This is a genomic window from Salinispora goodfellowii (assembly GCF_059570675.1).
In genome coordinates this window covers 57,672-115,342 of record NZ_JCANTD010000011.1, presented here as the reverse complement: position 1 = coordinate 115,342, position 57,671 = coordinate 57,672, and the positions used below count along the sequence as shown (strand labels likewise).

Below are 57,671 nucleotides of genomic sequence, written 5' to 3'. Positions count from 1 at the left end.
GGATCGCGGCGGCCAGCACGATACCGATGACGACCGCGCCGATCGCCACCACGCGCGGGTCCTGGTCAACATCGGCCAGTCCCTGGGTCAACTCGGCGAAACTGGCCGGCAGGTACGCCCAGGCGGCGATGGCAACCAGCACCGCGGAGATGAGCGCGGAGGCGTAGAAGGCCCGGTTGATAGCGGTCAGCCCGGAGCGGTCCGAGGTGCGCAGCCGGGTGATGAAGACGCCGATGATCGCGACGATCACCCCGATGCCGGAGACGATCAGCGGGAAGACCAACCCGTGCTCGCCGAAGGCGGCCCGGCCGAGGATCAGCGCGGCGACCAGGGTCACCGCGTACGACTCGAACAGGTCGGCGGCCATGCCGGCGCAGTCGCCCACGTTGTCGCCCACGTTGTCGGCGATGGTGGCGGCGTTGCGCGGATCGTCCTCGGGGATTCCCTGTTCCACCTTGCCGACCAGGTCGGCGCCGACATCGGCGGCTTTGGTGAAGATGCCGCCACCGACCCGCATGAACATGGCGAGCAGCGCGGCACCGAAGCCGAAGCCCTCCAGTACGGTCGGGGCGTCGCTCCGGTAGAAGAGGACGACCAGCGCCGCGCCGAGGAGACCAAGGCCGACGGTGAGGAAGCCGACGACGCCGCCGGTGCGGAACGCGATCCGCATGGCGGCCTCCCGGCCACCCACCCGTTCCCGGGCTGCGGCGGCGACCCGCAGGTTGGCCCGGGTCGCCAGCCACATGCCGGCGCCGCCGATGAACGCGCTGAAGAGTGCGCCGATGACGAAGAAGGCCGATCGGCCGATCTTCACCGCGGTTTCGCTGCCGTCGGTCTCGTGCACCGGCAGCAGGAACAGCAGCAGCACGGCGACGACCACGAAGATCGCCAGGGTACGGAACTGCCGGAACAGGTACGCCGAGGCGCCCTCCTGCACCGCACCCGAGATTTCCTGCATATTGGTGGTGCCCCTGCCGGCGGCCAGCACGGTCCGCGTCAGCGCGGCGGCGAACGCCAGCGCCACGGCCGCGATCACGGCGGCGAGAACCACGTACGTGACATTGCTCCCGGTAAGGGAGATCCCGCCGCCCTCGGCGGCCAAGGTGTCGGACATCTGTGTCCTCCTGTACCGAACGCTCGCGCCGACCGTGGAGACGCGGGGCCGACGCCTGGATGCGGTGTCGCAAGCACGCGCCAACCCACCGAGCGGACCAGCGATGGAGCACCGTTCCCGCTGGCTGCGGAAGGGTTCACTTGCTGACAACCCGGGTACTGTAGCCCTCCGCAGTGTCTGAGGTCACACCTGACGGTCATCGTGTCGGAATGATCTTTGTCGCTGTGTTACGAGAGGAACTCTGATATAGCGAAGCGCCGATCGAGCCCAAAGAGGACAGCCGAGGTCCGTTCTGACAGTGGCGGAGCCGGGCGGTGCTCCAACGCGCTCAGCGGTCGAGCGGCCACACCATCTGCACCTCGGTGCCGATACCCCCGTCCGCCGGACGTACCAGGAGGTCATCGACGAAGCCGGCAAGCAGCGCGAATCCGACGCCAGTGGTCAACGCGTCCTCGCTGAGCGGCTCCCGGGCCAGTTCGTACGGCGGCAACGCGGCAAGATCGGCGCCAGCCTCGATCGGCGCCCGGTCCACCACCCGGACCGCATACGTCCCGTCATCGGACATCTCCACCCGTACCGGGTCAGACAGGTTGTACTGCTGGTGCAGCGCCACCGCCCGGGTACACGCCTCACCGATCGCCAGTCGCACCTCGTCCAGCAGGCCCTGCCGGACCCCCGCGCGCCGCGCCACGGCGACACCAACCAGCCGCGCCGTGCGAACGTGCACCGGCGCGGGCGAGAAGGAGAGACGGACCACGGCCATCACACGCCGGTCGCCGCGTCAACCGTCGGAAACAGCGGGAAAACCTGGTCAAGCGCGGTGATCCGGAAGATCTTCAGCAGCGGCTCCCGGTCACAGACCAACGCGAAGGAGCCACCGGCGGTCCGCAGCCGTTTGAGGACACCCACCAGCACGCCAAGCCCGGTGGAGTCGAGAAAGTCGACTCGACCCAGGTCAACCACGACGCGCTCCACCCCGGCATCGATCAACTCGAACAGGGCTTCCCGGAGCTGCGGGGCGGTATAGACATCCACCTCACCGCCGACCACGACCACCGCAAACTCCCCCACGGTGCGCGTCGCCAGCGACAGCTCCATCAGACCCTCCTCGCAAGAGCCGTAAACTCTCCCCGGGCATTCAACCATCACCACCGGTAGTACTGGCTACCAGCAAGCGCCCCGGCAGGCAGGCACCTCAGCCCCAGGACCAACGCTACCCATCCCCGAACACCCGTGCGAGTGTGCAGACGTGACCTCTGACAGCCCGGCACCCCGGCCGCGGCACCCCGGCCGGCCGGGGTCACCCGCGGCTGCCCGTGCCGCAGCCCCCGGGCCGTCCCCGGCAGAGCTGCTGGGTCAGCTCCGCGCCCGGCACGACACCGACCCGGTAACCCACGTCGAACGGGTACCCGCCCGCGCCGGCAAGCCCGCGCCCTGGCCCAGCTGGGTCCCGGCGGACCTGCGCGTGGCCCTCACCCGGCAGGGCGTGGACGCACCGTGGCAGCACCAGGCCGAAGCCGCCAACCTCGCCCACGCCGGCAGCCACGTCGTCGTCGCCACCGGCACGGCGTCCGGCAAATCCCTGGCCTACCAGCTACCGGCGCTGTCGACACTGCTCACCGACCCCCGCGCCACCGTGCTCTACCTCGCTCCCACCAAGGCACTCGCCGTTGACCAGCTCCGGGCCGTCACCGAACTGGAGCTGGAGGGAGTGCGCCCCGCCTGCTACGACGGAGACACCCCCCGAGCCGAACGGGAGTGGATCCGGCAGCACGCGCGATTCGTGCTGACCAACCCCGACATGCTGCACCACGGCATCCTGCCCGGTCACGCCCAGTGGCAGCGGTTCCTCCGCCGGCTCGCGTACGTGGTGGTGGACGAATGCCACAGCTACCGGGGCGTCTTCGGCTCGCAGGTCGCGCACGTGCTGCGCCGGCTGCGCCGGCAGTGCACCCGGATCGGCCGTACACCGGTCTTCGTGCTGGCCTCCGCCACCTCGGGTGACCCGGCCGCGACAGCCGAACGGCTCACCGGCCTGCCTGTGGCGGCCGTCACCGCAGACACCTCGCCCCACGGCGGAGTGACCTTCGCACTGTGGGAGCCGCCGACGCTGCCCGCCCCGACCAACTCCCCCGACGACACCGACCTCGCGCCGGTACGACGATCCGCGCTGCGCGAAACCGCCGACCTGCTCGCCGACGCGGTCGCCGCCGGGGTCCGCACACTCGCCTTCGTCCGGTCCCGACGGGGGGCCGAGGCCGTGGCCGCCAACGCCCGGCGGGCCCTCGACGAGGCGTTCTCCGGGCTGGGTGACCAGGTGGCCGCCTACCGTGCCGGCTACCTGCGGGAGGAGCGACGCGAGCTGGAACGGTCCCTCCTCAGCGGTGAACTGCGCGGACTGGCCTCGACCAACGCCCTCGAGCTCGGCGTCGACCTGGTCGGTCTGGACGCCGTGCTGATCTGCGGCTACCCCGGCACCCGCGCCTCGCTCTGGCAGCAGGCGGGGCGGGCCGGCCGCTCCGGCCAGGAGGCGCTGGCGGTGCTGGTGGCCCGGGACGACCCGCTCGACAGCTACCTCGTTCACCACCCCGAGGCAGTCTTCGGGACCCCGGTCGAGGCGACCGTGCTCGACCCCACCAACCCGTACGTGCTCAGGCCGCAGCTCGCCTGCGCCGCCGCCGAGACGCCACTCACCCCGGCCGACCTGGACCTGTTCGGGGAGGGCGCGAAGGAGGCGGTGGACGCCCTGGTCGAGGCCGGTGCGCTCCGCCAGCGCCCCACCGGGTGGTACTGGCGCCACCGAGAACGCCCCCAGGTGGAGCTCCGTGGTGGAGACGGCGCCCCGATCTGCGTGGTGGAGACCGCGACCGGGCGACTCCTCGGCACGGTCGACGGCGGGTCGTCGCACTTCCTGCTGCACCCCGGGGCGGTCTACCTGCACCAGGGCATCTCGTACGTGGTCGACACCCTCGACCTCGCCGACGGGTGCGCACTGGTGCACCCGGCGGAGCCGGACTGGTCCACCCACGCCCGTGATGTCACGTCGCTGTCGGTGGTGGCAGTCCGGTCGTACCTGGACGCCGGGCCGGTCGGACTCTTCCTCGGTGAGGTCGACGTGACCAGCCAGGTGGTGTCCTACCAGCGACGCCGGATCGCCACCGGCGAGATCATCGACACCCGCCCCCTGGACCTACCGGCCCGGGAACTGCGGACCGTGGCGGTGTGGTTCACGCTCTCGCCGGAATCCCTCACCGCGGGCGGAGTCGGCCCCACCGACGTACCCGGCGCGCTGCACGCCGCCGAGCACGCCGCGATCGGGTTGCTGCCACTGACCGCCACCTGCGACCGGTGGGACATCGGCGGGTTGTCCACCGCCGCACACCCCGACACCGGGGCGCCGACCGTCTTCGTCTACGACGGCCACTCCGGCGGGGCCGGTTTCGCCGAACGGGCGTACGATACGGCGGCGAGGTGGCTGCGGGCGACCCGGGACGTGGTCGCGGAGTGTGGCTGCGAGTCCGGCTGCCCGTCCTGCGTCCAGTCCCCGAAGTGCGGTAATGGCAACAACCCACTGTCCAAGGCGGACGCGGTCCGGGTCCTCGACATCGTGCTGGCCAACCTGCCATCCGGAGTGACTCGGGCCAGCCGGGCGTCCTGACGCGTCAACGGGCCCGCGTTCCGCGCACCGGCGGCGCGCGGAACGCCGGCCACCCCGCCACCCGGTCCAGCCCGACCCCGACTGAACCGAAAGGAACATCATGCACCCCGACGCCCTTCAGACTCACCAGCAGTTCCACATCCGCCAGCGAATCCGGTTGGTCGTCAACCAGTACCAGGTTCACGCCGTCGCACCGGACGGCTCGGAGGGGGACCTGCTGGCGTTCGCCCAGCAGAAGCGGCTCGCCTTCAAGGAACAGGTGACCATCTACACCGACGACACACAGCAGCAGCCGTTGCTCGGATTCAAGGCACGGCAGCGCCTCGACCTGGGCGCCACCTACGACGTCACTGATCAAGACGGAAACCCGATCGGCCTGTTCCGCAAAGACTTCGCCAAGTCCCTGCTGCGCTCCACGTGGCATCTCGAGCAGGGCGGGTTGCCCCCGGCCACCGGGGCGGAACGGTCCCTGCCGACCGCGCTGCTCCGCCGCTTCGTCGAAGCGCTGTCCTGGCTGCCCTACCACTTCGATTTCGGCGCCGACGGCCAGCCGGCCTTCTCGGTCGTGAAGAAGTGGGGTATCCGCGACCGGTATGTCGTGCAGATCCACAACCCGCAGCTCGATCGCCGGCTGATCATCGCCATAGCGATCGGACTGGACACGCTCCAGTCCCGCTGATCCGTTGGCGCGACCGGTCCCCGAAGGCCCCCGGCTCGCCGTGCACGGTTGGTAGCGCCCGCACCAGCGGAGAAATCGGGCCGGTCCCCGGCGAGGGCGACGGTCACCGACACCGGGAGGCCGCTCCGGCAACGTGACGCTCCCCCGGCACTCGCGCGTCCACTGCGGCCGGCGGGCCTGCCGGGGGTGCGCTGAACCACGTAGCGGGCCGGCCCGGGGACACGCGTGCGCTCACCCACGTACCGGGCCGGCCCGGGCCCGCCCGGCCGCGGCCCGGACCAGGCCCGGCAACACGGTGGCGGTCACCTCCACGGTGACCAGCAGATCCAGCCCGTCGAGCCGGCAGCCGACGAGCCGGCCGCCGTTTGCGGTCACGATCTCCCGGGCCGACTCACACGCGCTGGCGACTCCGAGCACGGCGTCTGCCGCCCCAGCGAGCGCACCCAGGTCCGCCGCGACACCTGCCTGCTGTCGGGCCACCCGAGCCACCCCAACCGCCATGCCCGCCACCCCGAAGACCACGAATGCGACGCCGACCGCGAGCAGTAGGACCGTGGCACCGCCCCGGTCCCCACCAGCGAACACCCGCCCCCATTTTTCGCCGGTCTCCCGCGGCCCCAACCGAGCCCTCCTATCCCGACCGGCGGTGCGAGGACATCCGCTTCCACTGCCGGTCACCCTCCTGCTCCGGCTTCACCGACGACACCTTCGACCAGCGGGAACGGCTCGGGGCCGGGTTCGACCGCGGCCACGGTCGTCGCCGTGACCGTCAGTCGGGGAATCCGCGTCCCGAGGCCCCGGACCGGGGCGCGAACAGTGACGCGTACCCGCTCCCTGTCTTTGTCGATCGACACCCGGGCTCCGGGTGGGGCGAGCGCGCGGGCCACGGCCCACCCGTCTGCGCCCCGGGATACCGCGACCGCCGCCTCCCGTGCCGCGTGCAGAGCGGTGCCCTTGGTGCCCACCGCGTCAACCGCCGTCAGACCAACGAACAGGAGCAAGAGCAATGCCGGCAGGCCGGCCGCCAGCTCAGCGGTGAAGGCGCCCCGGTCTCGGCCGGCCCACCGGCACCGCCTCACTGAAGTGCCCGGTCAATGATGGCGGTCAACGCCGCCTGCGCACTGTCAGAGGTAAGTACCTTGAGTAGGAGCCCGGCGAAGGCGACTGCAGCGAGCGTGCCGACGGCGTATTCGGCGGTGTTCATCCCAGCGTCGCCTCGAAGTCGGGCGGTGATTGTGCGCATGTCCGTGGTCCTTTCTCGAGATCGGTCAGAGCACGTCACCGAGCACGGCGACGATCACCGGCACCAGGCCGGCGAGAATGAAGGCCGGTAGGAAGCAGAGCCCCAACGGCAGCACAATCAGCACCCCGGAGCGGCGGGCTGTCGCCTCGGCCGCCGCGGCCCGGTCGGCCCGCAGATCCTCGGCGAGACGGGTCAACGCGCCCGCCAGGGAGGCACCGCTGGTTGCCGAGCGGAGCGCGGCACCGACCAGGCGCTCGGCGCCGGGCACCGCCGCAAGCGACGACCACGCCTCCGCGGGCTCCGCTCCGAGGCGAAGAAGGCGCCCGACCCGGGCGAGTCGCTCGGCGAGGGGCCCGTCGAGCGCCTCCGCCACCGCCAGTACCGACCGGTCTACCGGGACTCCGGCGCGCATCGCCGACGCGAGCAGGTCAGCGGCGAGCGGCAGGGCGGCATTCTCCCGTCGACGCCGCTCCCGGACAGCCGGTGACTCGACCCGACGAAGCAGGCGGTCGAGCAGCACCGCGACGGGCGGGGCCCCGAGCAGGCCCGGTACTCCACCGGCCAGCACAGCGAGCGCCACAGCCGCGAGTACTGCGACGAGCCGAATCGCGCACCGCCGGTGGTGGGACTCCCCCGGGGTCCCATCCGCCGGTCTGATCAGTGGCGGGCCGGGCGGGACCCGGTCGAGGTCGCGCAGCCGACGGATCGGACGACGCCTCCTCCATCCGAGTCTGGCCAGCAGGGCTGGCACGCCCCAACGTTCGGCAGTCAGCACCGGCGGCGTCATCCGATCTCCCCGCCGCGGACCACGGTGAGCCGTTCCGTCCAGAACAACCCAGCAATCTGGAGCATGACAGCGAGGACCGCGCAGCTACCGCCGACCGCCGAGTGCAGTAGTACCGCGACCGGGTCAACACCGATGCCGTACCCCAGGCCGACGCCACCGATCGGAAGCGCCGCGAGCAGCCAGGCGGTCGCCCGCGCCCCGGCCGCCTGCGCTGCTGCCGTGGCCCGACCCCGGTCAGCGGCGCGGGCGTCCACATCGATCCGATCCAGCAGATCGGCGAGGGGCGCACCGGTACGATCAGCGAGCCGGACCGCCGCCCGGATCAGGGTGCCGCCCGAACCCCCGGCCATCGGCAGCGCCGTGGACTGGCCCACGGGCAGACCGGCACGCAGGTCAGCGGCGAGATCACAGAGCTGGTCGAGGTGACGGCGGCGGCGCTGGTCGGCCTGCCGGTTCGCGCGTCGTCGCAGCAGCGCCCGGACTCCCAGCGTGCCGTACGCGCCGACGACCACTGCTGCGACCGGACCGGCCAGCAGGGCACCCACGGCGGCGGCCAGGACACCCGAGAGCAGCAGCGTGCGCCGGGGTGCCGCCGCCAGGGGGTGGTACCAGGCAGAACGCGGCGGGGGCCCCGCGCTCCACGCACCGGAGACCGAACCATCCTGGCGGGCACCAGACATCGGGCGAGCCGTCCTGCTCGGACGCCTCGAGTCACGCCGGGATGGCGGCCCTGCCGAGCGGTCCTGCCCGCGCTGCTGGGGCCGCGTCCCGGCCGGCTTCGGCCGCGCCACATCCCGCGCCACATCCGTCTCCACCCCGTCCCCAGGTCCGGGCGGTGGGGTGCTGTGCCGCAGGCTGGCCACCCAGGTCACCAGTGGGTCGTCCACGGCACCCGAGCCGCTGCTGGTCTGGACCCGTTGCCGGGCGAGCCGGGTCAACAACCACGCCGCGACCACCGTTAGGGCGACCAGGAGCACCGGTAGCAGGAGCTGAGCCGGGGTCATCCCACACCTGCCGGACCGGGCCGGGACTCCCACAGGATCGGTGGGACCGGCACCTTCCGCTCGCCCAGCAGCCCGGCCAGCGTCCCGGCCGCTGGCCCCGGCCCACCAGTACGACCCCAGGCCGGAACCGCCCTGAGCAGCCGATCAGGCCCATCCGGCAGGAGCAGGCAGATGGAATCCAGCACCCGCCCCCGATCCGCGCGGCGTACCTGCAGCACCACCTGGAGTGCCGCCGCAACCTGGGCGTGCAGTGCGGGCCGGGGCAATCCACCGAGGAGACCGAGTGCCTCGAGTCGAGCCGGCACATCCGCGGGGGTGTTGGCATGCAGCGTCCCGGCTCCTCCCTCGTGACCGGTATTCATCGCCACCAACAGGTCCACGACCTCCCGGCCCCGGCACTCGCCGATGACGAGCCGGTCCGGTCGCATCCGCAACGCCTGCCGGACCAGGTCGGTCAGGCCCACCGCGCCCACGCCCTCCACATTCGCCGTGCGCGCCTGCAGCCCGACGACGTGCGGATGTGCCGGGTGCAGCTCAGCCGCGTCCTCCACCAGCACGATCCGCTCCGTGCCGGGAACGATGCCGAGTAGCGTGTTGAGCAATGTGGTCTTGCCAGAACCGGTGCCGCCGACCACGAGGTACGCGAGCCGGGCCGCCACCACTGCGGCCAGTACCGGGGCGACTGCCCGCGGCACGGACCCCTGACCGACCAGCTCGTCGAGCGTGAACGGTCGCTGCCGGAAGGTCCGCAGGGATAGGTATGGACCGTCGGTGGCCACCGGTGGCAGGACCGCATGTAGCCGGGTGCCGTCGGCGAGTCGCGCGTCAACGTACGGCGAGCCGTCGTCCAGCCGCCTGCCGGCGCTGGCGGCGAGTCGCTGTGCGAGCCGGCGGACGTCGTCCACCGAGCCCACCGGCACCGCGACCGCTTTCAGGCCCTCCCCCCGGTCGACCCAGACGTGAATGTTGTTCACGAGAACATCGGTGACCCTTGGGTCGGCCAACAGTGGGGCCAGCGGGCCGGCGCCCACCAGGTCGTCGTGCACCCGGTCGGCGAGGCGGAGCAACGTGGTGTCGCCGAGCACCGCGGCGGCCGGCTCGGCGCGTACGGCGGAGACAATCGCCGCCGGGGTGACCGGGGTGGAGGAGGACGCGATTCGCTGTCGGACTCGCGCGGCGAGGCCATCGTCCGCCGTGGTCATGCCACACCCGGCGCCGTACCGGTCAGTTCGTTGAGGAGCCGTTGGCACAGGACGGCCAGTGCGCCGCGCCCGTCCGCCGCCGGCGCTTCACCCCGTTCCAGGCCACGGCCGAGCGCCGGCTCCAGACGCACCGTGCCGGCCAACGGCAACCCAAGTGTCCGCGCGAGTTCGGTGGCCTTGAGCCGGCCGGGGGCGGGACCACGGACGATCAGGGAGAGGTCGGCGCAGTGTGGTGCGGCGGCGCTGACCACCCGAGCAGCAGCAGCGGTGGCGCGGAGTTCGGCGGGTACCACGACGAAGGCCCGGTCGACCGACTGCAGGGCGGTTACCGCCGCGTCATCCAGGTGCCGGGGCAGGTCAACCACGACCAGGTCGCGAGCCCGCCGGGCCGCGTCGAGGGTCGCCGCCATCGCCACGCTCGGCAACGACCGAAGATCACCTCGGTCCCACGAGAGGACCACCAGGTCGCCCCGGCTGGGCAGGGCCCGCACCAGCGACGCGGCGTCCACCCGACCGTCGGCGTCGGTCAGCGCGGGCCAGCGCAATCCGCCCAGTTGTTCCCAGCCGAGCACCAGGTCCAGCCCACCGCCGAGCGGGTCTGCGTCAACCAGAAGCGTCCGCAGGCGGGAGCGGGCCGCGGTGACAGCGAGCCCGCCAGCAAGGACACTGGCGCCGGCGCCGCCCCGTCCGCCGAGGACGGCGACGGCCCGGGCCGCTACCGGTTCGGGTTGCTCCGGGCCGCATTCGACGAACCGGTCGACCAGCCAGGGCTCGGCCGCGGGCAGGACGGCCACGAACTCGGCACCCATCAGGTCGGCCACATCCCGGCCGGGGTCAAGGTGCCCGGCGTGGCCGACCAGCACCAACCGCCGCCGGTGCGGCAGCCGCGCCCGGAGGCATGGCTGCGCCTGGTCGCTGCCGACCAGGACCAACGGCGCGGGGGACCAGCGGGACCGGGCGGCCACCGGATCCGGTGCGAGGTCGACTTCGACGCCACCGGCCGCGGCGAGCCGCAGCAGGGCGTCGAGGAGCATGTCGTCGGAGGTCACGAGAAGGGGCAGGCGGCGCGGGGGCGGTACGGCGGGGCGAGGTGGCATCACGGCCTCCAGCAGTCGGCTCGGGCTTCGCTGGTCTGGAAGCCTGCGCCGCCCGGCTGGCCCCGGGGCGACACCGACTGCCGGCCTGTGGATGGGCACGGCACCTGTGGACAGATTCCACCGGAACAGTTGATCTGCTATGCCGCGGCGGCGGCCGAAGTTACTCGTGACTTGTCGTCGGCCTGACTCTCCGCCCGGTCCCGGTCCCGGTCCCGGTCGGCCTCGGCGCCGTGCCGCCCGGTGGGTGCCATCACTGCCAGAAAGGGACGACCCCCGTCAGGGGGAGGACGGGGGTCGTCGGGTTCGGCTCCGGGGGGGGGCGAGCCGAACCACTCAGCGGTCACGGGGGCGCAACCGCCGAGGGCCTGCCGGTTGTCCGAAAGATGAACGCCTGTTGTGTCGACAGTCTGCCTGAGTGGACCTGGTTACGTCGAGTGGCGCGGCCTCCACTCCCTGCTGAATTCCGCCCAAAGGTGTGATTGGGGCCACTCAAAACAGGGTCGGCAATCGATCACATCGCACCCATCCGAGGGGTTGACGGACCCGGGCCCCCGCAGACGATAGACCATCGGGCTAGACTTGCGCGCCGTGGGCCGAAGCGCCGCTTTTTTCGATCTGGATAAGACCGTCATCGCCAAGTCAAGTGCACTGGCGTTCGGTCGGCCGTTCTATCGAGACGGGCTGATAACCCGACGAGACGTTGTCAAGTCGGCGTACGCGCAGCTGATGTTCCGGCTGGGCGGCTCCGACGAGCAGACCATGGCCCGGACCCGGGACTACCTCGCCGAGCTGTGCAAGGGCTGGCAGGTGGAACAGGTCCGCCAGGTCGTCGCGGAGACCCTCCACGAGCTGATCAACCCCTACGTGTACGCCGAAGCCGCTGCCCTGATCGAGGAGCACCAGGCTGCCGGCCGGGACGTCGTGCTGGTCTCGGCCTCCGGAGAGGAGATGGTCCGGCCGATCGGGGCGTTGCTCGGGGTGACCGACGTGATAGCCACCCGGATGGCCGTGGTGGACGGCCACTACAGCGGGGAGATCGAGTTTTACGCGGCCGGCCCGGCCAAGGTGGACGCGGTGGGCGAGCTGGCACTCACGCGGGGCTACGACCTCAGCGGCTCGTACGCCTACTCGGACTCGTACACGGACCGCCCGTTGTTGGAGTGCGTCGGCCGTCCGACCGCAGTCAATCCGGACCGCCAGCTACGCCGGCTCGCCGCGGAGAACTCCTGGCCGGTGCTGGAGTTCCGGCACCCGATTCCACTGGGGCGGCGGTTGCGGGATCGCCCCGCCGTGCCGGTCGCCGCCGCCGCGCTCGGCGTCGGGGTTGGCGTGGCGCTCGGCCTCGCCTGGTACGGCCGGTACCGTCGGGCCCGGCCTGCCCCGACGACCTGACCACCGCAGCCGGCTGCGGGCCGGACCGGGCGCCGGGTAGGTCGGGCGGGGAAGGTCACGGGGTCGCGGCGAGCACCTCGTCGCCGATCGCGGTGAGCTGGTCGGCGCCCACCTCGACGGCGCTCAGACAGTGCCGCAGCCACGAACGGAGTCCATCCGGGGTTCCGGTGGCGAACGCCCCGGCCGAGCCGACGTACTCCGGCTCCCGCTCCCGGTGCCCGACGTCCACGGCGAGCAGGCCCCGCGGGTCGACGCCCCGGGACATCAGCACCAGCCGGGCGGCAGCACGGGCGACCACCCCGGACGGGCCGGCGAAGGGCCGCAGGTTCAACAGCTCACCGTGGACAACCGCGGCGAGCACCAGTGGCGGCGCCGCGGTTCCCCCGGCCACCAGGGCGGCCAGCCGGTCCAGCCGGGCCGCCACGACCGCGTCGGGCACCGGGCGGCCCAGGTCGGTCTCCGGCACCAGCTCCCGCGCGGCGAGCACGTGCAGCTTCGCGAGCGCCTGCCGGGGCGCCTTCGGCCAGAGGTCGGTCAGCCCGGGTAGCGCCCCGGCGACCCGCAGCGCGCCCTGTAGCACCGGCTCGGTGACGGTGCCGGCGCGAACCTCCTCGCGATCGTGGAGGTGCCCCTCGAGGGCGGCGCTGGCCACCGCGCAGCGGAGGCTGACCTCCGCGGCCACCCGACCGCCGTGCCGGCGCAGGGCACGGTGCCGCTGCGCCTGGTCGAAGCGCTCGCGGGCCCGCTCCACGGCAGCGGCGACATCGGCGAGGGTGAGCAGCGGGGCGAGCGGGTCATCGGTCACCCCGCCACGTTAACGGGACCGCTCATACTGCCCGCCGGGTGCCATGCCACCCGGCGCGCCGCCGGCCGGGGTGCCATGCCACCCGGCGCGGGGGAGGCTCCGTTCGGCGCGATCCGTCGCTCTCGACTGTCGCCTGCGCCCGGCCGGCCGGCTAACCTCTGCACCGAGACGCAGGTCACCCCGAGCGACGAGGGAGCAGGCATGAGCGAGGCGTTGGCCAACCTGTTGCACGAGACGCGCCAGTTCCCGCCGCCGGCCGAGCTCGCCGCGAGCGCCAACGTCACCAGTGCGGCGTACGCCGCGGCGGGCGCCGACCGGCTGGCCTTCTGGGAACGGCAGGCCCAGCGACTGACCTGGACGAAGCCGTGGGACCAGGTACTCGACTGGTCGAAGCCGCCCTTCGCGAAGTGGTTCGTCGGCGGTCAACTCAACGTGGCGTACAACTGCCTGGACCGGCACGTCGAGGCTGGCCGGGGGGACCGGGTCGCGATCCACTGGGAGGGCGAGCCGGGTGACACCCGGACGATCACCTACGCGGAGCTGACGAACCTGACCTGCCAGGCCGCGAACGTGCTGACCGAGCTCGGGGTGACGGCCGGCGACCGGGTGGCGATCTACCTGCCGATGGTGCCAGAGGCCGTGGTGACGATGCTGGCCTGCGCCCGGATCGGCGCCACCCACAGTGTGGTCTTCGGCGGCTTCTCCGCCGACGCGTTGACAAATCGGATTCAGGACGCCGCGGCGAAGGTGGTGGTAACCGCCGACGGCGGCTACCGGCGGGGGCGGCCCTCCGCGCTCAAACCGACCGTTGACGAGGCGGTGTCGAACTGCCCGTCGGTGGAGCACGTGCTGGTGGTCCGTCGCACCGGCGAGGAGTGCGCCTGGTCGACGAAGGACCGTTGGTGGCACGAGACGGTCGGGCGGGCGTCGGTCGAGCACCAGGCCGCCGCCTTCGACGCCGAGCATCCGCTGTTCATCCTGTACACCAGCGGTACCACCGCCCGTCCGAAGGGGATCCTGCACACCAGCGGCGGCTACCTGACCCAGGCCTCGTACACGATGCACGGGGTCTTCGACCTCAAACCGGAGCGTGATGTCTACTGGTGCACTGCTGACGTCGGCTGGGTCACCGGCCATTCGTACATCGTGTACGGCCCGCTCTCCAACGGCGCCACCCAGGTCATGTACGAGGGCACGCCGGACACCCCGCACCGGGGCCGGTTCTGGGAGCTGGTCGACAAGTACCGGGTGACGATCCTCTACACCGCCCCAACTCTCATTCGCACGATGATGAAGTGGGGTGAGGAGATCCCCGCCGGGTTCGAGTTGTCCTCCCTGCGCCTGCTGGGCAGCGTTGGCGAGCCGATCAACCCGGAGGCCTGGATGTGGTACCGGCAGCACGTCGGCGGGGGACAGCTACCTATTGTGGACACCTGGTGGCAGACCGAAACCGGTGCCATCATGATCTCTCCGCTGCCCGGGGTGACCCATGCCAAGCCAGGGTCGGCGATGACTCCGCTACCCGGGATCAACGGCGACGTGGTGGACGACCAGGGGCAGCCGGTGCCGAACGGCGGCGGCGGCTACCTGGTGCTTCGGGACCCGTGGCCGTCGATGCTGCGGACCATCTGGGGCGACGACCACCGGTTCGTGGAGACGTACTGGTCGCGCTTCGGCGCCGGCGCGGGTGTCGGCGACGACTGGGTCTACTTCGCCGGGGACGGCGCCAAGAAGGACGATGACGGCCACATCTGGCTGCTCGGCCGAGTGGACGACGTGATGCTGGTGTCCGGGCACAACATCTCCACCACCGAGGTGGAGTCGGCCCTGGTGTCGCACCCGTCGGTGGCCGAGGCGGCGGTGGTCGGCGCGACGGATCCGACCACGGGGCAGGCGATCGTCGCTTTCGCCATCCCCCGAGCCAGCGCCGAGACCGAGGGTGCGGCGGGGGCTCAGCTCATCGCGGACCTGCGTACCCACGTCGCGCGCACCTTGGGCCCGATCGCGAAGCCGCGGCAGATCATGCTCGTGCCGGAGCTTCCGAAGACCCGCTCCGGCAAGATCATGCGACGGTTGCTGCGGGATGTGGCGGAGAACCGGTCCCTGGGCGACGTGACCACGCTGCAGGACTCCTCGGTGATGGAGCTCATCGCCACCGGCATGGGCGCTGGCAGGGGCGAGGACTGAGCCGGAGCGCACCGGCGGTGCCGGCCGGTTGCGGGGGGCTCAGCTGGCCGGTAGGTGTGTGACGCCGGAACTCCTTGCAAACAACTTCTTGCAACAAAGTGTCCGGACAGTCTTCCCCTCATCAACAACGATGTCTATCTTCACCAGTGGTCCCATCCGTGGGATCGTCGCACCGGCCCATGCCCCCGCTAGGCCGGTTTTCCTTCACACCCGGAGGTACCGCGTGCGCAAAGTCGCAGTGGGTCTACTCGGGCTCTCGCTGACGGCGACGGGACTGGCGGTCGGACCATCCGCCAGCGCCGCGCCGAAGCTCCAGCAGCCGACATCGGCTCCCTCAGCCGCAGAGCCTGCCCACGTTGACCACGATCTGCCCAACCCACTCGAGGAGAAGCGACGGGCGCTGCGCCAGGAGGGCCTGAGCAACGTCCTCTCCGGCGAGACGACATCGCAGCGAGTCAACGGCAGCACTGTCGTCAAGGTCGGTGAGACGGACGGCGGTTCCCCCACCGCCCGTGGTCACCGCGGCAAGAAGGACCAGTACGTCGAACTCTCCCGGGAGAACACGGACCGGATCTTCGTGATCCTGGCCGAGTTCGGCAACGAGCGGCACCCGGCCTACCCCGACCAGGACACCGCCCCCACCTGGCCGGGCCCGGCGCGGTTCGACGGCCCGCTGCACAACGAGATCCCGGAGCCCAACCGGGCGCTGGACAACTCCACGAGCTGGCAGGCGGACTACAGCGCCGACCACTTCCGGACGTTGTACTTCGGCGAGGCGGACGGCGACGAGTCGGTCAAGCAGTACTTCGAGGCCCAGTCCTCGGGCCGGTACAGCGTCGAGGGCACGGTCACCGACTGGGTCAAGGTCCAGTACAACGCGGCCCGCTACGGCCGTTCCCTGGACGACCCGACCGACGCCAACGGTGACGACCCGGCGGTCTGCGGCGGCAGAGTCTGCACCAACGTCTGGACCCTGGTGCGGGACGCCGCGAACCAGTGGGTCGCCGACCAGAAGGCCGCCGGCCGTAGCGACGCGGAGATCGCCGAGGATCTCCGGGCGATGGACCGGTGGGACCGGTACGACCACGACTCCGACGGCGACTTCAACGAGCCGGACGGCTACATCGACCACTTCCAGATCGTCCACTCCGGTGGCGACATGGCCAACAGCGACCCGCACCAGGGCGAGGACGCGATCTGGAGCCACCGGTGGTACGCGTTCGCGTCCGACCAGGGCCGCACCGGCCCGCCGAACTTCCCGGCGGGTGGCACCCAGATCGGCGACACCGGCATCTGGATCGGTGACTACACGATCCAGCCGGAAAACGGCGGACGCAGCGTCTTCTACCACGAGTACGCCCACGACCTCGGCCTGCCGGATGACTACAACGTGGTCAGTGGCGGCGACAACAACAACGAGCACTGGACGCTGATGGCCCAGAGCCGGCTCGGCGCCAAGGGCGACGGTGGGATCGGCGAGCGCGGTGGCGATCTGGGTGCCTGGAACAAGCTCCAGCTCGGCTGGCTCGACTACGAGGTGGTCGTCGCGGGGCAGAAGCGCACCATGACCCTCGGCCCGCAGGAGTACAACTCCAAGAAGCCGCAGGCCGCCGTGGTCGTGCTGCCGAAGCGCGAGTACGAGTTCGACAACGGTGCACCGTTCGCCGGCACGAAGCAGTTCTTCTCCGGCAACGAGGACGGCCTCAACAACACGATGACCCGGACGCTCGACCTCACCGGGAAGTCGTCGGCCGCGTTGACGATGAAGGGCCGCTACAGCATCGAGGCCGACTACGACTACCTCTTCTTCGAGGTGTCGGAGGACGGTGGGGACACCTGGACGCCGCTGCCCGGTACCGCCGACGGCACGCCGTTCAAGGAGATCTCCCCCGGACGGTTCGCCCTCGACGGTAGTAGCAACGACGAGTGGGTCGACGTCAACCTCCCGATGGATGCCCAGGCCGGCAAGCCGGTTCAGTTCCGGCTGCGCTACCAGACCGACGGCGGCGTCTCCGAGGGCGGCTTCTTCGGCGACGAGATCACCGTCACCGCCGACGGCGAGACGATCCTCAACGACGGTGGGGAGACCGGTGCCGGCGACTGGAACCTGACCGGCTGGAGCATCACCGAGGAGAAGTACACCCAGCTCTTCGACAACTACTACATCGCCGGCCACCGATCGTACGTCTCGTACGACAAGTACCTGAAGACCGGGCCGTACTACTTCGGGTACGCGAACACCCGCCCGGACTGGGTGGACCACTACGCGTACCAGGAGGGTCTGCTGATCTCCTACTGGAACACCCGCTGGGCGGACAACGACACGTTCGCGCACCCGGGTGAGGGGCGCAACCTCTACATCGACTCGCGCCCGCGGCCGATCTACAACCTGACCGGCGAACCATGGCGGGCCCGGGTCCAGGTGTACGACGCGCCGTTCGGCCTCCAGAAGGCGGACTCGTTCACGCTGCACATCGACAGCCAGCCGCAGTACATCCGCGGCCAGGCCGCGCAGCCGCTCTTCGACGACACCCAGAAGTACTGGTACGAGGAGCTGCCCAACCACGGGGTGAAGCTCCCCGCGACCGGCACGAAGATCGAGGTGCTGAAGCAGAAGGGCACGTCGATCAAGGTCCGCTTCAAGTAACGGGAACCACACGAGGGCGATGCCCGGGCCGGTGACCGGCTCGGGCATCGCCTTTCCCTGGCGCCGACACCGACACCGACTCGCGCTCGTCCGCCACGCGTCCGGACCGGTTATGACCCGGGCCTTAGGCTGTGGCACATGACCGAGCAGCACGACAGGGCCCTTGACGAGTCCTGCGTCCTCGCCGAGGGGCCGTGGACGCACCGGTTCGTCGGCGCCAACGGCAGCCGGTTCCACGTGGTCGAGGCCGGGACCGGCCCGATGGTGCTCTTCCTGCACAGCTTTCCGGAGCACTGGTGGGCGTGGCACAACCTGCTACCGGCGGTCGCCGACGCCGGGTTCCGGGCAGTCGCGGTCGACCTACGCGGCTACGGCGCGAGTGACAAGCCACCCCGGGGTTACGACGGATACACCCTGGCCGGCGATGTCGCCGGGCTGATCCGGGCGCTGGGTGAGCGCTCCGCCACCGTGGTGGGCTCCGGCGCCGGCGGGCTACTGGGCTGGACAGCGGCGTCGTTCCACCCGACGCTGGTCCGCCGCCTGGTGGTGCTCGGCGCCCCGCACCCGCTCCGGCTACGGGCCGCCATCTTCGCTGACCCGCGCGGCCAGTTCGCCGCCTCCACCCCGACGCTGCTGTTCCAGCTGCCGCGCTACGAGCACGTGCTGACCCGCGACGACGGGGCGGCGGTAGCGGAGATCCTGCGCCGCGGGGCCGGTCCACGCTGGGTGCACAGCCCCGAATTCGAGCCGTACGCGGCTCGGTGCCGGACGGCGATGCAGATCCCGCAGGCGGCGTTCTGCGCCCTGGAGGGCTACCGGTGGGCTTTCCGGTCAGCGCTACGGCTGCACGGCTACCGCTTCGTTCGGCTCATGCAGAAGCCCCTCGTCACGCCGACCCTCCAGTTACACGGTGCCCTCGACCGGGCGGTCCTGCCCCGTACCGCCCAAGGCTCCGGCCGGTACGTGGTGGCCCCGTACGAGTGGCGCCTGCTCGACGAGGTCGGGCACTTCCCACACCTCGAGGCCCCGGAGATCGTACTCGGCGAGATCCTGCGCTGGGCGAAGTCTTAGCTGACCGGCGCTAGACGCGAAGCTCCCGCAGGTCGCGGACCTCGGCGGCCGGTGCCCAGCCCTGGTAGACGCCGTAGTCGAACGCCTCGAGACCCAGCGCCTCGGCGACGGGCCAGCGCCCACCCGTGTACTCGACCCGCAGCCAACCCTCGTGCTCGCCCAACACGATGAATGGCCGCCCCTGCCAGGTGCAGGTGGTGCGGATGTACGTCAGCCCGTCGACCTCGGCGGCCGGCACGACGCGGAGGTGGCGGCCGGGGCGTACCGGGGTGAAGCCCGCCGCCGGCTCGTGCTGATAGAGCCGGATGTCGTCACCGTCCGGGCTGGCCTGGTATTCGCGGTCCCGCCAGCGAGCCACGTACCCGTCCCGTCTCACCCGTCACCCGCCTGTCGCCACCGCAGTACGTCCACATCCAACGTGGCGACGAGCCGCTCGGCGCCGTCCGCGCCGATCCGCCACAGCTGCGCGCCGTGCGGCAGTCGGGCACTGTCGACCTTGAACTCCGCCACGACATCGCTACTCTCGCTCGGGGCGAAGCCGTTGCCACGGAACGGCGGCCGCTCGATCACCCAGCCCTCCATGGCCCGCATCGCGGCTTCACTCTGCCCGCCGTACGGGATGCGGTAGAGGTTCGGTCGGAACGCCGGCCACCGCAGTACGTAGATCTTCTCGGCGCTCCGCTCGAAGGGAGAACCGGGGTAGCCCAGGCCGAGCGCGTCGTAGAGCTGAGCCGGGGTGGTCAGGTGTGCCAGCTCGGCCGCCCGGTGCACGAAACCGGAGACACGGTCGTAACCTCGGTCCAGATAGTAGGCGAGCTGGCTGGCCGCCACCGCCTTCTGCATCAGGACGGGACTCGTGGAGTCGGGGCTCGGCGGCCGGTAACGCGGCCGGTCGGCAGTTGCTGGTGAGTCGACCGGCGCCGACGCAGCCGGCGCCGCTGGTTCTGGTGCTGGCTCTAACCCTGGCTCTGGCTCCGGCTCCGGCTCCGGCCGATCCGCACCCAGGCCCACCTCCGCCGCCCAGTTGGCGAGCCCGACGATCTGCTCACCGGGCATCGTCGTACCGATCGGAGTTCCCGGGTTGACGGCGAACGACCACGTCCGGTCGGGCCAACGCTGGATGAGCTGCACGAAGCGGACTCGGATGGTCTCGACCGTCCCGGCGGTGTGGTCGGCGAGGCGCTCCGGGGAGGTGTAGACGACCACGGACACCGCTCCGTCCCGCTCCTCGGTCCGCCAGACGAACCCCGTGCCGCCGGGCCGGCTGTCCGGTGCCGAGTCGGCTGCCACCGGAAGCAGCACCTGGGCAAGCAGCAACGTCGACAGGAACGTGTCGGTGTTGCCGCTGATGGCCGCCGTGACGAGGTCCGCCTCGACCTCATTGGCCGGTTCGAAATCCGGGGGCACAACTGCCGTGGGCGTGGGCGTGGGCGTGAAAAGGCTATCCGCTCCCGCCACGCTGATCCGGAGCGTGGCCTCGGCCCGAACGTCGGCGTCGGGCAACGTCGGGTCGGCGGCGGCCGGTACCACTGAATCGCCGCGGTCGGGGGCCGCGCCCGTCACCGTCGATATCGGTACGGTCGTCGAGACGTCGGCCGTACCGGCGGCGGTCACATTTCGGAGATCAACGACCGCCCCCTCGATCACGGTCGGCGGAGGCGTTCGCCGGGGTAACGGACTGGACGCCGGCTCAGTGATCGGGCCGGGCTCCGACTCCGCCGAGGTGGGGCGGGGTTGGCGGGTTCCCTCCTCCTCGGCGGTACGGCGGGCGTACCGCCGAAGTGTCGCCGGGTCAGGAACCGGGAAACGGACGGTCCGGGTCTCCTCGGCCGGCGTCTGCTGCCGGACCAGCCGGGGTGCTGTCTCGCCGGACGGGGCAGCGGCGTCCTGGTCGACCTGGGTCGTGGCTCGGGTCGAGAACATCGGCGACGCGACGGGCGGCGGTTCACCGGCCGGTCGGCGGCGCGGGAACTGTTGGGCGCCCCGAGCAAGGCGCGGCGGTCGTACGCTCTGCTCATCCCGGTCGCCACGGCCCGCGGCCGGTTCGAAGAAGGAGCGGCGGCTGGGGGGTGGTCCGGGGCGACCCCGGGGTTGCTCCCGCGGGGATGCGGCTCCACTGACGGGCTGGTGGCCGAGGTCTGGCCCGGGCGGGCGAGCTCCGGGGGCCACCGGATCACCGCCAGCGATGCGACCAGCGTCCATCGTCGGCCGCCGGAGGGTAGCCGCACGTAGGTCGGCTGGGGTACGCAGCGGCGCAGCCGGAGATGACGCAGGTGGTGACGACGCAGGTGGTGACGGGCGCAGGGGGGTGATCCCGCCGGGCGTCTGGCCAGCCCGCGGGGCGCGGTCCGGCTCCTTCACCCCGGCGGCCGGCTCCCCTTCCCGGCGCCCGAAGGGACGGGGTCGGGAGTATGCCTCGTCGCGCTCCAGCCGGGCCCGCGTCCCCATCGTGCGACCGGGCAGGCGGACGTCGCCCCGGGAGAGCTGGGCGACATACCAGGCGGGCAGATAGCCCTCGATGGGCAGGCCCGGGTTGACCGCCAGCCACCACTCGTGGTTGGGCCAATGGTCGGCAAGCTCAGCGTAGGGGGCTCGGCGGTTCGCGCCCGCATGCTCACCGAGGCAGGCGCGGAGCGCGGCAACCGAGGTGAACGCCAGCACGTGGGTTCGACCACCGGTGGTCCAGGTGCCCCAGTTCATCGGTGCCTGACCGGCCAGCGCCTGCGCGGAGACGGGTAGCAACAGCTCCGTGCGGGCCAGGACGCGGAAGTATCGTTGCTGGTCCTTGGCAAGCAACGCGTCACGCAACGTCACCTCCGCCTCGGTGGCCGGCTCCCATGTGGTCAAGGCCAGCTCCTCCCGGCGACAACGCACCCGTATCGGGTACAACCTACAAGGTGCCCACAAGATCATGACGGCGTGACCGTACCGACGCATCGCGGGCGATAACACCCAGATCCAGTGCAGATACGATACGGAGTCAATCGATGTAATGGAACCTGCCGCACCCTGCTCGCCGCTTGTTCGCGACCCGGCTCGCGATGCTCGCGCCGGAGGCGAGGGAGACCCCGCCCCGCCGGCTCCAGGCCGGCCCGTCACGGCAAACAGGACCCTAGCCTTCCCTGAACAAACGGTCCGTGGCAGCATTCTCCGCCATGGGTTTCCTGAAAGGGCTCTTGATCCGGTTGGGCGCCACCGCGGTTGCCTTCTGGCTAGCCACACTCCTGATCTCGGGCATCACGCTAGATGCGGAATCGGTCACTGAGACGGTCACCACGCTGATCCTCGTCTCCGCGATCTTCGGCGTCGTCAACGCGGTGCTCCAGCCAATCATCAGGACCGTGGGCTGCGGCTTCTACCTCCTCACCCTCGGTCTGATCGCACTGGTCGTCAACGGCCTGCTGTTCCTGCTGACCAGCTGGATCGCCGGCGAGGCCGGGCTACCCTTCCAGGTAGACGGGTTCTGGCCGGCCGCCGTACTCGGCGCGCTCCTCGTCAGCGTAATCACCTGGATACTCGGAGCTCTCTTCGACCGCGACTAGCACGCCAGCGTCACGGCGTCCTCCAGCGCCACCGGGGCGCTCTGGGCAGCGGCTGGTGATGCCGCATGCGCGGCATCACCAGCCAACACCATCGATCCGTTGTGCCACTTCGGTGTGGTGGGGATGTCGAATGAGTCACCACCCACGAGGTCGCCCGATCTCCGCTGTCGGTCCGGAGTCGTCACGAAACGCGTCCAGTACGCGGTGCCGCCAGCCCTCCGGCCGGATCCGCTGTGTCGACTCGGCGGCGGCGAGCCGGGCAAACCACCAGATACACCCGTCCGACGGTGTCGGGTTGCCGTGGTGCTGGCAGCCGGAGGTGCGCCGCTCCTCCCGGCCCGGCATCGCCGGTGATCTTGGGGGCTACCGAGAATGAGGGCCGTCCAACCGCGGGAGTTCAACTTCGGTTCACACGGCTGCACACTGGTGGTAATTGTCTCCTCCTAGCCTCCGGCGGGTACGCATGCCATCCGCTGACCTCGGCGTGCGCCATCGAAACCAGGAGGCTCCTCCACATGAGCGACCGCCCTCGGCTGCTCCCGCTGCTCGGCTCCATCCGCCACGGCAGTCGTGATGCCATGACCTGTCTCTACCGGTGTGGCAACGCCTGTGACCACCCGGTCCCCAACACCTCGGACAACACCTACTTCGGCGACCTGGTGGACGCCGAGGTTTCCCGCCGCGGCGTCGTCCGCGCCGGCACTGTCGGTGCGCTGGTCCTGGGCTTCGCCGGCGCCGGGGCGCTCGCTGGCAGCGGCGCCGCTTCCGCCGCCAGCTCCGCTCCGGTGACGCCGGAGGCGACCGAGTTCGCTACCCCGCCCGGTGGCGTCGGCGACGGAAAACTGACCTTCAAGCCGGTCCCACCGAACACCCTGGACAGCTTCATCGTCCCGAACGGCTACGACCACTCGGTGGTCATCCGCTGGGGCGACGAGGTGGTGCCGGGCGCGCCCCCGTTCGACCTGCACAAGCAGACGGCCAGGGCACAGGCCCAGCAGTTCGGCTACAACAACGACTTCGTCGGCGTGCTGCCGCTGGGCCGGAAGAACGCGCTGCTCGTGGTCAACCACGAGTACACCGACGAGAACCTGATGTTCCCCGGCTTCACCGACGTGGACTCGCTCAGCGTCGAGCAGCTGAAGGTCGCGATGGCCGCGCACGGCATGTCCGTGGTGGAGTTGGAGCGGGTGCAGGGCACCGGCGAGTGGCGCCCGGTCAGGTCCGGCAAGCGGCCGTACAACCGCCGGGTGACCGCCTCGAAGACGAAGTTCGAGTTGACCGGCCCGGCCGCCGGCTCGGACTGGCTCAAGACCGCGGCTGACCCGAAGGGGCGCACGGCCATCGGCACGTTGAACAACTGCGCCGGTGGGGTAACCCCCTGGGGCACGGTGCTCTCCGGCGAGGAGAACTTCAACCAGTACTTCATCGGCGGCGACGGCGCCCCGGAGGAGCTGAAGCCGAAGCTGGCCCGGTACGGCGTCAACACCACCGACCGTTACCCGAGCGGGAACCGGAAGTGGGACCGCGCCGACGAGCGCTTCGACCTGACCGAGCACCCGCACGAGGCGCACCGGTTCGGCTGGGTTGTCGAGATCGACCCGTACGACCCGGAGAGCCGGCCGCGCAAGCACACCGCGCTGGGCCGGTTCAAGCACGAGGGCGCGAACGTCATCGTGGCGAAGAGCGGACACGTGGTCGCGTACATGGGCGACGACGAGCGGTTCGACTACCTCTACAAGTTCGTGTCGGAGAAGAAGTTCAAGAAGGGGAACTCCTGGCGGGACCGGGAGCACAACCTGACCCTGCTGGAGTCGGGCACCCTCTACGTCGCCAAGCTGGACTACACCAGCGCCGACGAGATCGACGGTTCCGGCGAGCTGCCCAGCGATGGTGCGTTCAACGGCGGCGGTCGGTGGATCAAGCTGGTCAGTGGCAACCGCTCGTACGTCGAGGGCATGACCGCCGCCGAGGTACTCACCTTCACCCGGCTCGCCGCGGACCAGCTCGGCGCGACCAAGATGGACCGGCCCGAGGATGTCGAGGCGAGCCTGCACACCGGCAAGGTGTATGTGGCACTCACGAACAACTCCGGGCGTGGGGTTGACAGCAACCCGAAGGCGGACGAGGCGAACCCGCGTAACGCCAACCGCCACGGCCACGTGCTGGAGCTGGTGGAGAAGCACGGGGACAACTCGGCTGAGACGTTCACCTGGTCGCTGCCGATCGTCGCCGGCGACCCGGCGGACTCCTCGACCTACTTCGCCGGGTACGACAAGACGAAGGTCTCCCCGATCTCCTGCCCGGACAACCTCGCCTTCGACGCCACCGGCAACCTCTGGATCTCCACCGACGGTAACGCGCTGGGCAGCAATGACGGCCTCTTCGCCACGCCGATCGAAGGCCCGGAGCGCGGCCACCTGAAGCAGTTCCTCACCGTGCCCGTCGGCGCGGAGACCTGCGGCCCGTTCATCACCGGCGACAACCGCTCGGTCTTCGTGGCCGTGCAGCACCCGGGGGAGATCTCCGGCGCCTCGATCGAGAACCCCGCCTCCACCTGGCCGGACGGCGACTACGCCAAGCCGGGCGTGGTGGTCACCTGGCGCCTGGATGGCGGCCCGATCGGTAGCTGACCGCTCAGCTCCCTCGGCCCCTCCGGGCGCGAACGGGCCCTCTCCCAGCATGGGTGAGGGCCCGTTCCCCGTGGCACCCGGCCCGCACCCCGCCTCCGGTCAGGGATCGCCGATGAGGCAGTCGGCAATGCTCCGGGCGGTGGCGAGCAGCTTCGCCCGAACTGCCCGGGCGGAGGCCATCATCTCGCCAGCCGGCAGGGCACAGGCGAGCGCCACCCGCCGCTCCACATCCTTGTCAGCGCTCACCAACACCGCCGCGCAGGCCACCCCCGGCCGGTACTGCCCCAGCTCCAGCTGCATCCCCCGCCGCTCGCCGGCCGCGAGGTCGGCCTCGAACGCCTCAATGGTGGTCAGCGTCCCGGTGGTGAACGGGCGCATGCCGTTCTCCCGCAGGTAGCGCAGCCGCTGTTCGGTGGTGAGGGTCGCGAGTAGCGCCTTACCGAGTGCGGTGGCGTGCGCCCCCTCGTCGAAGCCGGGAACCAGGTCCTCCAGGTAGGGGGAGCGTGGGCCTTCGGTGGTGGCCGTGATGGCGACCTGGCCCCCGATGAACCGGCCCAGAAAATGGCTGTAGCCGGTGTCGAGGACGGCCCGGCGCAGGGACTCCCCGACCGTCGGCGGTCCGCGGAAGGCGCTGACCAGCTCACGGTAGCGGTCGGCAATCTCCAGGCCCACGATGTACGTGCCGTCCTCGCGCCGGATCACGTAGCCCTCGTAGGCCAGGGTGCGGACGAGGTGGTACGTGGTTGCCACGGTCAGCTCGCACCGTCGCGCGATCTGTTTGACAGTCAGCCCTTTCGGGGCACGACCGACCGACTCGAGCACTCGTAGCGCGCGGGACACGCTTCGGATGAGGTCCGAAGGCTCCGCCAAGGGGTCGCGCACAACCACCTCCGCAGCCGGGGACTTACACCATATGAAATTCAGGACCGGTAGGAAACGCCTGTTCGGGCAGAGACCACCAGATCATCACCCACTGCCAGTGATGAATTGATCACGTTATGATGACCTGGGAGTGCCCGGATGCTGCTGAACCGAGGTGAGTCCGCTGCCGGAGACACCACCGCCGGTCGGTAGCTGTGTCAGCTGGTCCGGTCTGCGATCTGGTCGCAGAGGGATTCGAGCGCCTGCCGGGCCGGGCCCGGCGGCAGCGGCGCAAGCTGCGCGCGCGCCTCCTCAGCACGGCTCCGCACCGTCTCCCGGGCCCGTTTCAACGCCGGGCTCTCCCGGAGCAGTCCGAGCGCCTCGGCGTGCAGGTCATCGTCGGTCAACGGACCGACCGCCAGGACTTCCCGGAGCCGCACCGACGCGGCGTCAGCATCGTCCGAAGCCAGGGCATACAGCACTGGCAGGGTGGGGACACCCTCGCGAAGATCGGTCCCGGGCGTCTTGCCGGAGCGCTCCGCCTCGCTGGAGATGTCCAACAGGTCGTCCGAAAGCTGGAAGGCGACCCCGATGGTCTCACCGTAACCAGCCAGCGCCTCGGTATGCGTCGGGCTGGCCCCGCTGAACATCCCCCCGAACCGGGCCGCGGTAGCGATCAACGAGCCGGTCTTCTCGGCGATCACGTGCAGGTGGTGCGCCACCGGGTCCACCCCGGGACGCGGCCCCACGGTCTCGGCGATCTGGCCGTGCACCAACCGGGCGAAGGTCCGCGCCTGCAGCCGGACAGCCTCGGTGCCCAGGTCCGCGGAGATATCAGCGGCGCGGGCGAAGAGATAGTCACCGACCAGAATGGCCACCGAGTTCGTCCACCGCGAATTGGCGCTCGGAGCCCCCCGACGCACCGCCGCCTCGTCCATGACATCGTCGTGGTAGAGCGTGGCCAGGTGGGTTAGCTCCACCACCACGGCGGCCGGCACCACCTGCGCCCTGGTCGGATCCCCGAACTGGGCGCCGAGCGCCACCAGCAGGGGACGGAACCGCTTGCCACCGGCGTCGAGGAGGTGCCGGGCGGCCTCGGTGACGAACGGGTCGGCGCTGACGACATCGGCCCGCAACGCGGCCTCGACCCCCGCCAGCACCTGAAGCGCCGAATCCGTGAGCCCCGCGTCAACCGGATGCAGCCCGAGGGCACCCAACTGACCCGCGCCGCCCCGGCCGGAACGACTGCCCACGCCGGTGGCACCCGAAAGCTTGTCAGCCGGATTCACCACGCCTCCCACCATGTCACACCAATACCATCGACCCCGGGGCGGGGATGACCCAAAGGGCGCCCGCGTATGCGTCCATGACCTCCGAGAACAACGCCGGGGCCGGCACGGAGGTCACGTGCCGGCCCCGGGTTGGCGGTGTCACCGCACGAACTCTGCGGCTCCTGCGGCGAGATCGAGCAGCGGCTGCGGAAACACGCCGAGCACCAGGGTGGCGACCACACCGATAGTCAGCGCGGCCGAGGTCAGCCAGCCCGGCATGACCACGGCGGGAGTGGACTCGCCGGGCTCGGAGTGCCACATCAGCACAACCACCCGCAGGTACGGGAAGGCGAGCACCATGCTGGTCAGCACACCGGCGATCACCAACCAGCCCTGACCGCCGTCGAACGCCGCGCTGAAGACCGCGAACTTGCTCGTGAAGCCGCTGGTCAGCGGGATACCGGCGAAGGCGAGCAGGATGAAGGTGAACAGCCCGGCATAGAAGGGCGAGCGCTGGCCCAGACCCGCCCAGCGGGACAGGTGGGTGGCCTCGCCGTCGGTGTCCCGGACCAGGGTGACCACGGCGAACGCGGCCAACACCGAGAAGCCGTAGGCCACCAGGTAGAACATCGTCCCGGAGACCCCGTCGCTGGTCGGCGCGAGCACCCCGACCAACAGGTACCCCGCGTTGGCGATCGAGGAGTACGCGAGCAGCCGCTTGATGTCGGTCTGGGTGACCGCCAGCACCGCGCCGACGAGCATGGTCAGCACCGCCACCGCGCCGAGGATCGGAGTGAAGTCCCAGCGGGCTCCCTCGAAGGCTACGTGGAAGACCCGCAGCAGGGCGCCGAACGCAGCGACCTTCGTGCAGGCGGCCATGAAGCCGGTAATCGGGGTGGGCGCACCCTGGTAGACGTCCGGCGTCCAGACGTGGAACGGCGCGGCACCGGCCTTGAACAGCAGGCCGATGGCGATCATCGCCATACCGCCGAAGAGCAGCACCGGGCTGGACGGGCTCTCCGCGACCGCCGCGTGGATGGTGGCGAAGTCAACCCCCGCCGCCCGGTCCGGGGTGCCGGCGGTGAAGCCGTACACCAGCGCGACGCCAAAGAGGAAGAACGCCGAGGCGTACGCGCCGAGCAGGAAGTACTTCATCGCCGCTTCCTGGCTCAGCAGCCGCCGGCGGCGAGCCAGGGCGCAGAGCAGGTAGAGCGGCAGGGAGAGGACCTCGAGCGCGATGAACATGGTCAGCAGGTCGTTCGCCGCCACGAAGATCAGCATGCCGCCGACCGCGAAGCTGATCAGCGGGTACGCCTCGGTCAGACCGGGAGCCCCTTCGGCCTGCCGACGGTCGTCCGCCGACTCGGCGGTCACCGCCGCCTGCGCCACGAACGCCCCGCCGCGCTCGACCGTACGCTCGCCGATGAGCAGCAGGGCCATCGCGGCCAACACCAGGATCGCGCCCTGCAGGAAGAGCGCCGGCCCGTCGATGGCGATCGCCCCACCGATGGTGATCAGACGATCATTGGCGTTCAACACCACCATGGTCAGCGCACCGAGCACCGCCAGCAGCGCCACCGTGAGCTGCACCACGTGCCGCAGCCGGCGCGGCACGAACGCCTCGACCAGGACACCGACCAGCGCGGCGCCCAGCAAGATGAGCGTCGGCGCGAGCGCCGCGTAGTCGATCGACGGAAGCTTCAGCTCGCTCACCGGCTCGCCTCCTGTGGAGTTCCGGCCGACGGGGCCGGGTCAGTCTTGCCGATATCCTGCATGGTCGCCTGGACCGCAGGGTTGATGACATCCGTGACCGGCTTCGGGTAGAAGCCGAGCAGCACGATCAGCGCGACCAGCGGGGCCACGACGACCTTCTCGCGCAGGTTCAGGTCCCGCTTCATGCCCTCGACCTCGGTCAACGCCGGGTTGAGCGTGCCCTGGGTGGTGCGCTGCACCATCCACAGCACGTACGCGGCGGCCAGGATGATCCCGACTGTGGCGATCACCGCCACTGGCTTGTTCACCGAGAAGGTGCCGATCAGCACCAGGAACTCGGAGATGAACGGTGCGGTGCCGGGCAGCGCCAGCGAGGCGAGACCAGCGAAGAAGAGCACCCCGGCCAGCAGCGGAACCAGCTTGCCGGCGCCGCCGAAGTCGCTGATCAGCGCGGAGCCCCGGCGGGCGACCAGCATCCCGACCACCAGGAAGAGCAGACCGGTGGCGAGCCCGTGGTTGACCATGTAGAGCACCGCACCGGTGGCCGCCTGGCTGGTGAACGCGAAGATGCCGATCCCGATGAAGCCGAAGTGCGCGATCGAGGTGTACGACACCAGCCGCTTCAGGTCGTTCTGACCGATCGCGAGGAGTGCCGCGTAGATGATGCCGATCACGCCCAGCGCCAGCGCCCACGGCGCGAACCACTTGGCCGCGTCCGGGAACAGCGGAAGGCAGTAGCGCAGCAGGCCGAACGTCCCGACCTTGTCGAGCACCCCGACCAGCAGCGCGGCGGCACCGGCGGGGGCCGCGCCACCGGCGTCCGGCAGCCAGGTGTGGAACGGGAAGAACGGGGCCTTGATCGCGAAGGCGATGAAGAAGCCGAGGAAGAGCCAGCGCTCGGCACCGGTGGAGATGTCCACCTCCGACAGCGCCGCCCAGTCGAAGGTCTTTCCGCCGACCACCCAGAGGCCGATCACCGCGGCGAGCATGAACAAGCCGCCGACCAACGAGTAGAGGAAGAACTTCACGGCCGCGTACTGCCGCTGGTGTCCGCCGTAACTGCCGATGAGGAAGTACATCGGCACGAGCATGACCTCGAAGAACACGTAGAAGAGGAAGACGTCGGCGGCGGCGAAGACGCCGATCATCGTGCACTCGAGCACCAGCAACAGGGCGAAGTAGACCGGCACCGACCGCTTGGACGACTCGGCGTCGTGCCAGGAAGCCAGAATCACCAGCGGCACCAGCAGCGCGATCAGCATCAGCATGACCAGCGCGATGCCGTCGGCGGCGAAGGTGAAGTTGACGCCCCAGTTCGGAATCCACGGATAGGACTCACGGAACTGGAACCGGTCACCGCCGGTCTGCCAGGTCACCCACATGACCACCGAGAGCGCCAGCACCAACAGCGACCAGCCGAGCGCCACCTGTTTGGCCAACTCCGGCCGGCGGCGGGGCAGGACGGCGACCACCAGGGCACCGACCAGCGGCGCCACGGTGAGCACCGAAAGAAACGGGAAGTCGGACATTACGCGGCCTTACCTCCGTCGTCACTGTGCGGTCCGCCGACGGCGGCCACCGCGGGGTTCCCCGACCGCCTCCTGAGGTCGATCACACCAGCCACCCCGCCTCGACGGCCAGGAAGGCCGCCACCACCAGCAGGGCACCGGCCAGGATCGAGGCGGCGTACGACCGGACGAAGCCGGTCTGCAGCCGCCGGAGCCGACCCGAGCCGCCGCCGACGCCGGCGGCGAGGGCGTTGACCAGTCCGTCAATGCCCCGGTTGTCCAGGTAGACCAGCGCCCGGGTGAGGAAGATGCCCGGCTTCTCGAACACCGTCTCGTTGACGGCGTCGGTGTAGAGGTTCTTCCGGGCGGCGGTGACCAGCACCCCCGCCGGCTGCGGCTCGGTGGCCGTGCCGCGCCGGAACAGGAACCAGGCGAGCCCGGCACCGATCACGGTTACCCCGATGGACAGGATCGTGATGACGAGGTGCGAGAGCACTGCCTCGTGCCCGGCCTCCGAGCCACCGCCCAGTCCGGCGGTCGCCTCCAGCCACTCGGGGACCGGCCCGACCATCAGGGCACCGGCGCCGAGCGAACCGACCGCGAGCAGGATCAGCGGGATCGTCATCAGCTTCGGCGACTCGTGCGGGTGGTCGATCTCCTCGGTCCAGCGAGCCGGGCCGTGGAAGGTGAGCACGAACAGCCGGGTCATGTAGAACGCGGTCAGCCCGGCACCGAGCAGGGCCGCCATGCCGAACAGCCAGGCCGTCCAGTCGTCCCGCTCGAACGCGGCCACGATGATCGGCTCCTTGGAGAAGAAGCCGGAGAACGGCGGCAGGCCGATGATCGCCAGCCAGCCGGCCATGAAGGTCAACCAGGTGATCTTCATGTACTTCGCCAGCCCGCCGAAGCGCCGGATGTCGACCTGGTCCTTCATCCCGTGCATCACCGAGCCGGCGCCCAGGAACATGTTGGCCTTGAAGAAGCCGTGCGCCAGCAGGTGCACGATGGCCAGCGCGTACGCCGCACCACCGAGGCCGACGCCGAGGAACATGTAGCCGATCTGGCTCACCGTCGACCAGGCGAGCACCCGCTTGATGTCGTCCTTGGCCATCCCGATGATGGCGCCGAGCAGCAGCGTCAGCGCGCCGATGCTCACCACGACCAGCTGCAGCGTCGAGTTCGCCGAGAAGATCGGGTTGGAGCGGGCGATCAGGTACACACCCGCGGTGACCATGGTGGCGGCGTGGATGAGCGCCGAGACCGGGGTCGGGCCCTCCATCGCGTCCGGGAGCCACGCCTGCAGGGGAAACTGACCCGACTTTCCGGCCGCACCGAGCAGCAGGAGCAGGCCGAGCAGCAGGACCGTGGTGGCGGTCAGCGAGCCGACACCGGTGAAGACCTCGTCGTACTGCGTGGTGCCCAGGGTGGCGAACATGATGAAGATGCCGATCACCAGGCCGGCGTCGCCGACCCGGTTCATCAGGAACGCCTTCTTACCGGCGGTGGCGGCGGCGGGCCGCTCGTACCAGAAGGAGATCAGCAGGTACGACGCCAGCCCGACGCCCTCCCAGCCGAAGTAGAGCATCACGTAGTTGTTGCCGAGCACCAGCAGGAGCATGGCGGCGACGAACAGGTTGAAGTACGCGAAGAACCGCCGACGCCCCGGGTCGTGGGCCATGTACTCCACCGCGTACAGGTGGATCAGGAAGCCCACCCCGGTGATCAGCAGTACGAAGACCGCCGCCAGCGGGTCGAAGAGCAGACCGAAGTCCACCCGGAGGTCACCGACCGCGATGAAGTCCCAGAGGCTCAGCTCAACGGACCGGTTCTCCAGGCCGCGGAGCTGGAAGAAGTAGGTCAGGCCCAGCAGGAACGCGACACCGACCGACGCGACACCCAGCCAGTGCCCCCACCGGTCCGCCCGACGGCCGAGTAGCAGCAGGATCGCCGCGCTGACCAGCGGGATCGCCACCAGCAGCCAGACGCTGCCGAGTAACCCCTCGGCGGTCGCGTACGTGACGGCGCCCACCGGCTCGACGGGGGCTTTCGCCAAAATCTCCATCACCGCAGGCCCCTCAGTACTTCAGCAGGTTGGCGTCGTCGACGCTCGCCGAGCGCCGGGTCCGGTAGATCGCCATGATGATCGCGAGTCCGACCACAACCTCGGCCGCGGCCACCACCATCACGAAGAACGCCATGATCTGCCCATTGAGGTCACCGTTGATCCGGCTGAAGGTGACCAGGGTCAGATTGGCCGCGTTGAGCATCAGCTCAACGCACATGAACAGCACGATCGCGTTCCGCCGGACGAGTACCCCGGCGGCGCCGATGGTGAACAGCACCGCGGCGAGGACCAGGTAGTAGTTCGGCTCGACCGAGAAGAACTCGCTCACTTTTCGGTCCCCTTCAACGTCGTGTCCTCGGCGGTCAGCTCACGAACCGGCAGGATCTCCGGGGTGCTCTGCTCGGCCAGCCGGCCGTCGGGCAGGCGGGCCGGCGTGGCGACCGACGAGGAGGTGGCGAAGACGCCGGGGCCCGGCTTCGGGCCGGGGTAGTTACCGGGACGGAACCGCGCCCTCATGGTGGCGGGCTGGTCCATCCGGTCCTCCCGGCGCCGCTCGATGTGCGCCAACACCATCGCACCGACCGCCGCCGTGATCAGCAACGCCGAGGTCAGCTCGAAGGCGAGGACGTACCTGGTGAACAGCAGCCGGGCGATGCCCTGCACGTTGCCCTCGGCGTTTGCCTGGGCGAGACCGGCCGCGGTGCTACCGGCCAGCGCCCGGTACATGCCGGTGCCGACGAGGCCGGCGAACCCGACGCCGAGCACCAGCGCCGCGACCCGCTGGCCGCGCAACGTCTCGATCACCGAATCCGAGGCGCCGCGGCCCACCAGCATCAGCACGAAGAGGAACAACATCATGATCGCGCCGGTGTAGACGATGATCTGCACCAGGCCGATGAACGGCCCGGCCTGGACCACGTAGAAGACGCCCAGGCAGAGCATCGTCAGGACCAGCATCAACGCCGAGTGCACCGCGTTGCGGGCGGCGACCATGCCGATCGCGCCGATCAGCGCCAGCGGGGCGAGGATCCAGAAGGTGACTGCCTCACCGCCGGGTACCGAACCCGCCGCGGCGAGCACCGTCTGCGTGGTCATGCTCCGTCTCCCTTGTCCGCCCGCTCTGCGGCCTGGTCGGCGCCGGGGAACTGCACACCGGGGTGCTCGCTGATCCGGTAGCGGCCGGGGCCCATCGGCGAGCGCTCCGCCCCGGCTGAGGTGCCCGGGTTCTCCAACGCGCCGACGTAGTAGTCCTTCTCGCTGTCACCCAACCGCATCGGGTGCGGCGGCTGCTCCATACCGGACAGCAGCGGCGCCAGGAGTTGCTCCTTGGTAAAGATCAAGTCCTGGCGGTTGTCCCGGGCCAACTCGTACTCGTTGCTCATGGTCAACGAGCGGGTCGGGCACGCCTCGATGCAGAGGCCGCAGAAGATGCAGCGGGCATAGTTGATCTGGTAGACGCTGGCGTACCGCTCGCCGGGGGAGAAACGCTCCTCCTCCGTGTTGTCGCCACCCTCCACGTAGATCGCGTCCGCCGGGCAGGCCCAGGCACACAGCTCACAGCCGATGCACTTCTCCAGGCCGTCCGGGTGCCGGTTGAGGATGTGCCGCCCGTGATAGCGCGGCGCCGCGACCGGCGGCTTGAACGGGTAGTCGGTGGTGACCACCTTCTTGAACATGTGCGAGAAGGTGACCCCGAAGCCCTTGAACGTTCCGGTGATCGCGCCCATGTCACACCTCCCTGGAGTCCGTGTCGGCGAGGTTGGCCGGCTCCCGCTCGGCGACCATGCGCTGGGTCCGCGGGCTCGGTGGTACCTGAAGGTCCAGCGGCGGCAGCGGGAAGCTGCCCGGCGGCCGGTTGTTGACCTCCTCGGCCAGCGTCGGCTTCGGCGCCGACTGCCGGTTCGGCCAGATCAGGGTGACGATCAGCACCACACCGGCGATGGCCCCGTAGAGGATCAGTCGGTCCGCTCGCTCCCAGCCCTGGGTCTTCAGCCAACCCGCCAGCACCAGGATCCAGACCAGGTTGAGCGGAAGCAGGACCTTCCAGCCGAGGCGCATGAACTGGTCGTAGCGGAGCCGGGGCAGGGTGCCCCGCAGCCAGACGAAGACAAAGACGAGCAGGAGGACCTTGCCGAAGAACCACAGCATCGGCCACCAGCCGGAGTTCGCCCCATCCCACAAGCTGATCGGCCAGGGCGCGCGCCAACCGCCGAGGAAGAGCGTCACCGTGAACGCCGACATGGTCACCATGGCGACGTACTCGGAGAGCATGATCAGCGCGAACTTCAGCGAGCTGTACTCCGTCATGAAGCCGGCGACCAGCTCGGACTCGGCCTCGGGCAGGTCGAACGGGGCCCGGTTGGTCTCCCCGACGATGGCGATGAAGAAGATGACGAAGCTCGGGAAGAGCAGGATCGCGTACCAGCCGGGCGCCGCGAGATCGAAGCCGAAGAACTCAAGCTGGGGGCGTTCTCCCTGGGCCGCGACGATCCCACTGGTCGACATCGTGCCGGAGAGCATGAAGACCGCCACGATGGAGAGGCCCAGCGCGACCTCGTACGAGATCAGCTGCGCGCTGGAGCGCAGGCCCCCAAGGAGCGGGTAGGTCGACCCGGAGGCCCAGCCCGCCAGCACCACGCCGTAGACCGCCATCGACGAGCAGGCCAGCACCAGCAGCACCGACACCGAGACGTCGGTGACCTGCAACGGCGTCCGGTGCCCGAAGATGCTGACCATCGGGCCGAAGGGCATCACCGACAGCGCGGTGACCGCACAGACCACCGAGATGACCGGCGCGAAGAAGTAGACGACCTTGTCCGCGGAGCGCGGCAGGATGTCCTCCTTGAAGGCCATCTTCATGCCGTCCGCGAGCGTCTGGAGCAGGCCGAACGGGCCGAGCTGGTTGGGACCCGGCCGGACCGCCATCCGGCCCACGACCCGCCGCTCGAACCAGACGCCGAGCAGCGTGGCCAGCAAGCCGAACGCGAACGCGAAGACAATCTTGATCAGGACCAGCCACCACGGGTCCTGGCCAAAATCGGCCAGCGTCGGTTCCTGGGCGAGGAAGGTCACTGTGCCCACCTTTCGGTCGCGACTGCGGGGCTGACCCGCCCCACTCGTGCTCTCCGCACCCTCACTGGACACCACCGGAGTTGAGGAGCGGGCCCGGGCGGCCGGTCACGTCGGCGGCGACCGGGGCATCGGACTGCGGGGGAACGGTCGAGCCGGTCGTACCGGCGGAGATCCGCACCACCGCGCCGGCCGCGACGCCGAGGCTGCGGCGGAGGGTCGATCCGGGCGAGTTGGTGGGCAGCCAGACCACGCCGTCCGGCATCTCCGTCACCACCACCGGCAGGGTCACGCCGCCGCGTTCGGTGCCGACGGTCACCGCGTCTGCATCGGCCACACCGATCGACTCCGCGGTGCTCCGGGCCAGCCGGACCACCGCCGGGCGGGCCGTACCGCCGAGATGCTCGTCCCCCTCGGTCAGCGTGCCCAGGTCGATCAGCTGGTGCCAGGTGGCCAGCACCGCCTCGCCGGCGCCCGGCTGCGGTACGGCCGCCGGGGCCACCGTCGGCGGGGCCGGCCTCGTCGTCCGGGTCGGCGGCAACTCGCCCAACTCGCGGCGGACGGCCGGCACGTCAGCGGTGCCGAGCCGTACGTCCAGCTGCGCGGCGAGCGCGTCCAGCACCCGGCCGTCGGTCATCGCGGCGGTGTTCAGCACCGCCTCGAAGGGACGCAGCCGTCCCTCCCAGTCCAGGAAGCTTCCCGCCTTCTCCAGCACCGGGGCGACCGGAAGGACCACGTCCGCCCGCCGCGCCACCGCGCTGTTCCGCAGCTCGAGGCTGACCAGGAAGGGCACCGTGTCCAGCGCCTGCTCGGCCAGTCGGGGGTCGGCCAGGTCCGCCGGGTCGACGCCGGCCACGACCAGCGCGCCGAGTTCGCCGGCGCTCGCCGCGGCGAGGATGGCGTCCGTGTCCCGGCCCGCCTGGCTCGGGATGGTCCCGGCCGGCACGTCCCACGCCTCGCCCAGCTCGGCGCGGGCGGCGGGCTCGGTGACCAGCCGACCACCGGGGAGCAGGTTCGGCAGGCAACCCGCGTCCACCGCGCCCCGGTCACCAGCGCGCCGCGGCACCCAGGCCAGCTTGGCGCCGGTACGCCGGGCCACCTCCGCCGCAGCGGAGAGCCCACCCGGGGTCGCGCCCAGCCGCTCACCGACGAGCAGGACCGCCCCCGGCTGGCTGAGCGCCTCGGCGACCGTCGCGTGCTCGGCGAGCACGCTCGCCTCCTCGCCCGGCACCACCCGGGCCAGCTTGGCACCGAGCTTCTCCAGACCACGGGTGGCGAACGGCGCGATGGCGTAGACCGTCAGGTTCTTCTTCAGGTGCGCCTTGCGCAGCCGCAGGAAGAGGATTGGGCACTCCTCCTCCGGCTCCAGGCCGACCAGCACCACCGCGGGCGCCTGCTCGATGTCGGTGTAACTGACATCGGTGGCTCCGGCGACCGAGCTGGCCAGGAAGTCGGCCTCCTCGCGGGAGACCGGCCGAGCCCGGAAGTCGAGGTCGTTGGTCTGCAGCGCGATCCGGGCGAACTTCGCGTACGAGTAGGCGTCCTCGACGGTCAGCCGGCCGCCGGTGAGCACCGCCGTACCCGACCCACCGTCGCGGGCCGCCCGCAGCCCGTCGGCGGCGACCGTCAACGCCTCGCTCCAGGAAGCCTCGCGGAGCTCGCCGGTGCGCTCGTCCCGGACCAGCGGCGTGGTCAGCCGGTCGGTGGCGCGGGCGTACTGGAAGCCCCAGCGCCCCTTGTCACAGTTCCACTCCTCGTTGACCGCCGGGTCGTCGCCGGCCAGCCGCCGCAGCACCTTGCCCCGCCGCCAGTCGGTGCGCTGGGCGCAGCCGGCCGAGCAGTGCTCGCAGATGCTGGGGCTGGAGACCAGGTCGAACGGGCGGGCGCGGAAGCGGTACTGCGCGCCGGTCAGCGCCCCCACCGGGCAGATCTGGACGGTGTTACCGGAGAAGTACGAGTTGAACGGCACGTCGCCGTCCTCGCTCTCCGAGTCACCGTACGCCTCGTCCCGGTAGATGTTGATCTCCTCGGCCGAGGAGCGGTTCATCAGGTCGATGAACTTGTCACCGGCAATCTCCTCGGAGAACCGGGTGCACCGCTGGCAGAGCACGCACCGCTCGCGGTCGAGCAGCACCTGCGTGCTGATCTCCAGCGGCTTCTCGTACTCGCGCTTGTGCTCGTGGAACCGGGAGTCGGTACGACCGGTCGACATCGCCTGGTTCTGCAGCGGGCACTCGCCGCCCTTGTCGCACATCGGGCAGTCGAGCGGGTGATTGACGAGCAGCAGCTCCATCATCCCCTCCTGCGCCTTCTTGGCGACCGGGGAGGAGAGCTGCGTCTTCACCACCATGCCGTCCGCGACGGTCTGGGTGCAGGAGGCGACCGGCTTGCGCTGCCCCTCCACCTCGACCAGACACTGCCGGCAGGCCCCCACCGGGGCCAGCAGTGGATGGTCGCAGAACCGAGGGATCTCGACGCCCATCTGCTCGGCCACCCGGATCACCAGCTCCCCCTTGGGCGCGGTGACCTCAATACCGTCGATGGTGAGCGTGACCGTCTCGGTCTGCTTGGCTACGTCCGTCATCAGTGGGCTCCCACCAACTGCTTGTCGGAAAGCTTCGGTGCGGTCCGGCCCTCGACATAGTCGAGGTAGTCCTGCTTGAAGTACTTCAGCGAGGAGGTCACCGGGCTGGTGGCACCGTCACCGAGGCCGCAGAACGAGCGGCCCAGAATGTTGTCGCAGGTGTCCAGGAGCGTGTCCAGGTCCTCCTGGGTGCCCTGGCCGGAGAGGATCCGGCGGTAGACCCGGACCATCCAGTAGTTGCCCTCCCGGCACGGGGTGCACTTGCCGCACGACTCGTGGTGGTAGAACTCCAGCCACCGGTAGGTGGCGTAGACCGGGCAGTCCTGGTCGGAGAAGATCTGCGTCGCCGTGGTGCCGAGAATCGACCCCGCCGCCGCCACTCCCTCGAAGTCCAGCGGCACGTCCAGGTGGTCGGCGGTCAGCAGCGGCGTTGACGAGCCGCCCGGCGTCCAGAACCGCAGCGAATGCCCCGGCTGCATGCCGCCGGCCAGCTCGATCAGCTCGCGGAGCGTGACCCCCATCGAGCACTCGTACTGGCCCGGGTTCACGACCCGACCGGAGAGCGAGTAGATCATCGGCCCGGAGGACTTCTCCGTGCCCATGCTCCGCCACCAGGCGGCACCCCCCAGCACGAGATACGGAACCGAGGCGATGGTGCCGACGTTGTTCACCACCGTCGGGCTGGCGTACAGACCGTGGGTCGCCGGGAACGGCGGGCGCAGCCGGGGCTGGCCGCGGAACCCCTCCAGCGAGTCCAGGAGCGCGGTCTCCTCACCGCAGATGTACGCCCCGGCCCCCGAGTGCACCACCAGCTCCAGGTCGAAGCCGCTGCCGAGGATGTTCTTACCGAGGTAGTTCCGGGCGTACGCCTCCTGCACCGCGTGGCGCAGCCGGCGGGCGGCGTGCACCGCCTCGCCGCGGATGTAGATGTAGGCACGGTTGGCCCGGATCGCGTACGACGCGATGATCACACCCTCGATCAGGGAGTGCGGGTCGTGCGTCATCAGCGGCAGGTCCTTGCAGGTGCCCGGCTCGCCCTCGTCCGCGTTGACCACCAGGTAGTGCGGTCGGGTCGGGGCCCTGCCCTCCGGCTCCTGCGGGATGAACCCCCACTTGAGGCCGGTCGGGAAGCCCGCCCCGCCCCGACCGCGCAGCCCGGAGTCCTTGACCAGCTGGATCAGGTCGTCCGGGTGGGCACCCAACGCCTTGCGTAGCGCGGCATACCCGTCCAGCCGCTCATAGGTGCCGATCCGCCAGGCGTCCGGCGACAGCCACCGCTTGGTGAGCACCGGCGTGAGCTTGGCCAGCGTCTCCGGCCGAGGAGTGGTCACTGGTCTGCGCCCCTTTCGTTCCCGGCCGCATCTCCCATGCCCGCCGCTGCGTCCTTCAACGAGCGCTCCTTCACCGGCGCCTCGTCCCCCGCGGGCTTGGCGTCACTGGCGGGTTTGGCGTAACCGGCCGGCCGGCTCTCCTGGGCCCCGCCAGCCGAAGCGGCGGCGGGCTTGGCGGCCTCGGCCTTCGCCTTCGCCTCGGCGGCGGCCTGCTCGGCCTCGGCCTTACTGCGGATCGGCGTGTTCGGGTCGAACCCGGTGACCGCGATGCCGTGCTCCTGCGCCAGCCGCAGCCCGCGCACGGTCGGCTCGCCGGGGTCCCCGTCGGCGACCGCGCCCTCGCGCTCGTCGGCGAAGCCGGCGAGCTGCACCGACATCTCCTTCAGCTGGCAGAGCCGAGCCCCGCGACTCGGGGTCGGCCGGTTACCGGCCCGCAGCTCGTCGACCACGCCGACCGCCGTCTTCGGGTCCACGTTGTCGAAGAAGTCGTAGTTGACCGTCAGCACCGGTCCGTAGTCGCACGCCGCCAGGCACTCGGCGTGCTCCAGGGTGATCGTGCCGTCGGCCGTGGTCTCCTCGTGCCCGACACCGAGGTGCTCGACCAGGGCGTCGTACACCTCCTGGCCGCCCAGCACGTTGCACATCGTGTTGGTGCAGACGCTGACCAGCCAGTCGCCGGTCGGCCGCCGCTTGTACATCGTGTAGAACGAGGCGACCGCACCGACCTGGGCCTTGTTCAGCCCCAGCACCTCGGCGCAGAACGCGATACCGGCCGGGGAGACATACCCCTCCTCCGACTGCACCAGGTGCAGCAGCGGCAGCAACGCCGAGCGGGACCGATCGGCCGGATACCGAGCGATGATCTCCCGGGCCCGCGCCCGGGTCTCCTCGGAGAACACGGTCATCGGTGCCCCCTTTCCGTTCGCGACTGCGTCACTCACCGGTCACACCCACCCATCACCGGGTCCAGCGAGGCGCCACCGGCGATCACGTCCGCGATCAGGCCGCCCTCGGCCATCGCCGGCAGGGCCTGGAGGTTGATGAAGCTCGGCTCCCGGTAGTGCACCCGGTACGGCCGGGTCCCCCCGTCGGAGACCGCGTGCACACCCAGCTCGCCCCGGGGCGCCTCAATGCCCACGTACACCTGGCCGGGCGGGACCCGGAAGCCCTCGGTGACCAGCTTGAAGTGATGGATCAACGACTCCATCGACTGCCCCATGATCTTTGCCACGTGCTCCAGCGAGTTACCCATGCCGTCGACCCCGATGGCGAGCTGCGCCGGCCAGGCGATCTTCCGATCCGCCACCATCACCGGGCCCGGCCGGAGCCGGTCCACCGCCTGCTCGACGAGCTTCAACGACTCCCGAATCTCGGCCAGCCGAACCAGGTACCGGCCCCAGACGTCACCGTCGGTGTGGGTCGGCACGTCGAACTCGTACGTCTCGTAGCCGCAGTACGGCATCGTCTTGCGCAGATCCCAGGCGAGGCCGGCGGAGCGCAGCACCGGGCCGGTCACACCCATCGCGAGGCAGCCGGTCGCGTCGAGCACCCCGACGTTCTGCGTCCGCTCCAGCCAGATCGGCTGACCGGAGAGCATCTTCTCGTACTCCGCGAGCTTCTTCGGCATCAGCTTCAAGAAGTCACGGATCTTGGCGATCGCCTCGTCCGGCACGTCCTGCGCCACCCCACCCGGGCGGACGTAGGCGTGGTTCATCCGCAGCCCGGTGATCAGCTCGAAGATCTCCAGGACGTACTCCCGCTCCCGGAAGCCGTAGAGCATCATGTTGATCGCGCCCAGCTCCATGGCCGTGGTGGCCACCCAGACCAGGTGCGAGGAGATCCGGTTGAGCTCCATCATCAGCACCCGGATGGTGGTCGCCCGCTCGGTGATCTGCTCCTCGATGCCGAGCAGCTTCTCCACCGCCAGCGAGTACGCCGTCTCGTTGAACAGCGGGGCGAGGTAGTCCATCCGGGTCACGAAGGCCGAGCCCTGAACCCAGTTCCGGAACTCCATGTTCTTCTCGATGCCGGTGTGCAGGTAGCCGACGACCGAGCGGAGCTCACGGACCGTCTCGCCCTCCAGCTCCAGCACCAGCCGGAGCACCCCGTGCGTGGACGGGTGCTGCGGACCCATGTTGACGACGATCCGCTCGTCGTTGATCGGGTCAGTGCCGGAGAGGACGACATCCCAGTCCCCGCCGGTGACGGTAAAGACCTTGCCCTCGGCGGTCTCCCGCTCGGTGGCGTAGTTGGACGCGCTCACTCTGCCTGCCCTCCGTTCGCGACTGCGGGGCTCGCAAGCTCACTCCTCGCGCTCACCATCCCTAGCCCTCCGTTCGCGACTGCGGGGCTCGCAAGCTCACTCACTGGTACGACCTCCGGCGGTCCGGTGGCGGGATTTCGGCGCCCTTGTACTCGACCGGCACACCACCCAGCGGATAGTCCTTGCGCTGCGGATGGCCCTCCCAGTCGTCCGGCATCAGGATCCGGGTCAGGCCGGGGTGACCGTCGAAGATGACGCCGAACATGTCGTACGCCTCCCGCTCCTGCCAGTCGGCGGTCGGGTAGACGCTGGTCACACTGGGCAGGTGCGGCTCCTCGGCGGAGACCGCCGCCTCCAGCCGCACCTGACGCCGGTAGGTCATCGAGGTCAGCTGGTAGACCACGTGCAGCCGGCGGGCGTCGGTGCCGAGGTAGTCCACCCCGGATACCGACGAGAGGAGCTCGAACCGGAGCGAGAGGTCGTCCCGCATCACCTGGCACACCTCGGCGATCCGCTCCGGGCGGATGTGCAGGGTCAGCTCACCCCGGTCAACCACGACCTTCTCGATCGCCTCACCGAAGGCCGGGTACGCCTCCTCCAGTGCGTCGGTGACCTCGTCGAAGTAGCCGCCGTACGGCCGGGTGGCCGCCTCGATCGACCGTTGTGGGCGGACCAGCCCGCCATAGCCGGAGACATCGCCGGTGCCCTGGTCGCCGAACATCCCGCGCCCGGCGGGGCTCGACGGGGGCAGCTCGGCCGGAGCGCCGCCGGTGGCCCCGGCCGGGGTCACCGGTACCGGCACGCCGCCGTCGTCCGTCCTGTCCTGGGGTGCGCTCATGTCACCGGCCCTCCGTTCACGACCGCGGGGCTCGCAAGCTCAGTCACTTCTTCAACCCCTCGTACTGCTGCAGGTGGGGCTGGGCCTTCATCCAGTTCTCAATCCGCAGCTGCTCCTCGCGGCCCTCGCGGACAGCCTTCGTCCACTCGGCGCGGCGGGCCTTGTCGCTGCGGTACGACGACGGCATCGACCCGTAGGGCACGACCGGCACGTCACCGCGGGCCTTGCGGGCCTCCGCCATCTTGCGGCCGTTCGGACCGAGGGGCTCGTGCATGATCTTCTCGCGGAGCTTGAGGACCGCGTCGATGAGCATCTCCGGCCGGGGCGGGCAGCCGGGCAGGTACATGTCCACCGGCACGACATGGTCAACGCCCTGGACGATGGCGTAGTTGTTGAACATGCCCCCGCTGCTGGCGCAGACGCCCATCGACAGCACCCAGCGGGGCTCGGCCATCTGGTCGTAGATCTGCCGGAGGACCGGGGCCATCTTCTGGCTCACCCGCCCGGCAACGATCATCAGGTCGGCCTGCCGGGGTGAGGCCCGGAAGACCTCCATGCCCCAACGACCCATGTCGTAGTGCGGTCCGCCGGCCGCCATCATCTCGATGGCGCAGCAGGCGAGGCCGAAGGTGGCCCCCCAGACCGACGACTTACGCGACCAGTTGACGAACTTCTCCACCGAGGTGAGCAGGACACCGGCGGGGAGCTTCTCCTCGATACCCATCTACGGTTCCTTCCTCAGTCCCAGTCCAGGCCGCCGCGCCGCCATACGAAGGCGTACGCGACGAAGACCGCGACGATGAACAGGACCATCTCCACAAGGCCGAAGATCGGCAGGGCATCGAACGAGACAGCCCAGGGAAAGAGGAAGATGATCTCGATGTCGAAGACGATGAAGAGCATCGCCGTCAGGTAGAACTTGATCGGAAACCGGCCGCCGCCGACTGGCTGCGGGCTCGGCTCGATTCCACACTCGTACGCCTCGAGCTTGGCTCGGTTGTAGCGGCGCGGGCCGGCGAGACGGGCGGCTGCCACGGAGAACAGCGCGAACGCCGCGGCGAGGGCGAACAACCCGATGATCGGTATGTAAGGCGAGAGCGACATCGTTTCTCCTGCTCGTCCTTCCCTGCCCTCGTTGCTGGACAAATATCACACTATTCACATCCCGATCGGCGATTGCCGGCGGGGTCAAAACACACCGCGATCCAGACCGCGTCACACCGCTGGCGCCGCCTTCGCCATCGCGTTGATGACCCGGTCCATCGCATCCCCGTCGCGCGGGTCGGTCAGGTTGGCCAACAACTTGAGTACGAAGCGCATCAACATCGGGTGCGGCAGGCCATACTTCGTGGCCGCCCGCATGATCTCGGGGCGACCGATCAGCTTCACGAAGATGCCGCCGAGCCGGTAGTAGCCGCCGAACCGGGCCTTCAGCTCGGCCGGGTAGGCCATCAGCGCGCGCTCCCGCTCGACACCGGCCGGACGGGCGAGCGCCTGCACCGCGACCTCCGCGGCCAGCTCCCCCGACTCCATCGCGTACGCGATGCCCTCGCCGTTGAACGGGTTGACCATGCCGCCGGAGTCGCCGACGAGCAGCGTTCCGCGTGAGTAGTGCGGCACCCGGTTGAATCCCATCGGCAGCGCCGCGCCGAGGATCGACCCCTCGGCGTTGGCCTCGTCGGCGATCCCCCACTCCTCGGGGGTGTTGGCGAGCCAGTCGGTGAGCAACCGCCGGTAGTTCGTCTTACCGAAGGCGGCGGAGGAGTTCAGGACGCCGAGCCCGACGTTCACCCGACCGTCGCCCAGCCCGAAGATCCAGCCGTAGCCGGGCAACAGCGCGTCGCTGCCCTTGCGGCGCAGCTCCAGCCAGGACTCGAGGTAGTTGTCGTCGTGCTTGGCCGGGCAGCGGTAGTACCGCCGGACCGCCACGCCGAGCGGTCGGTCATCCCGCTTGGCCAGCCCGAGGGCGAGCGGGAAACGGCCGGATACACCGTCCGCGGCGACCACGAGGGGCGCCCGGAAGGTGGCCGGTTCCTGCTCCGGGCCGACCGCCGCCTCCACCCCGACCACCCGGCCGGCACGGTCGAAGATCGGGGCGGTGACCTCCACCGCGGTGCGCAACTCGGCACCGGCGGCGACGGCGCGCCGGGCGAGCAGTTCGTCGAAGTCCAGCCGGGGACGCACCAGGCCGTAGTTGGGGAAGCTGGCCAGGTCGGGCCAGTCCAGTTCGAGTCGGAGGCCACCACCGACGACCCGCAGGCCCCGGTTGCGCACCCAGCCCGCCTCGACCGAGGTGTCCACGCCCATCCGTACCAGCTGGCGCACTGCGCGCGGGGTCAGCCCGTCGCCGCAGACCTTCTCCCGGGGGAACTCGGTCTTCTCCAGCAGCAAGACTCGGACGCCGTGCTGGGCCAGGTGGTACGCGGTCGCCGAACCACCTGGGCCCGCGCCCACGACGATCACCTCGGCGTCGTTCTCCGTGGTCATCCCCACCTCCCCTCCCGCACGCTCGTGAAAACGTTCACAAGCCAGACGGTACGGAGTCTATGACCGACCAGCTGCCGGCTGCATATTAGGGGCACCTAACTTGCGGGGAAACCCGCCGGTCAGCGGCGGTAGGGGCGAGGTAGCGGATCGCTTCGGCACGAATCGCCGTTTTACGGCCGGCCTACCCGAGGCACGGGCGCCGCCGTCACGACCGGAAGGCACGGTGCAGTGCGACGATGCCGCCGGTCAGATTGCGCCAGGCCACGCGCTGCCAGCCCACCGACCCGATCAGCTCCGCCAGCGCCGCCTGATCCGGCCACGCGCGGATCGACTCCGCCAGATAGACGTACGCGTCCGGGCTGCTCGCCACCGACCGCGCCACCGCCGGCAGCGACCGCATCAGATACGACAGGTAGATCGTGCGGAAGGCGGGGTTGACCGGGGTGCTGAACTCACAGACCACCAGCCGACCGCCGGGCTTCGTAACCCGGGCCAGCTCGCGCAGCGCCGCCGCGGTGTCCTGCACGTTGCGCAGCGCGAAGGAGATGGTCACCGCGTCGAAGCTCGCATCGGCGAAGGGCAACCGCAGCGCGTCCCCGGCCAACAGGGGCACCTCGGGGCGGGTCCGCCGGCCCGCGGCCAACATGCCCAGGGAGAGGTCGGCGCCGACCGCGTACGCCCCGGAACGGGCGAGTTCCCCGGTCGAGACGCCGGTGCCGGCACCCACGTCCAACACCCGCTCGCCAGGCCGCAGGCCCAGCGCGGCCCGGGTCGCCCGGCGCCAGGACCGGTCCTGCCCGAAGGAGAGAACGGTGTTCGCCAGGTCATAGCGGGCGGCCACGCCGTCGAACATCGCGGCGACCTCATGCGGCTGCTTGTCCAGGCTGGCGCGCTGGCCCTGAGACGTACTCACCCCTCCACTGTGCCAGCCGTCGCACCTCCCGCCGGGAGGCCCCCCTACCAGGCCATCCGCGCCGGGGCCCGCGGAACGAGGGCGGGGTGGCCGTCGACCCGCCCCACCCTGTCGCCGCTGACCAGGGTCAGTCGGTGTCCCGCTCCTGTCCCGGGTTCACCAGGACCATCTTCCGCCGCCGCGAGAGCAGCAGCAGCGCAGCACCGGCCAGCAGTACGGCCGCACCAACGCCACCGATCAGACCGACCTGCACCCCGGTGACCGGTAGGCCGCCGCCGCCACCGGAGCCGTCCGGGGCCGCCGTGGCGGTCGGGCTCGGCGAACCGGTGGGCGTGGGGGTCGGCTCCGGGGACGAGGAGAAGTCGACGAAGACGTCGAACTGGGCCTCCCCGTCGCCGGGGTCGACCTCGGCGAACGCCCGGAGCTGGAGGTCGGAGGCGGTACGTGACGCCGCCTCGGGTGCACCGGAGGCGAGATCGAGACCCACCGAGTAGAGGAAGCCCGGGCGGAGCACCGACTCGGTCACGTCGGCGCCCACCCGCACCCGCACCGGTGCGGTGTAGTACTCGCCGGGTTCCAGCACCGCGCCAGAGTCGGTGCAGTGCACCTGCACCAGGCCGCCGAGACCCGACTCGGTGCAGCCCGCCGGCAACTCGGCGAAGTCGACGCCGGCCGGCAGGGTGAGCCCGTACGCGATACCGGTGGCCGCGCGGCTGCCGTGGTTGTACACGGCCCAGTCCAGCGGCGCCGTCTCGCCGGGCCGGACCGGCGTCCGGGCCGGCTCACCGCTGTCGTCGCCGTCCACCTCCACGTCGGCGTAGACGTCCTGCGCCCAGCTGGTGAGGTCGTAGCCGGGCTTGGCGACCGTGATGCGGTGCTTGATCTCGTTGTCCTCCGAGACCGGATCGGCGGTGGCCGAAGTCACGGTGACGACCAGATGACCCGCGGCACCGCGCTTGCCGAGGGAGAAGAGGGGGATGCCGAAGTCCTCGGTGGTGCCAGCCGGCAGGTCGCCGAGCAGGCAGCTGAACGTGGTCCCGGCGGCCTCGCAGCCCGCCGGGACGACCACGCCGACCTTGCGCTCATTGAGGTCCGCCGTCTCGACGGTCACCCGCACGGACTTCGCGTCGGCCGTACCACGGGTGTTGTCGATCTGGAATTTGAAGGGCTTGGCCCTGGCCTCCTCGACGCCCTTGGCCAGCTCGTAGCTGAGCGGGATCAATGCCAGGTCAGCCTGGTCAGCGGCGTGCGCCGGAGCGGACACCCCGATGCTGCCGGCCGCGACGAGCAGGGCGACCGCCCCGACCCGGGCCAGCGACGGACGGTGGAGCAACATCATCGATCCCCCCGAGGGTTAGGGACGCGAATTCGAAAACGGGCGGAGGCCCGCCACCCTTGATCAGGAAGGGCCGGCCCGGGCAGCTCGCCGGACCCGAACCACCCGGGCCGGGACATTAGCGGGCGACGATCACCCTGGCTAGCCCACTGTGCGGGCAGGCTGACGTAACCCCGCGCAGCCACGCCGGGGGAATGTCCGGACTAACGGGGTTTGTCATCCACAACGTGGACCGTCGCGTCAGCGAACAGGTCGCCGAGGTCGATACCTACGGCCCACAGCCCCTGAGCCGTGCGGCCCACCCGTGGAAGACCCTCATCCGCGGGGTGGCGCCGGCCAGCCACCTCAGCCGGCGTCAACCAGTGGCAGCGTCTTCCCGGCGCCGCCGCCGGGCAGGGCGATCGACGAGAAGTGCGACACCACCCGGTCATCCCGCGGGTCCTCGGCGGGAGTGCGGTGCACGGCGAGTCGCCGGTAGTGGGTATCCCGCTGAGCGGGAATCCGGTCCGCCGACCGGATCATCCCGATCAGGTCGTGCAGGTTCGAACGGTGCCGCGCCCCGGCCGAGGAGATGACGTTCTCCTCCAACATGATCGAGCCCAGGTCGTCAACCCCCATGTGCAGCGCGAGCTGACCGACATCCTTGCCGGTGGTGAGCCACGACGCCTGAAGGTGCGGCACGGTCTCGAAGAAGAGCCGGGACACCGCCACCAGCCGCAGGTACTCCAGGGTGGTGGCCTGGGTCCGACCCTTGAGGTGATTGTTCTCCGGCTGGTAGGTCCACGGGATGAACGCCCGGAAACCCCGCGTCCGATCCTGCACGTCGCGGATCATCCGGAGATGCTCGATCCGCTCGGTGGCGGTCTCCCCGGTGCCCATCATCATCGTCGCGGTCGACTCGACGCCCTGCTGGTGGGCGAGCTCCATCACCTCAAGCCAGCGCTCACCGGACTCCTTCAACGGCGCGATCGCCTTCCGCGGCCGGGCCGGCAACATCTCGGCGCCGGCGCCCGCGATCGAGTCCAGGCCGGCCGCCTTGATCCGGGCGATGGCCTCGGTCAGCCCCACGCCGGACACCTTCGCCATGTGCAGGATCTCGCTCGGGCCGATCGAGTGGATGGCGAGCTGCGGGTAGGCCCGCTTCACCGAGGAGAAGAGCTCCTCGTAGTACTCCACCCCGTAGTCGGGATGGTGCCCACCCTGCAGCATTACCTGGGTGGCGCCCAGCTCGACCGCCTCACCGCAGCGGCGCAGGATCTCCTCCGTCGGGTGGGTCCAGCCCTCCCGGTGCTTGGGCGCGCGGTAGAAGGCGCAGAACCGGCACGCCGTCACGCAGACGTTCGTGTAGTTGATGTTGCGGTCGATCAGGTACGTGACGATGTTGTCCGGGTACCACCGCCGCCGTACCGCGTCGGCCGCCTCACCCAGCGCGTGCAAGGGCGCTTCGGTGTAGAGCAGCAGGGCCTCCTCGGGCGTGATCCGCCCGCCGTCCGCGCCGCGCTGCAGGATGTCGTTGATCTCCCGGCTCACCGTCACGCTCCCGAGCCTACGTCGCCCCGGCCCGACCGGTGACGAGCGGCCACCGGCGGTGTGAGCTCTCCGGCCGTCAACCCGCCGCCGCCCGGGTGGCCGACCATCCGCGACCGGCCCCGCCCGGTCGGCTCAGGCATCGTAGTCAACCGTGAGCCGATCGGTGGTCGGACTCGACTGGCAGGTCAGGACGTAGCCCGCTGCCAGCTCGTCCGGCTCCAGCGCGTAGTTGCGGGCCATCGTCACCGCGCCGGCCACGACCTTCGCCCGGCAGGTCGAGCAGACGCCCCCCTTACACGCGTACGGCAGCTCCGCGCGGACCCGCAGCGCCGCGTCCAGCACCCGATCCGCCCGCCCCATGGTCACCGTTGACGAACGCCCGTCCAGGACGATCGTGACCTCGGTGCCCGCCGTCGGCTGGTGCTCGGGGCGGCGGACCGGCTCCGGGGGCGCATCCACGTGGAAGAGCTCGGCGTGCACCGCGGCGTCCGGGACGCCCCGGGCCGCCAGCACTCGCTGGGCGTCCGTCACCAGCGCGTACGGGCCGCAGAGGAACCACTCCTCGATCGCCTCGCCCGGCACGATGGTGTCCAGCAGCCGGCCCAGTCGCTCGGCGTCGATGCGGCCCGAGAGCAGCGGGGACTCGCCCTGCTCGCGGGAGAGCACGTGGACCAGGTGCAGTCGGGTCGGGTACCGGTCCTTCAGGTCGGCCAGTTCCTCGGCGAACATCACGGTGTTCGCCGCGCGGTTGCCGTACACCAGGGTGAAGGTGCTGGCGGGCTCGACGGCCAGGGCCGTGGTAACCAGGGAGAGCACCGGGGTGATGCCGGAGCCGGCGGCCACCGCCGCGTAGGCGCGTACCCGGTCCGGGTGCAGCGCGGTGGTGAAGTGCCCGAGCGGCGGCAACACCTCGACGGTGTCCCCGCCCCGTAGCGCCCCACAGGCGTACCCGGAGAAGGCGCCGCCGGGGATCTCCCGGACCCCGATCCGCAGCACGCCCCGCCGGGCCAGATCCTGGGGCGTCGAACAGATCGAGTACGAGCGCCGTACCTCCTCGCCCTGCTCCGTCGTCCGGCGCACGGTGAGGTGCTGGCCGGGGGCGAACGCGAAGGTCGCGCGCAGCTCGTCCGGTACGGCGAAGGTGACCGCCACCGCGTCGGCGGTGAGCCGGTCGACGGTGGCCACGGGCAGCGGGTGGAAGACCGGCCGACGACGGGTCGGCCGGGTGATCGTGACAGTCACAGTGCCTTCAGGTGGTCGAAGGGTTCGGTACAGGTTCGGCAGCGTCGTAAAGCCTTGCACGCGGTCGAACCGAAGCGGCTGATCTGCTCGGTCTCCGGGGATCCGCACCACGGGCAGCGGACGGCCAGGGTCAGCGGCACCGGGCCGGTGGGGCGGACCGGACCGGGTGGGGCGATGCCGGACCGGGCGAGTTTGACCCGCCCCGCCTCGGTGATCCAGTCGGTGCTCCACGCTGGCGTGTAGACCGTCCGGACCTCGGCCGGCGGGTGGCCGGCGGCGGCGAGCGCCCGATGGATGTCGGCCCGGATCACCTCCATCGCCGGGCAACCGGTGTAGGTGGGGGTGATGGTGACCACCACCCGACCGGTGCCCGGCTCCTCGGCAACCGACCGCAGGATGCCGAGCTCCTCGATGGTGATCACCCGGAGCTCGGGGTCCACCACCGCGGCCACCGCGGCCCGGGCGGTCGTCACCAGGACGCTCCGGGATGCGCGCGATGTAGCACCTGCAGCTCGGTGAGCAGGTAGGACAGGTGCTCGGTGTGCACGCCGTTCCGGCCGCCGGCCGGCGTCCAGGAGGTCTCGGGCACCGTCAACGTGGGCTCGGTGAGCACACTGGAGACGACCGAGTCGAAGTCGGCGCGCAGGGTGGCCGGGTCGACCGGCGCGGCCGGGTCCGGGGTGAAGAGTTCGTGCGGGTACGGCCAGACCTCGTCCACTGCCGCCTGCATCCGGCGGTGCGACTCGTCGGTGCCGTCGCCGAGCCGCCGCACCCACAACGAGGCGTGCTCCAGGTGGTAGGCCGACTCCTTGCGCGCCTTCGCCCCGATCGCGGCCAGCCGCTCGTCGCCGCAGCCGGCCAGCGCGGTGTAGAGCGGCACCTGGTACGCCGCCAGGAAGAGCAGCTTCGCCATGGTCACCGCGAAGTCACCGTTGGGCAGCTCGACCAGGAGGCAGTTGCGGAACTCCCGGTCGTCGCGCCGGTACGCCAACGCGTCCTCGTCCCGCCCAGCTCCCTCCAACTCGCCCGCGTAGGTCAACAGCAGGCGGGCCGCCCCAAGCTGGTCGAGGGCGATGTTGGCCAGGGCGATGTCCTCTTCCATCTCCGGCCCGCGGGTGCACCACTCGGCCAGCCGCTGGGCCGCGACGAGCGCGTCGTCGGCGAGGCCCAGGACGAACTCGAAGTGCTTGCTGACCGGCCCCGGCGCGCCCGTCGTCGTCCCCGGCGCGGCCGGCACGGCCTCCGGTCCGGTCTGTTCGACATGCGCGGTCACAGGTGAGCAACCCCCTCCGGCACCTCGTAGAAGGTCGGGTGGCGATAGACCTTGTCCGCCGCCGGGTCGAAGAAGGCGTCCTTCTCGTCCGGGCTCGACGCGGTGATGGCGGCGGCCGGCAGCACCCAGATCGACACCCCCTCCTGTCGTCGGGTGTAGAGGTCCCGGGCGTTGTGCAGGGCCAACTCGGCGTCGGCTGCGTGCAGACTGCCAACGTGGGTGTGGGCCAGTCCGCGCCGGGCCCGGACGAAGACCTCCCAGAGGGGCGCCGGCGGAGCCCCACCCGGCTGGCTGGTCGGCTCGCTGAACTCGCTCACGCCACCCTCTCCTTCTTGCTCGCCAGCTCCGTCTTGCTCGCCCGCTTGGCCGCGTACGCGGCGGCGGCGGTCCGGACCCAGGCACCCTCCCGGTGTGACCGACGACGGTGCTCCATCCGCTGCCGGTTACACGGACCCGCCCCCTTGATCACCCGCATCAACTCCCCGTAGTCGGGCTGGGTGAAGTCGTAGCCACCGCGCTCGTCGTTCCAGCACAGCGCCGGGTCGGGAAGCGTGAGGCCGAGCACCTCGGCCTGGCCCACGCACATGTCCACGAACCGCTGGCGCAGCTCGTCGTTGGAGAAGCGCTTGATCTTCCAGGCCATCGACTGGGCGGAGTGGGTGGAGTCGGTGTCCGGCGGGCCGAACATCGCCAGCGACGGGTACCACCAGCGGTTCACCGAGTCCTGCGCCATCTCCCGCTGGGCCGGGGTGCCGTGGGCGAGGGTGTAGAGGATCTCGTACCCCTGCCGCTGGTGAAACGACTCCTCCTTGCAGATCCGGATCATCGCCCGCGCGTACGGCCCGTACGAGCAGCGGCACAGGGGCACCTGGTTGACGATCGCCGCGCCGTCCACCAGCCAGCCGATCGTGCCCATGTCGGCCCAGGTGAGGGTCGGGTAGTTGAAGATCGAACTGTACTTCTGGCGACCGGCCAGCAGCAGGTCAACCAGCTCGTCCCGGCTGACCCCGAGGGTCTCCGCGGCGGCGTAGAGGTAGAGGCCGTGGCCGGCCTCGTCCTGCACCTTGGCGAGCAGGATCGCCTTGCGCTTGAGGGAGGGAGCGCGAGTGATCCAGTTGCCCTCCGGCTGCATTCCGATGATCTCGGAGTGGGCGTGTTGGGCGATCTGCCGGATCAGGGTCGCCCGGTACGCCTCCGGCATCCAGTCCCGGGGCTCGACCTTCTGGTCGGCGGCGATGACCTCGGCGAAGTGGGCGGCCGGATCCGCGCCGGCGGCACCGTGCCGCCCACGCTCGGCCGCCTTCCGCAGCGCCAGCTCGGCCGCCTCGACCTCGCCGAGCAGGCCGCTGGAGGTGTCGTCGGCGGGGAAGTCATTCCCATACATGCCCCAAGTGTTACAGCTCGACACACCAATCTCTAGGGGGTGTAACAGGTTTCCGGCCGAGGGCGGAGCACGCCGCACACCAGCCCCTTATGAACCGAGTCACAATTAACCCCCCAAAAAGGGCAGAAAGCGCGCGCTGTCTGCAACTCCCGCCACGGATGACACGCCTTCGCCGCGAGCGAGCCTCGGCACGGCGCAGATCCAGACGTAGACTTCCCCGCGGTCACACCGACCTGCTGCCGGCGATCGTTTACGTAACTGAGGCCGCCCCCGCCTCGACCGCGCCGATCCCTCCCCCGGCCTTGCGAGCCGGCCCCCTGGCCCCGACATCTGGAGTTCACCCAGTTATGCGTCCCCGGTTGCTAGCCGTCATGGCGGTCGTCCTCGGAATTGCTTTGATCATTCCCGCTGCGTACGCCCGCCTCGACGACGGCGGCACCGACTCCGAGGCCAGCGTCCCCACGCCCGCCCCCGCCGCGCCCCCGCCGCCGACCCTGGCCGACGCGCCGGTGTCCGTACCCTTCGAGGGCGAGTTCTTCTCCTGGGCGCTGATGGACCGCCAGACCGACACGATCTCCGGCGCGGAGAACCTCACCGACACCAGCTCCACCGAATCGATGATCAAGGTGTGGTTCGCTGCCGACTACCTGAACCAACTCGGTGACGAGTCGCTCTCGACGACGATGCGCGACGCCATCACCACCGCGATCCGGGACAGCAACGACGACGCGGCGAACCTGCTCTACCGGGAGGTTGGCAGGTCGGCCACCATCGACCGGATGATCAGCACCTGCGGCCTCACCGACACCAAACCCGGCACCGTGCCGGGCTACATCGGGTGGTGGAGCTTCACCCAGATGTCCCCCCGGGACGCGGTCCGGCTCGGCGACTGCATCGCCGACGGCACGGCGGCCGGGCCGACCTGGACCGAGTTCCTGCTGGACGAGATGAGTCAGGTTCGCGGTACGACCGCCGCCGACGACCAGAACGCGCGCTCCGGAGGCGGCCGCTGGGGGATCATCGACGGCCTACCCGAGTCGATCACCAGCCAGGGCCCGGTCGGCATGAAGAACGGGTGGACGGCGCTGAACTACGACGGCAACTGGCACGTCAACTGCCTCGCCGTCAACGACCAGTGGAGTCTCGCCGTGATGATGCGATACCCACAGCAGAATGGGCTCGACTACGGCGCCCAGACCTGCGCGAGCGTCGCCACCCAGCTCGTCACCCCACAGCCCGGCGCCGCCCTGAAGGTGCCGCAGCAGCCGACCGGGGACCTCTGATGGCCAGCCAGCCCGACGCACGGAAGGGCGGCACCTCACTGCTCAAGGTGGCCGCGATCACCGCCATCCTGATCGGTTTCGTGCTGGTCTCCCTCCGCCTGCTACCCGGGTCGCCCTTCGCATCGGCGGCCACCGCTCGGTGGGGCGAAGGCCCAGCGCCGGAGCAGTCCGATGGCCGCGAAGAGCAGGCCCAGCCCACGCCATCGCCGAGCCCGACCCTCGAACCCCTGCCCTTCGCCGCGAACGATCTCACCAACCTGGGCGTCGACGGCTGGTACGCCTGGAGTGTGCTGGACCGCCGTACCGGTGAGATCACCGGCTCGGAGAACCTGGCCGAGACCAGCACCACGGCTTCGATGATCAAATCCTGGATCGTCGCCGACTACCTGCGCCGCACGGTGGAGGCCGGCCGAACCCCGACCGAAACCGAGCTCGCCGACGCCACGAAAATCATCCGGGACAGTGACAACACCCTTACCCAGGAGTTCTACAACAACCTCGGCAGGTCCGTCACCATCGAGCGCCTGCTGTCCCTATGCGAGCTGACCGACAGCAACGTCGCGGAGGACGGCGGCTGGAGCCGGACCGAGCTGTCCCCACGGGACACCGCCCGGCTCGGTGCGTGCATCGCCGACGGCACGGCCGCCGGCCCGGAGTGGACGGACTGGCTCCTCGAGGAGATGCGGCAGGTCCGGGGCGCCGGCGACTTCGGTATCCGCAAGGCGTTCCCGTCGGCTGTCAGCGAGACCATCGCCATCAAGAACGGCTGGGTGGACCGCACCCGCGAGCAGGAGAACCACGTCAACTGCCTCGCGATCGGCGACACCTGGACGATGGGGGTAATGCTGCGCTACCCGGTCGCACAGGGCTACCAGTACGGCATGGACAACTGCCAGAAGATCACCGAGGCCCTGCTGGCCGAACCGACCTGACCGGCGGCACCGGCCGCAGTGGTCAGCCGACGAAGCGGGCCGGGCCGCCGGCGGGAAGCTCGGGGACGGCGTCGGCGGCAGCGGCCCGCCGGGCGAACTCGCACAGCCCGGCGATCTGGCGATCCCCCAGGCTGAAGTCCAACATCCGGAAATAGGTCGCGAGGGTCTCCGCGTCGAAGCTCTCCCAGCGGGCAGCCGCCGTCGCCACCTGGTCCAGCTCGGCCAGGCAGAGGTCCCGGGAGCGCAGGAACGCCTCGTGCACCTCCTTGACCAGACCGGGATGCGCGGCCGCGAAATCTCGGCGGACCGCCCAGACGGCGAAAACCATCGGCAGCCCGGTCCACTCGTTCCACGCCTGACCGAGGTCGGTGACGGTGAGGCCGCGGGACGGCGCGTCCAGGAGGGCCCGCAGCGCCACATCGCCGATCAACACCCCGGCGTCCGCCTCCAGCAGCATCTGGGTGAGGTCCGGCGGGCAGCGGAAGTAGTCGGGCCGCACCCCGTACCGCTCGGTGAGCAGCAGCTGAGCCAGCAGCACGCCGGTCCGCGAGGTCGACCCGAGCGCGACCCGGCACCGGTCGAGGTCGGCCAGCGGGCGGGTCGAGACGACGTTGACCGAGAGCACCGGTCCGTCACTACCCACCGCGAGGTCGGGCAGCAGCAACAGGTCGTCGGCGTTTCGCAGGTACTCCACCAGGGTGATCGGGCCGATGTCCAGGTCACCGGCGACCAGCGCGGCGCTCAACCGATCCGGCGAGTCCTTGTGCAGGTCAACATCGATCAGGGCGCCCGAGCGCATCAGCCCCCAGTAGATCGGTAGGCAGTTCAGGAACTGGATGTGCCCGACCCGAGGGCGCGCGACCGGCTCTACCATGCCCCGACCGTATCGCCGCCACCGCGTACCGCGACGCCGGGTCGGGGCCGAAGTGGCCAACACCGCAGCCAGCGCGCCGCCAAGGGCAGGGCGGCAGGAGTCACGCCGGAGCGGGCACCTCGGGCCCGGCGGCGCGGTCCGGCGCTTCGGTGCAGAGCGCTACCGGCAACGCTCGGGCGTGCAGCACCGTCAACCGGGTCACCGCGCGGGTGAGCACGACGTAGAGCCGGTGCAGTCCGCGCGGTTCCGCGTCCACGATCTCGGCCGGTTCGAGGACGATCACGTGGTCGTACTCCAGGCCCTTGGCCAGCGTCGCCGGGACGACGGTGACGCGCCCGTTCTCCGGGGCGTCGAGTTCCCCGGGCGCTTCGCCGGCCGCGACGAGCGCGGCCCGCAGCTCGTCCAGGTGCCGGTCAGCGGCGATCACCCCGACCGACCCCGCCAGCGAGCGGGTCGCGGCCAGCTCCGCGACCACCTCGGCGGCCAGGTCGTCCACCCGGCGCAGGACGAGACTCCCGTCCGAACGCAGCGACACCGCTGGGGGGACGTTCACCTCCAGCGCGGGCAGGAGCCGGTTGGCCAGCGCCACCACCGCCTCCGGTACGCGGAACCCGGTGGTCAACGGCACGACCGCCGCGTCCGGCTTACCCAGGTGCCGCAGCGACTCCGCCCAGTCGGTCGCCGCCCATGGTGCCGTGCCCTGGGCGAGGTCACCGAGGAGTGTGATCGACCCGTGCGTGGTGCGGCGGGCGATGGCCCGACACTGCATCGGGGAGAGGTCCTGCGCCTCGTCGATGATGATGTGGTGCAGGCTCGGCTCCCGCTCCAGGAGCCCGGCGGCCTCGTCGAGCAGCACCAGGTCGGCGCTGCTCCACCGGACGCTCTTGACGCTCCGGAAGCGCCGGGGCCAGCGCAGCGCCTGACACTCGGCCTCGGTGAGGATGCCCTCGGCGGCGCGGGCCAGCGTCTCCGCGTCGCTGAGCAACTCGAAGACGAGTGACTGCGGCGTCACCGCCGGCCAGCAGGCGTCGAGGAACTCGACCACCGGTTTGGCCTTCCCCATCCGCCGTTGCCACGGCTCCCCCGGTGACTCGCCGGAGCGCGTCTCGGCCTGGCGTTGCAGCAGGCCGACGACCCGGGCGCGGACCCGCTCCCGGCCGAGCAGGTACGCGGGATCCTCCCGCCGGGTGTCGTCCACCAGGCGGGTGAGCACCCCCGGATCGATGCGCCACCGGTAGGCGCCGTCGGATACCTGGATCGCGGAGTCAGCTCGACCGAGCCGGGACCAGAGCGCCCGCCGCAGCACCGTCGCCATCCGGGGGTCGTGCTTGACGGCCTCGGCCGCAACCGCATCAACCCCGGAGATCGGCACCCGCCCGATGAGCCCCTCCAGGGTGGCCTGCCGCACTTCCAGCTCACCGAGCGCGGGCAGGACCGCCGAGATGTAGCCGAGGAAGGCCGGGTTCGGCCCGAGGATCAACACGCCGGTACGCCGAAGCCGTTCCCGGTGCAGATAGAGCAGGTACGCGGCCCGGTGCAGACCGACGGCGGTCTTGCCGGTTCCGGGCGCCCCCTGTACGCAGATCGAGGTGTCGAGGTCGGCACGGACCAGCTCATCCTGCTCGGGCTGGATCGTGGCGACGATGTCGCGCATCGGCCCGACCCGGGGGCGTTCGATCTCCTCGATCAGAATCTTGCTCGTGGTACCGAACTCCTCGCCCTGGTCGAGGCGTTCGTCTTCGAGGCTGGTCAGGTCGCCGCCGGCGAACCCGAACCGACGGCGGGTCCGTACGCCCTGCGGGTCACGGGCGCTGGCCTGGTAGAAGGCGCGACTGACCGGAGCTCGCCAGTCCAGC

The 57,671-nt window shown here is 70.4% G+C and carries 50 protein-coding genes and 1 pseudogene (2 of these 51 cut by a window edge); 10 read left to right on the top strand and 41 right to left on the bottom strand.

The features are described 5' to 3' along the window. From T398_RS13790 to T398_RS13780, 3 genes are all read right to left on the bottom strand, one after another. Nucleotides 1-1,114, bottom strand: the 5' portion of a protein-coding gene (locus T398_RS13790) for a sodium-translocating pyrophosphatase (protein ID WP_496447184.1). The gene continues 1,235 nt to the left of window position 1, outside the view; the window shows 1,114 of its 2,349 coding nt (coding positions 1-1,114); it begins with the start codon at nucleotides 1,112-1,114; the stop codon falls past the left edge of the window. Between the two features lie 328 nt (nucleotides 1,115-1,442). After that, complete coding sequence (locus T398_RS13785) at nucleotides 1,443-1,877, bottom strand: ATP-binding protein (RefSeq protein ID WP_496447182.1); 435 nt, start codon at nucleotides 1,875-1,877, stop codon at nucleotides 1,443-1,445. Next, complete coding sequence (locus tag T398_RS13780; RefSeq protein ID WP_496447181.1) at nucleotides 1,877-2,212, bottom strand: STAS domain-containing protein; 336 nt, start codon at nucleotides 2,210-2,212, stop codon at nucleotides 1,877-1,879. The genes T398_RS13785 and T398_RS13780 overlap by 1 nt, the downstream gene beginning before the upstream one ends. Nucleotides 2,213-2,363: 151 nt before the next feature. On the opposite strand from T398_RS13780, the gene T398_RS13775 reads away from it, so the two are divergent. Beyond that, a complete protein-coding gene (locus T398_RS13775; protein WP_496447180.1) occupies nucleotides 2,364-4,772 on the top strand; it encodes a DEAD/DEAH box helicase in 2,409 nt (802 codons plus the stop codon). Nucleotides 4,773-4,872: 100 nt separating this feature from the next. Continuing rightward, nucleotides 4,873-5,451, top strand: coding sequence for an LURP-one-related family protein (locus T398_RS13770; protein WP_496447178.1), 579 nt, complete (start codon nucleotides 4,873-4,875; stop codon nucleotides 5,449-5,451). A 231-nt stretch (nucleotides 5,452-5,682) separates the two neighbouring features. Here T398_RS13770 and T398_RS13765 read toward each other — a convergent pair whose 3' ends face one another. From T398_RS13765 to ssd, 7 genes are read right to left on the bottom strand one after another with little or no spacing between them, the layout of a single operon-like run. Further along, nucleotides 5,683-6,072, bottom strand: a complete 390-nt coding sequence (locus tag T398_RS13765; RefSeq protein WP_496447177.1) for an Rv3654c family TadE-like protein — start codon at nucleotides 6,070-6,072, stop codon at nucleotides 5,683-5,685. 53 nt (nucleotides 6,073-6,125) lie between these two features. Beyond that, nucleotides 6,126-6,530: a TadE family type IV pilus minor pilin gene (locus tag T398_RS13760; protein WP_496447175.1), complete on the bottom strand. Its 405-nt coding sequence runs from the start codon at nucleotides 6,528-6,530 to the stop codon at nucleotides 6,126-6,128. Then, a complete protein-coding gene (locus tag T398_RS13755) occupies nucleotides 6,527-6,694 on the bottom strand; it encodes a DUF4244 domain-containing protein (protein ID WP_496447173.1) in 168 nt (55 codons plus the stop codon). Before T398_RS13755 ends, T398_RS13760 begins: the two co-directional genes overlap by 4 nt. A gap of 25 nt (nucleotides 6,695-6,719) precedes the next feature. After that, on the bottom strand, nucleotides 6,720-7,481 hold the full coding sequence (locus T398_RS13750; protein WP_496447171.1) for a type II secretion system F family protein: 762 nt from the start codon (nucleotides 7,479-7,481) through the stop codon (nucleotides 6,720-6,722). Beyond that, complete coding sequence (locus T398_RS13745) at nucleotides 7,478-8,485, bottom strand: hypothetical protein (RefSeq protein ID WP_496447169.1); 1,008 nt, start codon at nucleotides 8,483-8,485, stop codon at nucleotides 7,478-7,480. Before T398_RS13745 ends, T398_RS13750 begins: the two co-directional genes overlap by 4 nt. Continuing rightward, nucleotides 8,482-9,687 (bottom strand): TadA family conjugal transfer-associated ATPase, encoded by a 1,206-nt coding sequence (locus tag T398_RS13740; RefSeq protein WP_496447168.1) that lies wholly within the window; start codon nucleotides 9,685-9,687, stop codon nucleotides 8,482-8,484. The genes T398_RS13745 and T398_RS13740 overlap by 4 nt, the downstream gene beginning before the upstream one ends. Further along, entirely contained in the window at nucleotides 9,684-10,736 is a 1,053-nt protein-coding gene (ssd, locus tag T398_RS13735; protein ID WP_496447220.1) for a septum site-determining protein Ssd, read from the bottom strand. Before ssd ends, T398_RS13740 begins: the two co-directional genes overlap by 4 nt. 636 nt (nucleotides 10,737-11,372) lie before the next feature. Here ssd and T398_RS13730 point away from each other — a divergent pair. Further along, on the top strand, nucleotides 11,373-12,176 hold the full coding sequence (locus tag T398_RS13730; protein WP_496447166.1) for an HAD family hydrolase: 804 nt from the start codon (nucleotides 11,373-11,375) through the stop codon (nucleotides 12,174-12,176). Between the two features lie 55 nt (nucleotides 12,177-12,231). On the opposite strand, the gene T398_RS13725 is transcribed toward T398_RS13730, so the two are convergent. Beyond that, nucleotides 12,232-12,981, bottom strand: coding sequence for a Fic family protein (locus T398_RS13725; RefSeq protein WP_496447164.1), 750 nt, complete (start codon nucleotides 12,979-12,981; stop codon nucleotides 12,232-12,234). A 201-nt stretch (nucleotides 12,982-13,182) separates the two neighbouring features. Here T398_RS13725 and acs point away from each other — a divergent pair, with 201 nt between their 5' ends. The 3 genes from acs (at nucleotide 13,183) to T398_RS13710 (ending at nucleotide 18,886) form a co-directional block, all read left to right on the top strand. Then, nucleotides 13,183-15,168, top strand: a complete 1,986-nt coding sequence (gene acs / locus T398_RS13720) for an acetate--CoA ligase (RefSeq protein WP_496447162.1) — start codon at nucleotides 13,183-13,185, stop codon at nucleotides 15,166-15,168. Nucleotides 15,169-15,406: 238 nt separating this feature from the next. After that, nucleotides 15,407-17,815, top strand: a complete 2,409-nt coding sequence (locus tag T398_RS13715) for an immune inhibitor A domain-containing protein (RefSeq protein WP_496447218.1) — start codon at nucleotides 15,407-15,409, stop codon at nucleotides 17,813-17,815. A gap of 138 nt (nucleotides 17,816-17,953) precedes the next feature. Continuing rightward, nucleotides 17,954-18,886, top strand: coding sequence for an alpha/beta fold hydrolase (locus tag T398_RS13710; protein ID WP_496447161.1), 933 nt, complete (start codon nucleotides 17,954-17,956; stop codon nucleotides 18,884-18,886). A 10-nt stretch (nucleotides 18,887-18,896) separates the two neighbouring features. Here T398_RS13710 and T398_RS13705 read toward each other — a convergent pair whose 3' ends face one another. Both T398_RS13705 and T398_RS13700 read right to left on the bottom strand, forming a co-directional pair. After that, complete coding sequence (locus T398_RS13705) at nucleotides 18,897-19,262, bottom strand: UCP033725 family protein (RefSeq protein WP_496447160.1); 366 nt, start codon at nucleotides 19,260-19,262, stop codon at nucleotides 18,897-18,899. Further along, the gene (locus tag T398_RS13700; protein ID WP_496447158.1) at nucleotides 19,259-21,733 is read right to left on the bottom strand and encodes an SseB family protein; all 2,475 of its coding nucleotides are present in this window, start codon (nucleotides 21,731-21,733) and stop codon (nucleotides 19,259-19,261) included. The genes T398_RS13705 and T398_RS13700 overlap by 4 nt, the downstream gene beginning before the upstream one ends. 308 nt (nucleotides 21,734-22,041) lie before the next feature. Between T398_RS13700 and T398_RS13695 the strand changes: the two genes are divergently transcribed. Further along, nucleotides 22,042-22,428, top strand: a complete 387-nt coding sequence (locus tag T398_RS13695; RefSeq protein ID WP_496447216.1) for a phage holin family protein — start codon at nucleotides 22,042-22,044, stop codon at nucleotides 22,426-22,428. 2 nt (nucleotides 22,429-22,430) lie between these two features. Here T398_RS13695 and T398_RS13690 read toward each other — a convergent pair. Continuing rightward, nucleotides 22,431-22,728 (bottom strand): annotated as a pseudogene (locus tag T398_RS13690) (FAD-dependent monooxygenase); the annotation flags it as partial. Nucleotides 22,729-22,943: 215 nt separating this feature from the next. Here T398_RS13690 and T398_RS13685 point away from each other — a divergent pair. Then, complete coding sequence (locus T398_RS13685) at nucleotides 22,944-25,058, top strand: PhoX family protein (protein ID WP_496447156.1); 2,115 nt, start codon at nucleotides 22,944-22,946, stop codon at nucleotides 25,056-25,058. A gap of 99 nt (nucleotides 25,059-25,157) precedes the next feature. Here the strand turns inward: T398_RS13685 and T398_RS13680 are convergent, their stop codons facing one another. The 25 genes from T398_RS13680 to paaA all read right to left on the bottom strand — a co-directional run bounded on the left by T398_RS13680 (nucleotide 25,158) and on the right by paaA (nucleotide 52,726). Then, nucleotides 25,158-25,940 carry an IclR family transcriptional regulator gene (locus T398_RS13680; RefSeq protein ID WP_496447154.1) on the bottom strand — a complete coding sequence of 261 codons (783 nt, stop codon included), beginning with the start codon at nucleotides 25,938-25,940 and terminating at the stop codon, nucleotides 25,158-25,160. Nucleotides 25,941-26,137: 197 nt separating this feature from the next. Beyond that, the gene (locus T398_RS13675; RefSeq protein WP_496447153.1) at nucleotides 26,138-27,223 is read right to left on the bottom strand and encodes a polyprenyl synthetase family protein; all 1,086 of its coding nucleotides are present in this window, start codon (nucleotides 27,221-27,223) and stop codon (nucleotides 26,138-26,140) included. A 126-nt stretch (nucleotides 27,224-27,349) separates the two neighbouring features. Next, nucleotides 27,350-28,903 carry an NADH-quinone oxidoreductase subunit NuoN gene (nuoN, locus tag T398_RS13670; protein ID WP_496447152.1) on the bottom strand — a complete coding sequence of 518 codons (1,554 nt, stop codon included), beginning with the start codon at nucleotides 28,901-28,903 and terminating at the stop codon, nucleotides 27,350-27,352. Then, nucleotides 28,900-30,432, bottom strand: a complete 1,533-nt coding sequence (locus T398_RS13665) for an NADH-quinone oxidoreductase subunit M (protein WP_496447151.1) — start codon at nucleotides 30,430-30,432, stop codon at nucleotides 28,900-28,902. Before T398_RS13665 ends, nuoN begins: the two co-directional genes overlap by 4 nt. Before the next feature lie 82 nt (nucleotides 30,433-30,514). After that, complete coding sequence (gene nuoL / locus T398_RS13660) at nucleotides 30,515-32,473, bottom strand: NADH-quinone oxidoreductase subunit L (RefSeq protein WP_496447215.1); 1,959 nt, start codon at nucleotides 32,471-32,473, stop codon at nucleotides 30,515-30,517. Between the two features lie 13 nt (nucleotides 32,474-32,486). Further along, the gene (gene nuoK, locus T398_RS13655) at nucleotides 32,487-32,804 is read right to left on the bottom strand and encodes an NADH-quinone oxidoreductase subunit NuoK (RefSeq protein ID WP_018217166.1); all 318 of its coding nucleotides are present in this window, start codon (nucleotides 32,802-32,804) and stop codon (nucleotides 32,487-32,489) included. Continuing rightward, nucleotides 32,801-33,571 (bottom strand): NADH-quinone oxidoreductase subunit J, encoded by a 771-nt coding sequence (locus T398_RS13650; RefSeq protein WP_496447149.1) that lies wholly within the window; start codon nucleotides 33,569-33,571, stop codon nucleotides 32,801-32,803. The genes nuoK and T398_RS13650 overlap by 4 nt, the downstream gene beginning before the upstream one ends. Beyond that, entirely contained in the window at nucleotides 33,568-34,203 is a 636-nt protein-coding gene (gene nuoI / locus T398_RS13645) for an NADH-quinone oxidoreductase subunit NuoI (RefSeq protein ID WP_012015255.1), read from the bottom strand. The genes T398_RS13650 and nuoI overlap by 4 nt, the downstream gene beginning before the upstream one ends. A 1-nt stretch (nucleotide 34,204) precedes the next feature. Continuing rightward, nucleotides 34,205-35,548, bottom strand: a complete 1,344-nt coding sequence (gene nuoH, locus T398_RS13640; RefSeq protein ID WP_496447148.1) for an NADH-quinone oxidoreductase subunit NuoH — start codon at nucleotides 35,546-35,548, stop codon at nucleotides 34,205-34,207. A gap of 61 nt (nucleotides 35,549-35,609) precedes the next feature. Further along, entirely contained in the window at nucleotides 35,610-38,129 is a 2,520-nt protein-coding gene (locus T398_RS13635; protein WP_496447147.1) for an NADH-quinone oxidoreductase subunit G, read from the bottom strand. Next, on the bottom strand, nucleotides 38,129-39,460 hold the full coding sequence (gene nuoF, locus T398_RS13630; RefSeq protein WP_496447145.1) for an NADH-quinone oxidoreductase subunit NuoF: 1,332 nt from the start codon (nucleotides 39,458-39,460) through the stop codon (nucleotides 38,129-38,131). Before nuoF ends, T398_RS13635 begins: the two co-directional genes overlap by 1 nt. Beyond that, on the bottom strand, nucleotides 39,457-40,365 hold the full coding sequence (nuoE, locus tag T398_RS13625; RefSeq protein WP_496447213.1) for an NADH-quinone oxidoreductase subunit NuoE: 909 nt from the start codon (nucleotides 40,363-40,365) through the stop codon (nucleotides 39,457-39,459). The genes nuoF and nuoE overlap by 4 nt, the downstream gene beginning before the upstream one ends. 32 nt (nucleotides 40,366-40,397) lie before the next feature. Next, the gene (locus tag T398_RS13620; RefSeq protein WP_496447143.1) at nucleotides 40,398-41,723 is read right to left on the bottom strand and encodes an NADH-quinone oxidoreductase subunit D; all 1,326 of its coding nucleotides are present in this window, start codon (nucleotides 41,721-41,723) and stop codon (nucleotides 40,398-40,400) included. 100 nt (nucleotides 41,724-41,823) lie between these two features. Continuing rightward, the gene (locus T398_RS13615) at nucleotides 41,824-42,561 is read right to left on the bottom strand and encodes an NADH-quinone oxidoreductase subunit C (protein ID WP_496447142.1); all 738 of its coding nucleotides are present in this window, start codon (nucleotides 42,559-42,561) and stop codon (nucleotides 41,824-41,826) included. A 43-nt stretch (nucleotides 42,562-42,604) separates the two neighbouring features. Next, nucleotides 42,605-43,285, bottom strand: a complete 681-nt coding sequence (locus T398_RS13610) for a NuoB/complex I 20 kDa subunit family protein (RefSeq protein ID WP_018217174.1) — start codon at nucleotides 43,283-43,285, stop codon at nucleotides 42,605-42,607. A gap of 14 nt (nucleotides 43,286-43,299) precedes the next feature. Beyond that, nucleotides 43,300-43,665, bottom strand: a complete 366-nt coding sequence (locus tag T398_RS13605) for an NADH-quinone oxidoreductase subunit A (RefSeq protein ID WP_018217175.1) — start codon at nucleotides 43,663-43,665, stop codon at nucleotides 43,300-43,302. A gap of 111 nt (nucleotides 43,666-43,776) precedes the next feature. Then, nucleotides 43,777-45,048 (bottom strand): geranylgeranyl reductase family protein, encoded by a 1,272-nt coding sequence (locus T398_RS13600; RefSeq protein ID WP_496447140.1) that lies wholly within the window; start codon nucleotides 45,046-45,048, stop codon nucleotides 43,777-43,779. Between the two features lie 205 nt (nucleotides 45,049-45,253). After that, nucleotides 45,254-45,961: a demethylmenaquinone methyltransferase gene (locus T398_RS13595; RefSeq protein WP_496447139.1), complete on the bottom strand. Its 708-nt coding sequence runs from the start codon at nucleotides 45,959-45,961 to the stop codon at nucleotides 45,254-45,256. Between the two features lie 127 nt (nucleotides 45,962-46,088). Next, on the bottom strand, nucleotides 46,089-47,300 hold the full coding sequence (locus tag T398_RS13590) for a COG1361 family protein (RefSeq protein ID WP_496447137.1): 1,212 nt from the start codon (nucleotides 47,298-47,300) through the stop codon (nucleotides 46,089-46,091). Between the two features lie 342 nt (nucleotides 47,301-47,642). Continuing rightward, the gene (mqnC, locus tag T398_RS13585; RefSeq protein ID WP_496447136.1) at nucleotides 47,643-48,833 is read right to left on the bottom strand and encodes a cyclic dehypoxanthinyl futalosine synthase; all 1,191 of its coding nucleotides are present in this window, start codon (nucleotides 48,831-48,833) and stop codon (nucleotides 47,643-47,645) included. A gap of 126 nt (nucleotides 48,834-48,959) precedes the next feature. Beyond that, nucleotides 48,960-50,069: a 1,2-phenylacetyl-CoA epoxidase subunit PaaE gene (paaE, locus tag T398_RS13580; RefSeq protein WP_496447134.1), complete on the bottom strand. Its 1,110-nt coding sequence runs from the start codon at nucleotides 50,067-50,069 to the stop codon at nucleotides 48,960-48,962. Beyond that, complete coding sequence (paaD, locus tag T398_RS13575) at nucleotides 50,066-50,542, bottom strand: 1,2-phenylacetyl-CoA epoxidase subunit PaaD (protein WP_496447133.1); 477 nt, start codon at nucleotides 50,540-50,542, stop codon at nucleotides 50,066-50,068. The genes paaE and paaD overlap by 4 nt, the downstream gene beginning before the upstream one ends. Beyond that, nucleotides 50,539-51,342, bottom strand: a complete 804-nt coding sequence (gene paaC / locus T398_RS13570) for a 1,2-phenylacetyl-CoA epoxidase subunit PaaC (RefSeq protein ID WP_496447132.1) — start codon at nucleotides 51,340-51,342, stop codon at nucleotides 50,539-50,541. Before paaC ends, paaD begins: the two co-directional genes overlap by 4 nt. Further along, entirely contained in the window at nucleotides 51,339-51,659 is a 321-nt protein-coding gene (gene paaB, locus T398_RS13565) for a 1,2-phenylacetyl-CoA epoxidase subunit PaaB (RefSeq protein WP_496447130.1), read from the bottom strand. Before paaB ends, paaC begins: the two co-directional genes overlap by 4 nt. Further along, nucleotides 51,656-52,726 (bottom strand): 1,2-phenylacetyl-CoA epoxidase subunit PaaA, encoded by a 1,071-nt coding sequence (paaA, locus tag T398_RS13560; protein WP_496447129.1) that lies wholly within the window; start codon nucleotides 52,724-52,726, stop codon nucleotides 51,656-51,658. The genes paaB and paaA overlap by 4 nt, the downstream gene beginning before the upstream one ends. 347 nt (nucleotides 52,727-53,073) lie before the next feature. Between paaA and T398_RS13555 the strand changes: the two genes are divergently transcribed. Then, nucleotides 53,074-54,009, top strand: coding sequence for a serine hydrolase (locus T398_RS13555; protein ID WP_496447127.1), 936 nt, complete (start codon nucleotides 53,074-53,076; stop codon nucleotides 54,007-54,009). Next, complete coding sequence (locus tag T398_RS13550) at nucleotides 54,009-54,941, top strand: serine hydrolase (protein WP_496447125.1); 933 nt, start codon at nucleotides 54,009-54,011, stop codon at nucleotides 54,939-54,941. The genes T398_RS13555 and T398_RS13550 overlap by 1 nt, the downstream gene beginning before the upstream one ends. A 22-nt stretch (nucleotides 54,942-54,963) precedes the next feature. On the opposite strand, the gene T398_RS13545 is transcribed toward T398_RS13550, so the two are convergent. Together T398_RS13545 and T398_RS13540 are read right to left on the bottom strand one after the other, a co-directional pair. Continuing rightward, nucleotides 54,964-55,815, bottom strand: coding sequence for a menaquinone biosynthetic enzyme MqnA/MqnD family protein (locus T398_RS13545; RefSeq protein WP_496447123.1), 852 nt, complete (start codon nucleotides 55,813-55,815; stop codon nucleotides 54,964-54,966). 100 nt (nucleotides 55,816-55,915) lie between these two features. Further along, nucleotides 55,916-57,671, bottom strand: partial view of a HelD family protein gene (locus T398_RS13540; RefSeq protein ID WP_496447121.1) — the 3' portion only. 404 nt of this gene lie beyond the right edge of the window; 1,756 of the gene's 2,160 nt are visible here — the last part of the coding sequence; its start codon lies off the right edge, out of view; it ends in the stop codon at nucleotides 55,916-55,918.

Excerpts from the sequence above, each read along its gene's own strand:
- T398_RS13785 (WP_496447182.1), bottom strand. The coding sequence starts at position 1,877 with ATGGCCGTGGTCCGTCTCTCCTTCTCGCCCGCGCCGGTGCACGTTCGC.
- T398_RS13780 (WP_496447181.1), bottom strand. The coding sequence starts at position 2,212 with ATGGAGCTGTCGCTGGCGACGCGCACCGTGGGGGAGTTTGCGGTGGTC.
- T398_RS13770 (WP_496447178.1), top strand. The coding sequence starts at position 4,873 with ATGCACCCCGACGCCCTTCAGACTCACCAGCAGTTCCACATCCGCCAG.
- T398_RS13755 (WP_496447173.1), bottom strand. The coding sequence starts at position 6,694 with ATGCGCACAATCACCGCCCGACTTCGAGGCGACGCTGGGATGAACACC.
- T398_RS13750 (WP_496447171.1), bottom strand. The coding sequence starts at position 7,481 with ATGACGCCGCCGGTGCTGACTGCCGAACGTTGGGGCGTGCCAGCCCTG.
- T398_RS13745 (WP_496447169.1), bottom strand. The coding sequence starts at position 8,485 with ATGACCCCGGCTCAGCTCCTGCTACCGGTGCTCCTGGTCGCCCTAACG.
- T398_RS13740 (WP_496447168.1), bottom strand. The coding sequence starts at position 9,687 with ATGACCACGGCGGACGATGGCCTCGCCGCGCGAGTCCGACAGCGAATC.
- acs (WP_496447162.1), top strand. The coding sequence starts at position 13,183 with ATGAGCGAGGCGTTGGCCAACCTGTTGCACGAGACGCGCCAGTTCCCG.
- T398_RS13710 (WP_496447161.1), top strand. The coding sequence starts at position 17,954 with ATGACCGAGCAGCACGACAGGGCCCTTGACGAGTCCTGCGTCCTCGCC.
- T398_RS13695 (WP_496447216.1), top strand. The coding sequence starts at position 22,042 with ATGGGTTTCCTGAAAGGGCTCTTGATCCGGTTGGGCGCCACCGCGGTT.
- T398_RS13685 (WP_496447156.1), top strand. The coding sequence starts at position 22,944 with ATGAGCGACCGCCCTCGGCTGCTCCCGCTGCTCGGCTCCATCCGCCAC.
- T398_RS13675 (WP_496447153.1), bottom strand. The coding sequence starts at position 27,223 with ATGGTGGGAGGCGTGGTGAATCCGGCTGACAAGCTTTCGGGTGCCACC.
- T398_RS13665 (WP_496447151.1), bottom strand. The coding sequence starts at position 30,432 with ATGTCCGACTTCCCGTTTCTTTCGGTGCTCACCGTGGCGCCGCTGGTC.
- nuoL (WP_496447215.1), bottom strand. The coding sequence starts at position 32,473 with ATGGAGATTTTGGCGAAAGCCCCCGTCGAGCCGGTGGGCGCCGTCACG.
- T398_RS13650 (WP_496447149.1), bottom strand. The coding sequence starts at position 33,571 with ATGACCACGCAGACGGTGCTCGCCGCGGCGGGTTCGGTACCCGGCGGT.
- nuoI (WP_012015255.1), bottom strand. The coding sequence starts at position 34,203 with ATGGGCGCGATCACCGGAACGTTCAAGGGCTTCGGGGTCACCTTCTCG.
- T398_RS13635 (WP_496447147.1), bottom strand. The coding sequence starts at position 38,129 with ATGACGGACGTAGCCAAGCAGACCGAGACGGTCACGCTCACCATCGAC.
- nuoE (WP_496447213.1), bottom strand. The coding sequence starts at position 40,365 with ATGACCGTGTTCTCCGAGGAGACCCGGGCGCGGGCCCGGGAGATCATC.
- T398_RS13615 (WP_496447142.1), bottom strand. The coding sequence starts at position 42,561 with ATGAGCGCACCCCAGGACAGGACGGACGACGGCGGCGTGCCGGTACCG.
- T398_RS13610 (WP_018217174.1), bottom strand. The coding sequence starts at position 43,285 with ATGGGTATCGAGGAGAAGCTCCCCGCCGGTGTCCTGCTCACCTCGGTG.
- T398_RS13605 (WP_018217175.1), bottom strand. The coding sequence starts at position 43,665 with ATGTCGCTCTCGCCTTACATACCGATCATCGGGTTGTTCGCCCTCGCC.
- T398_RS13600 (WP_496447140.1), bottom strand. The coding sequence starts at position 45,048 with ATGACCACGGAGAACGACGCCGAGGTGATCGTCGTGGGCGCGGGCCCA.
- T398_RS13590 (WP_496447137.1), bottom strand. The coding sequence starts at position 47,300 with ATGATGTTGCTCCACCGTCCGTCGCTGGCCCGGGTCGGGGCGGTCGCC.
- paaA (WP_496447129.1), bottom strand. The coding sequence starts at position 52,726 with ATGTATGGGAATGACTTCCCCGCCGACGACACCTCCAGCGGCCTGCTC.
- T398_RS13555 (WP_496447127.1), top strand. The coding sequence starts at position 53,074 with ATGCGTCCCCGGTTGCTAGCCGTCATGGCGGTCGTCCTCGGAATTGCT.
- T398_RS13550 (WP_496447125.1), top strand. The coding sequence starts at position 54,009 with ATGGCCAGCCAGCCCGACGCACGGAAGGGCGGCACCTCACTGCTCAAG.
- T398_RS13545 (WP_496447123.1), bottom strand. The coding sequence starts at position 55,815 with ATGGTAGAGCCGGTCGCGCGCCCTCGGGTCGGGCACATCCAGTTCCTG.